Source organism: Halomonas sp. AOP43-D1-4, from assembly GCF_052446175.1.
GTDB classification, from domain to species: Bacteria; Pseudomonadota; Gammaproteobacteria; order Pseudomonadales; family Halomonadaceae; genus Vreelandella; species Vreelandella citrativorans.
On the sequence record NZ_JBQSVY010000010.1, the window covers coordinates 108,496 to 165,141 of the forward strand.

The 56,646-nt window shown below is 54.2% G+C and carries 53 protein-coding genes and 4 tRNA genes (2 of these 57 cut by a window edge); 32 read left to right on the forward strand and 25 right to left on the reverse strand.

The features are described from left to right. On the forward strand, positions 1-365 hold the end of the coding sequence (locus ACT3RQ_RS12610; RefSeq protein WP_444680596.1) for a hypothetical protein. Its footprint begins 415 nt before the window's first position; the window shows 365 of its 780 coding nt (coding positions 416-780); the start codon falls outside the window, past its left edge; the stop codon is at positions 363-365. Positions 366-416: 51 nt separating this feature from the next. On the opposite strand, the gene ACT3RQ_RS12615 is transcribed toward ACT3RQ_RS12610, so the two are convergent. After that, a complete protein-coding gene (locus ACT3RQ_RS12615) occupies positions 417-1,736 on the reverse strand; it encodes an acylphosphatase (protein ID WP_444640733.1) in 1,320 nt (439 codons plus the stop codon). A gap of 292 nt (positions 1,737-2,028) precedes the next feature. On the opposite strand from ACT3RQ_RS12615, the gene ACT3RQ_RS12620 reads away from it, so the two are divergent. Genes ACT3RQ_RS12620 through ACT3RQ_RS12630 form a run of 3 tightly spaced genes read left to right on the forward strand, consistent with a single transcriptional unit; the run spans position 2,029 to position 5,627 of the window. Further along, positions 2,029-2,526, forward strand: coding sequence for a DUF1833 family protein (locus tag ACT3RQ_RS12620; RefSeq protein ID WP_444640735.1), 498 nt, complete (start codon positions 2,029-2,031; stop codon positions 2,524-2,526). 9 nt (positions 2,527-2,535) lie between these two features. Then, positions 2,536-2,931 (forward strand): hypothetical protein, encoded by a 396-nt coding sequence (locus ACT3RQ_RS12625; protein ID WP_444640737.1) that lies wholly within the window; start codon positions 2,536-2,538, stop codon positions 2,929-2,931. After that, positions 2,928-5,627 (forward strand): host specificity factor TipJ family phage tail protein, encoded by a 2,700-nt coding sequence (locus ACT3RQ_RS12630; RefSeq protein WP_444640739.1) that lies wholly within the window; start codon positions 2,928-2,930, stop codon positions 5,625-5,627. Before ACT3RQ_RS12625 ends, ACT3RQ_RS12630 begins: the two co-directional genes overlap by 4 nt. A 206-nt stretch (positions 5,628-5,833) precedes the next feature. On the opposite strand, the gene ACT3RQ_RS12635 is transcribed toward ACT3RQ_RS12630, so the two are convergent. The 4 genes from ACT3RQ_RS12635 to ACT3RQ_RS12650 all read right to left on the reverse strand — a co-directional run bounded on the left by ACT3RQ_RS12635 (position 5,834) and on the right by ACT3RQ_RS12650 (position 7,279). After that, positions 5,834-6,115 (reverse strand): hypothetical protein, encoded by a 282-nt coding sequence (locus ACT3RQ_RS12635; RefSeq protein ID WP_444640740.1) that lies wholly within the window; start codon positions 6,113-6,115, stop codon positions 5,834-5,836. Positions 6,116-6,122: 7 nt separating this feature from the next. Next, entirely contained in the window at positions 6,123-6,323 is a 201-nt protein-coding gene (locus ACT3RQ_RS12640) for a hypothetical protein (RefSeq protein ID WP_444640742.1), read from the reverse strand. Then, positions 6,320-6,553, reverse strand: a complete 234-nt coding sequence (locus tag ACT3RQ_RS12645; RefSeq protein WP_444640744.1) for a DUF1654 domain-containing protein — start codon at positions 6,551-6,553, stop codon at positions 6,320-6,322. The genes ACT3RQ_RS12640 and ACT3RQ_RS12645 overlap by 4 nt, the downstream gene beginning before the upstream one ends. A 228-nt stretch (positions 6,554-6,781) precedes the next feature. Then, positions 6,782-7,279: a hypothetical protein gene (locus tag ACT3RQ_RS12650; RefSeq protein WP_444680597.1), complete on the reverse strand. Its 498-nt coding sequence runs from the start codon at positions 7,277-7,279 to the stop codon at positions 6,782-6,784. A gap of 332 nt (positions 7,280-7,611) precedes the next feature. On the opposite strand from ACT3RQ_RS12650, the gene ACT3RQ_RS12655 reads away from it, so the two are divergent. From ACT3RQ_RS12655 to trpC, 3 genes are read left to right on the forward strand one after another with little or no spacing between them, the layout of a single operon-like run. Next, positions 7,612-8,202, forward strand: coding sequence for an anthranilate synthase component II (locus ACT3RQ_RS12655; RefSeq protein WP_444680598.1), 591 nt, complete (start codon positions 7,612-7,614; stop codon positions 8,200-8,202). Positions 8,203-8,238: 36 nt separating this feature from the next. Then, on the forward strand, positions 8,239-9,258 hold the full coding sequence (gene trpD, locus ACT3RQ_RS12660; protein ID WP_172117095.1) for an anthranilate phosphoribosyltransferase: 1,020 nt from the start codon (positions 8,239-8,241) through the stop codon (positions 9,256-9,258). 9 nt (positions 9,259-9,267) lie between these two features. After that, positions 9,268-10,071: an indole-3-glycerol phosphate synthase TrpC gene (gene trpC, locus ACT3RQ_RS12665; protein ID WP_444680599.1), complete on the forward strand. Its 804-nt coding sequence runs from the start codon at positions 9,268-9,270 to the stop codon at positions 10,069-10,071. Between the two features lie 6 nt (positions 10,072-10,077). Here the strand turns inward: trpC and ydiJ are convergent, their stop codons facing one another. The 3 genes from ydiJ to ACT3RQ_RS12680 form a co-directional block, all read right to left on the reverse strand. Then, positions 10,078-13,191 (reverse strand): D-2-hydroxyglutarate dehydrogenase YdiJ, encoded by a 3,114-nt coding sequence (gene ydiJ / locus ACT3RQ_RS12670; protein ID WP_444680600.1) that lies wholly within the window; start codon positions 13,189-13,191, stop codon positions 10,078-10,080. 90 nt (positions 13,192-13,281) lie between these two features. After that, positions 13,282-13,863, reverse strand: coding sequence for a DUF4202 domain-containing protein (locus ACT3RQ_RS12675; protein ID WP_444639491.1), 582 nt, complete (start codon positions 13,861-13,863; stop codon positions 13,282-13,284). 74 nt (positions 13,864-13,937) lie between these two features. Beyond that, complete coding sequence (locus ACT3RQ_RS12680) at positions 13,938-15,188, reverse strand: dicarboxylate/amino acid:cation symporter (protein ID WP_444680601.1); 1,251 nt, start codon at positions 15,186-15,188, stop codon at positions 13,938-13,940. Positions 15,189-15,479: 291 nt separating this feature from the next. Here ACT3RQ_RS12680 and serS point away from each other — a divergent pair, with 291 nt between their 5' ends. Further along, the gene (gene serS, locus ACT3RQ_RS12685) at positions 15,480-16,757 is read left to right on the forward strand and encodes a serine--tRNA ligase (RefSeq protein WP_444639492.1); all 1,278 of its coding nucleotides are present in this window, start codon (positions 15,480-15,482) and stop codon (positions 16,755-16,757) included. On the opposite strand, the gene ACT3RQ_RS12690 is transcribed toward serS, so the two are convergent. Further along, complete coding sequence (locus ACT3RQ_RS12690) at positions 16,702-17,529, reverse strand: SIMPL domain-containing protein (RefSeq protein ID WP_193057097.1); 828 nt, start codon at positions 17,527-17,529, stop codon at positions 16,702-16,704. The genes serS and ACT3RQ_RS12690 overlap by 56 nt on opposite strands. Before the next feature lie 195 nt (positions 17,530-17,724). On the opposite strand from ACT3RQ_RS12690, the gene ACT3RQ_RS12695 reads away from it, so the two are divergent. Further along, positions 17,725-18,876, forward strand: coding sequence for an AI-2E family transporter (locus ACT3RQ_RS12695; protein ID WP_444639493.1), 1,152 nt, complete (start codon positions 17,725-17,727; stop codon positions 18,874-18,876). Positions 18,877-18,927: 51 nt separating this feature from the next. On the opposite strand, the gene trxA is transcribed toward ACT3RQ_RS12695, so the two are convergent. Further along, positions 18,928-19,311, reverse strand: a complete 384-nt coding sequence (trxA, locus tag ACT3RQ_RS12700; protein ID WP_140398967.1) for a thioredoxin — start codon at positions 19,309-19,311, stop codon at positions 18,928-18,930. A gap of 256 nt (positions 19,312-19,567) precedes the next feature. On the opposite strand from trxA, the gene cysB reads away from it, so the two are divergent. Then, a complete protein-coding gene (cysB, locus tag ACT3RQ_RS12705; RefSeq protein ID WP_172117087.1) occupies positions 19,568-20,542 on the forward strand; it encodes an HTH-type transcriptional regulator CysB in 975 nt (324 codons plus the stop codon). Between the two features lie 253 nt (positions 20,543-20,795). Here the strand turns inward: cysB and ACT3RQ_RS12710 are convergent, their stop codons facing one another. Together ACT3RQ_RS12710 and pabB are read right to left on the reverse strand one after the other, a co-directional pair. Further along, positions 20,796-21,431 (reverse strand): phosphoadenosine phosphosulfate reductase domain-containing protein, encoded by a 636-nt coding sequence (locus tag ACT3RQ_RS12710; protein ID WP_193054878.1) that lies wholly within the window; start codon positions 21,429-21,431, stop codon positions 20,796-20,798. A gap of 117 nt (positions 21,432-21,548) precedes the next feature. Further along, on the reverse strand, positions 21,549-22,919 hold the full coding sequence (gene pabB, locus ACT3RQ_RS12715) for an aminodeoxychorismate synthase component I (RefSeq protein WP_444639494.1): 1,371 nt from the start codon (positions 22,917-22,919) through the stop codon (positions 21,549-21,551). Positions 22,920-23,152: 233 nt separating this feature from the next. On the opposite strand from pabB, the gene ACT3RQ_RS12720 reads away from it, so the two are divergent. From ACT3RQ_RS12720 to prpD, 6 genes are all read left to right on the forward strand, one after another. Then, positions 23,153-23,926 carry a GntR family transcriptional regulator gene (locus ACT3RQ_RS12720; RefSeq protein WP_193057101.1) on the forward strand — a complete coding sequence of 258 codons (774 nt, stop codon included), beginning with the start codon at positions 23,153-23,155 and terminating at the stop codon, positions 23,924-23,926. After that, the gene (gene prpB, locus ACT3RQ_RS12725; protein WP_087106685.1) at positions 23,926-24,819 is read left to right on the forward strand and encodes a methylisocitrate lyase; all 894 of its coding nucleotides are present in this window, start codon (positions 23,926-23,928) and stop codon (positions 24,817-24,819) included. The genes ACT3RQ_RS12720 and prpB overlap by 1 nt, the downstream gene beginning before the upstream one ends. A 70-nt stretch (positions 24,820-24,889) precedes the next feature. After that, entirely contained in the window at positions 24,890-26,017 is a 1,128-nt protein-coding gene (prpC, locus tag ACT3RQ_RS12730) for a bifunctional 2-methylcitrate synthase/citrate synthase (RefSeq protein ID WP_444639495.1), read from the forward strand. Positions 26,018-26,085: 68 nt separating this feature from the next. Beyond that, positions 26,086-28,695 (forward strand): Fe/S-dependent 2-methylisocitrate dehydratase AcnD, encoded by a 2,610-nt coding sequence (gene acnD / locus ACT3RQ_RS12735; RefSeq protein WP_444639496.1) that lies wholly within the window; start codon positions 26,086-26,088, stop codon positions 28,693-28,695. A 29-nt stretch (positions 28,696-28,724) separates the two neighbouring features. After that, positions 28,725-29,921: a 2-methylaconitate cis-trans isomerase PrpF gene (prpF, locus tag ACT3RQ_RS12740; protein ID WP_444639497.1), complete on the forward strand. Its 1,197-nt coding sequence runs from the start codon at positions 28,725-28,727 to the stop codon at positions 29,919-29,921. 28 nt (positions 29,922-29,949) lie between these two features. Next, a complete protein-coding gene (prpD, locus tag ACT3RQ_RS12745; RefSeq protein ID WP_444680602.1) occupies positions 29,950-31,434 on the forward strand; it encodes a 2-methylcitrate dehydratase in 1,485 nt (494 codons plus the stop codon). A gap of 165 nt (positions 31,435-31,599) precedes the next feature. Here prpD and ACT3RQ_RS12750 read toward each other — a convergent pair whose 3' ends face one another. Beyond that, the gene (locus ACT3RQ_RS12750) at positions 31,600-31,884 is read right to left on the reverse strand and encodes a ComEA family DNA-binding protein (RefSeq protein ID WP_444639499.1); all 285 of its coding nucleotides are present in this window, start codon (positions 31,882-31,884) and stop codon (positions 31,600-31,602) included. Between the two features lie 231 nt (positions 31,885-32,115). Here ACT3RQ_RS12750 and pyrF point away from each other — a divergent pair, with 231 nt between their 5' ends. Continuing rightward, positions 32,116-32,808 (forward strand): orotidine-5'-phosphate decarboxylase, encoded by a 693-nt coding sequence (gene pyrF / locus ACT3RQ_RS12755; RefSeq protein WP_444639500.1) that lies wholly within the window; start codon positions 32,116-32,118, stop codon positions 32,806-32,808. A 16-nt stretch (positions 32,809-32,824) separates the two neighbouring features. On the opposite strand, the gene lapB is transcribed toward pyrF, so the two are convergent. The 3 genes from lapB to ACT3RQ_RS12770 form a co-directional block, all read right to left on the reverse strand. Then, on the reverse strand, positions 32,825-34,024 hold the full coding sequence (lapB, locus tag ACT3RQ_RS12760; RefSeq protein ID WP_444680603.1) for a lipopolysaccharide assembly protein LapB: 1,200 nt from the start codon (positions 34,022-34,024) through the stop codon (positions 32,825-32,827). Next, positions 34,025-34,330, reverse strand: a complete 306-nt coding sequence (locus ACT3RQ_RS12765) for a lipopolysaccharide assembly protein LapA domain-containing protein (protein ID WP_087106669.1) — start codon at positions 34,328-34,330, stop codon at positions 34,025-34,027. Between the two features lie 112 nt (positions 34,331-34,442). Beyond that, the gene (locus tag ACT3RQ_RS12770; protein ID WP_172117076.1) at positions 34,443-34,739 is read right to left on the reverse strand and encodes an integration host factor subunit beta; all 297 of its coding nucleotides are present in this window, start codon (positions 34,737-34,739) and stop codon (positions 34,443-34,445) included. Between the two features lie 212 nt (positions 34,740-34,951). Here ACT3RQ_RS12770 and ACT3RQ_RS12775 point away from each other — a divergent pair, with 212 nt between their 5' ends. Continuing rightward, on the forward strand, positions 34,952-35,245 hold the full coding sequence (locus ACT3RQ_RS12775; protein ID WP_441678765.1) for an FAD assembly factor SdhE: 294 nt from the start codon (positions 34,952-34,954) through the stop codon (positions 35,243-35,245). Continuing rightward, entirely contained in the window at positions 35,205-35,603 is a 399-nt protein-coding gene (locus tag ACT3RQ_RS12780) for a hypothetical protein (RefSeq protein WP_444639503.1), read from the forward strand. The genes ACT3RQ_RS12775 and ACT3RQ_RS12780 overlap by 41 nt, the downstream gene beginning before the upstream one ends. Here the strand turns inward: ACT3RQ_RS12780 and nadB are convergent. The 7 genes from nadB to uvrY all read right to left on the reverse strand — a co-directional run bounded on the left by nadB (position 35,580) and on the right by uvrY (position 40,929). Beyond that, a complete protein-coding gene (gene nadB, locus ACT3RQ_RS12785) occupies positions 35,580-37,178 on the reverse strand; it encodes an L-aspartate oxidase (RefSeq protein WP_444639504.1) in 1,599 nt (532 codons plus the stop codon). The two genes, ACT3RQ_RS12780 and nadB, sit on opposite strands and share 24 nt — an antisense overlap. Before the next feature lie 157 nt (positions 37,179-37,335). Next, positions 37,336-37,422, reverse strand: a tRNA-Leu gene (locus ACT3RQ_RS12790). A 36-nt stretch (positions 37,423-37,458) separates the two neighbouring features. After that, positions 37,459-37,532 (reverse strand) — tRNA-Cys (locus tag ACT3RQ_RS12795). 85 nt (positions 37,533-37,617) lie between these two features. Beyond that, positions 37,618-37,692: transfer RNA gene (locus tag ACT3RQ_RS12800), tRNA-Gly, on the reverse strand. A gap of 83 nt (positions 37,693-37,775) precedes the next feature. Further along, positions 37,776-38,324, reverse strand: a complete 549-nt coding sequence (pgsA, locus tag ACT3RQ_RS12805) for a CDP-diacylglycerol--glycerol-3-phosphate 3-phosphatidyltransferase (protein ID WP_087106661.1) — start codon at positions 38,322-38,324, stop codon at positions 37,776-37,778. A gap of 97 nt (positions 38,325-38,421) precedes the next feature. After that, the gene (gene uvrC / locus ACT3RQ_RS12810) at positions 38,422-40,236 is read right to left on the reverse strand and encodes an excinuclease ABC subunit UvrC (protein WP_444639505.1); all 1,815 of its coding nucleotides are present in this window, start codon (positions 40,234-40,236) and stop codon (positions 38,422-38,424) included. Between the two features lie 42 nt (positions 40,237-40,278). Then, positions 40,279-40,929 carry a UvrY/SirA/GacA family response regulator transcription factor gene (gene uvrY / locus ACT3RQ_RS12815; protein WP_087106657.1) on the reverse strand — a complete coding sequence of 217 codons (651 nt, stop codon included), beginning with the start codon at positions 40,927-40,929 and terminating at the stop codon, positions 40,279-40,281. Positions 40,930-41,109: 180 nt separating this feature from the next. Here uvrY and ACT3RQ_RS12820 point away from each other — a divergent pair. Further along, a tRNA-Ala gene (locus ACT3RQ_RS12820) sits at positions 41,110-41,185 on the forward strand. Positions 41,186-41,342: 157 nt separating this feature from the next. Here ACT3RQ_RS12820 and argF read toward each other — a convergent pair. Beyond that, on the reverse strand, positions 41,343-42,263 hold the full coding sequence (gene argF, locus ACT3RQ_RS12825; RefSeq protein ID WP_444639506.1) for an ornithine carbamoyltransferase: 921 nt from the start codon (positions 42,261-42,263) through the stop codon (positions 41,343-41,345). A gap of 209 nt (positions 42,264-42,472) precedes the next feature. Between argF and grxD the strand changes: the two genes are divergently transcribed. The 8 genes from grxD (at position 42,473) to ACT3RQ_RS12865 (ending at position 48,612) form a co-directional block, all read left to right on the forward strand. Then, on the forward strand, positions 42,473-42,823 hold the full coding sequence (gene grxD, locus ACT3RQ_RS12830; protein WP_172117071.1) for a Grx4 family monothiol glutaredoxin: 351 nt from the start codon (positions 42,473-42,475) through the stop codon (positions 42,821-42,823). Positions 42,824-42,976: 153 nt separating this feature from the next. Beyond that, positions 42,977-45,067: a DNA polymerase III subunit gamma/tau gene (dnaX, locus tag ACT3RQ_RS12835; protein ID WP_444680604.1), complete on the forward strand. Its 2,091-nt coding sequence runs from the start codon at positions 42,977-42,979 to the stop codon at positions 45,065-45,067. A 60-nt stretch (positions 45,068-45,127) separates the two neighbouring features. Next, entirely contained in the window at positions 45,128-45,454 is a 327-nt protein-coding gene (locus tag ACT3RQ_RS12840; RefSeq protein ID WP_172117069.1) for a YbaB/EbfC family nucleoid-associated protein, read from the forward strand. Between the two features lie 3 nt (positions 45,455-45,457). Next, positions 45,458-46,063 carry a recombination mediator RecR gene (recR, locus tag ACT3RQ_RS12845; RefSeq protein ID WP_172117068.1) on the forward strand — a complete coding sequence of 202 codons (606 nt, stop codon included), beginning with the start codon at positions 45,458-45,460 and terminating at the stop codon, positions 46,061-46,063. A gap of 51 nt (positions 46,064-46,114) precedes the next feature. Further along, on the forward strand, positions 46,115-47,248 hold the full coding sequence (rnd, locus tag ACT3RQ_RS12850; protein ID WP_444631534.1) for a ribonuclease D: 1,134 nt from the start codon (positions 46,115-46,117) through the stop codon (positions 47,246-47,248). Then, the gene (locus ACT3RQ_RS12855; RefSeq protein ID WP_444639508.1) at positions 47,245-47,547 is read left to right on the forward strand and encodes a YcgL domain-containing protein; all 303 of its coding nucleotides are present in this window, start codon (positions 47,245-47,247) and stop codon (positions 47,545-47,547) included. The genes rnd and ACT3RQ_RS12855 overlap by 4 nt, the downstream gene beginning before the upstream one ends. A gap of 8 nt (positions 47,548-47,555) precedes the next feature. Then, complete coding sequence (locus ACT3RQ_RS12860) at positions 47,556-48,125, forward strand: acyl carrier protein phosphodiesterase (RefSeq protein ID WP_444639509.1); 570 nt, start codon at positions 47,556-47,558, stop codon at positions 48,123-48,125. Positions 48,126-48,156: 31 nt separating this feature from the next. Next, entirely contained in the window at positions 48,157-48,612 is a 456-nt protein-coding gene (locus ACT3RQ_RS12865; RefSeq protein ID WP_444639510.1) for a YcgN family cysteine cluster protein, read from the forward strand. Positions 48,613-49,008: 396 nt separating this feature from the next. Here the strand turns inward: ACT3RQ_RS12865 and ACT3RQ_RS12870 are convergent, their stop codons facing one another. Continuing rightward, positions 49,009-51,111, reverse strand: coding sequence for a S9 family peptidase (locus tag ACT3RQ_RS12870; protein WP_444680609.1), 2,103 nt, complete (start codon positions 51,109-51,111; stop codon positions 49,009-49,011). A gap of 62 nt (positions 51,112-51,173) precedes the next feature. Between ACT3RQ_RS12870 and ACT3RQ_RS12875 the strand changes: the two genes are divergently transcribed. The 4 genes from ACT3RQ_RS12875 to hrpA all read left to right on the forward strand — a co-directional run. Continuing rightward, positions 51,174-51,602 (forward strand): hypothetical protein, encoded by a 429-nt coding sequence (locus tag ACT3RQ_RS12875; protein WP_172117063.1) that lies wholly within the window; start codon positions 51,174-51,176, stop codon positions 51,600-51,602. 33 nt (positions 51,603-51,635) lie between these two features. Then, positions 51,636-52,415: a class II glutamine amidotransferase gene (locus ACT3RQ_RS12880; RefSeq protein ID WP_444639511.1), complete on the forward strand. Its 780-nt coding sequence runs from the start codon at positions 51,636-51,638 to the stop codon at positions 52,413-52,415. Between the two features lie 234 nt (positions 52,416-52,649). Then, positions 52,650-54,335, forward strand: a complete 1,686-nt coding sequence (locus ACT3RQ_RS12885; RefSeq protein WP_444639512.1) for an AMP-binding protein — start codon at positions 52,650-52,652, stop codon at positions 54,333-54,335. 168 nt (positions 54,336-54,503) lie between these two features. After that, positions 54,504-56,646, forward strand: partial view of an ATP-dependent RNA helicase HrpA gene (gene hrpA, locus ACT3RQ_RS12890; protein WP_444680605.1) — the 5' portion only. 1,862 nt of this gene lie beyond the right edge of the window; the window shows 2,143 of its 4,005 coding nt (coding positions 1-2,143); it begins with the start codon at positions 54,504-54,506; the stop codon falls past the right edge of the window.

The window sequence follows — 56,646 nt, forward strand, 5'->3', positions numbered from 1 at the left end:
TGAGTATTGGCTGGCCACGTAGTGTTTTGAGTGCGCTGCGCGTTTATGAGCAAGGTAGCTCAAATCAACGGATTTCAGCGGATATTGATTTTGCTAGCCGCTCTATTCCATCGCTAGTCGAGATTACATTTAGCATAGAATATGGTTTAAAAATATTTGACGGAGGGGATCTTGTTGCTGAAAACCCTGATGATAAACGACCGCTCACGTATGAGGTCGCGCCTACAGATAGCCTCTGGTTCGCAAACGGACATTGCCGAGGAGGGATTAGTGGTCTTTATAACCTAGATTTATCTAAAGAGAAAAACGCCGGACGCCGAGCGTCGATTGTCAATTTCTTAAAGCAGAAATATGGTATTAGTTAAGCATGCTGTCTCTTCGCCCAACGCGAACGCGTTGGGCGAAGATTAATTTTACTATTGTATTTCAAATATTGAAGATGCTTTTTCTTTTGCATCTATATATGTAATTTTTTCAACCAAGGCTTTTTCAGGGCCATTTGCACAGAGTCTAACTACCGCATCGACAGCCGTTTTGCTTCCTTGAAACAATGCTTCGATATTATTCGAGGAGTTTTTACAATAGCCTGTTACGCCATAAATAAGCGCTTGCTTAGCGATCCAGCGGCGAAAATTAACTTTTTGCACTTTGCCTGAGATTATGATCTTGGCGCAGTGATCCAGTTCTTTTTTATCGTTCGGGAAATAGTAATCAGCAATAGCTGCTGCAACATCTAATGGCTCACCGATTGTAGGCCAGTGATGAATTGGTATATCGCAGTTGGCATTCATTTCTATCACTGAATAGCTCTGCGATGCTGCAGGTTTTGAGATGTCCTCTACTATGAGGTCCACGCCGCAGCACTCAAGATTATCAAACGCTTCCCAGCTTTTGCGTGCAATTTCAACAAAGTCGGGATGAATAATGGACGTTACATCTTCGCCTTCGCCTCCTGCACCAATGTTAGCAATTGTTTGTAAATCAACGCGCTGGTCTACAGATAAAATTGTGTCGGGTGTCATATTGATTTTTTGAAGGCGCGCGATAATTTCTGGTGTTAAATTTAATAAATACCTACCGTCATAGGGATTTTTAGCACGCTCTTTGTTTTTCTCATCCACTAACTCTTTTACTGTTGATTTCCCATTGCCAATTATGTGAGCTGGCCAGCGGCGCATGGCGGCAATGACATTTCCACCAGCCACCAAAATTCGGTGATCGTGACCGTCTATATGCTCTTCAAGTACGGCTGTAGAGGGATGGATACTCTCTAATGCTTGGCTAAGTTGTTCTTTATTTGTAATCGATGACGTAATGCCTTTACCGCCGGAGCCTGAAATTGGTTTCACGACCGCCTTTTTTGTAACGAGGGTGTCGAACCATGCGTGTGCTTTCTCAATTTCTGATGACTTTAGCGTAATGCCTTTCGGCGTTCTTACGTCGTTGGTATCCAGCAGCTCCTTGGTTTTGATTTTGTTTTTTGTGATTTTTACCGCTTTCAGCGATGAGTGAGCAGGCATCGTGCTCTTAAAAACGATGGCTTTGTCTTTCCCCTGTGCAGCCCATCGCGTGGGTTTGCCGTCCGCATCTGTAAAAAATTCAATCATGATATTTTTTTGAAACAATGCCCTTCTGAGGAGTATGTCTTTTTTCCCTAGAAGCTTGTAAAACGGATGTTTTCTGTCAAAAGAAAACGGCTTTGTGAGAATTGAAGAGTCTTTGTTGATGCTGTCCATTCGCATATGATCCAGTTGTTTTTCAATCAGCGCATCTTAACTGCTTTTAGCGTGCTGAGCGAGCTGATCAGGTGCCAAGAATTACGAACCCCACCACCGCCCTGAGCGGTTTTTTTGTGTGCCTAAAATCTGAGGCTACTATGAAAATCACAGTGCAAAAATGGCTGAAAAAGCACGGCTATAACCCCGCTACGGCGGGGTTAGTCGTTTATTCTGGGCGGCTCTTGATACCGCGCTCGACATGGAGCAATGTGCTCGTGAGCGCCTCTGCACAACTGATAGTGAGTCGCGAATGAACGATGTACTCGCCCAACTGCTCAGCGGTCACGACCCGACGATCTATCGTATCCCCGCGGTTGAGCTGACGTGCTCGGCGTGGGAGACGGCGATCCGTAATATCCCCGGCTGGGACGACATAGTGCTAGGGCATGAGGATGGTCAGCGGCATGAGTACCTGGGCTCGCCGCTTGATCTTGCGCTGCCCGCTAGTGATGACAGCGGGCAGCAAAAGCTGGGGTTTGCGCTGGGTGGCGCCAATGCGGATGCGGAAGATCTGGTCGATCAGGCGCTGGATGCTAGCGCGATTATCTACCTCACGCTGCGCATGTATGCATCCAACAACCTCATTGCGCCGGCGCGGCGCCCGCTGCGAATGGTTGTTGATGAGCCAACATTCCAGCCTGATGGCACGCTGCAGGTGCGGTGCCGACATCGCGATCTGCTGTTTCGGCGCTTTTTGCTGGGCCGTTTTACCGCTAACAAATACCCCGGCGTAGCCCTCTTCGTTTAAGGAATCCCAATGCTCGATGAGTACCGAAACGCCCGCTACAAAAGCGGCGGGAGGGGTGAGCGTGTGGGCGGCATTCGGTTATTTGATTGTTACGGATTCTTACGCGCTGTGCGCGCCGAGCAATACGGGTTGCCCACGCTGCCCAGCTATGAGGGCGTGGCCACCGATGACGCCCGCCGTGTGAACCGTTCGCTGCGCGAAGTGTGCCAGGGTCTACAGCCGTGCGGAGTGCAAGCGGGCGCAATGGCGGTGTGCTGGACGGGTGAGCTTGCACTGCACTGTGGCGTCGTGGTGCCTCTCAACGGCCTGTCGGGGGTGATGGAGTGCACTGTGGATGTAGGTGTCCGCTGGCAATCGGTGCGCTCATTCAGCCGTGAATTTACCAGAGTGGAGTATTTTACGTGAGCGAGATTCGTTTATACCCGTCACTATTTCGCGAAATAAACGGTGTGGCGACGCAGCCCATTAGAACGCAGGACGTGGCTGGCGGCTCGCTGCAGGAGTGGCTGTTCAATGCCGTGCCCACGTATGCAGAGAACCCCGAATTCACCCCGTGGGAGATAGAGCTGGAAGGGGCGCGTGGGAATGTGGTGCTGCCGAATGACTATGCTGGCGTGATGCTCGATCAGGTGTCGGTAGTTCACATCTATGCAAATCCTCAGCGCTCGGTCGTCAGTGCAGTCGGCTCGCTGTTCAGTGCGGTGGTGGACCTGTTCAGCGGAGTGTTTAGTTGGCTGATGCCATCGGTCCCAACGCCCAACGCGAATGGCGGCATCGAGCAGGGCTCACAAATTAATGACCCGAGCACGACGATAAATCGCCCGCGCTTGAATGGCGTCATCAATCAAGTGGCCGGGCAAGTCAAGTTAGCGCCGTACTATTTGGCACCACCTCACTCTTACTTTATTGACCCACGAACCAAGGCAGTGGACATACTGCTGTGCGTCACATGGGGGTCGTGCCTGCTGCCTGCCTCGCAAATCCGTATCGCTGAAACGCCAGTAACCGCGTTTGGGGATGACGTACATTGGCAGGTATTTCAGCCGGGTGAGAGCATCACAGGCCATTCTGCTAATCAGCTCTGGTACAACGCGCCAGAAGTGGGCGCGGCCAGTAATGGGCAGGCGGGGCTAAAGCTCAAAAGCGTATTCCATATCACTGAGCGGTTAACAGCCCCTTCGATCAATGTCGATGGCAATCAAATTAGCCTTACGGGGGAGCATGAATTCCCCAGCGATTGGGAGCCGGGCCTGCTGCTCAATGTGCGCGTACCGCGCCAAATAGAACTACAGCCCCCGGCCCCGGAGGATAGCCGCGCTGTACTGGCAGGGTCGTATGACGACTTGGGTCTAGCCGTGGGCGATGCCGTGGTAATTCATGGCGATGCGCTGAACGGTGATTACATCGTACACAGCGTGAGCAGTAATGCTCTAACGCTGAGCTATCCGGACCTTACCCCCGTCACTGATCCCACCGGGGGCGTTTATCAACTGACGATAGATAAAGCGGGCGCGCGGTACCGCATCGTGTCGCGTAGCCAGAGCAGCATCGTGGTCGAGAAATTACTGGCTGATAACAACGTAGACGCAACCTGGCTGGGCTGGAACGCCTGGGTATATCGTGATCGCTGGAATATTTTTGTAGACAGTAGCTATGCGCAAAGCGAGTGGCTAGGGCCGTTCCCTGCGCAGAAAGCAGGCACGCTGATTAACCGCATAGAGGCCCAAGTGCTGGCAGTACGTGGACTGGGCTATGCCCACGAAAATGGCGTGGACTACAACGGGCAATGGGTTGAGTTGCAGTGGCGTGAAATCGGCACTGAGGAGTGGCAGTGGATGGGGCAGGAGCTGTGGGGCGCATCGCGTGACCAGTTGGGTTTCACCCTCGGTGTCGATTTTGATACGCCCACGGCAGTGGAGTGCCGATTGCGTCGGATGAATCCCGAGAACACTGACGTGGCCGCGCTTGAGGAGCTGCACTGGACAGGGCTGAGCTCGCGGCTTTCTGAAAGCCCGGATCGCTACGACGACATTACGGTACTGGCAATGACGATCGTCGGCAGTGATGCGATCGCGGCGCAGAGTGAAAACCGGATTACGTGCGTGCCGACGGCAATACTCAAGCGCATGGATGGCACTGTAGGGCCAACGCGATCAGCGATTGATTTTGTACGCAATGCCGCCAATCAATCAGGGGTTTCAGACGATGAAATCAACATGGAGGCCATGCAGCGGATTGACAATATAACAGCAGCCAGGGGGGATACCTTCGACTATAACAATGACGGCGACGACACGGTAAAGGCAGTGCTGGAACGCGCACTGGCAGCGGTATGGGCTCAGTTAACGTGGGACGAGGTGCTAACGCCGGTGCGTGATGAGCCCCGCTCCCAGCTGGGGCACATGTATAGCCCGCAGAACATGCGAGCGGACGCACTGCTGACGAAAACCGTTAGGGCGGTGAGGCCGGATGACTACGATGCGGTGGACGTGGAATATAAAAGTGCAATCACTGGTGTAATTGAGACTGTGCCATGCCGTATTTCCGATGACCCGCCTCAGCGGATTGAAACGATACGTGTGGAAGGGGTGCCGGACGAGGTGCGCGCGTGGCGGCACGGTATGCGCCGCTTAATGCGTCACCTGCATGTAAGGAAGAGCTACACGTGGGGCACGCCTACCGACCTGCTGAATAGCAGCAAGGGCGACTACGTTCCCGTCGTAGGGCCTATCCCCAGCCGCGCTCAGTCGGCATTGATTGAACGTGTGGCGGTGGATGAGGACGGTGTGCATTTACAGGTAAACGAGGTGCTGAAATGGGGCAGCATTGAGCAGCACGTTATTTACTGGCGCAACCCGGAGGGAGAGTCACAAGGGCCATATCGCGTGCTACGTGGTGATGATGATTATCACGTGATTGCGTTGATGGGTGATGATCCGGTACCGGTTGTCGATCCGACAAAGGAACCCCCGCACCTGGTGTTTGGCAGAGTGGAGCATGTGTTGATCAACAGTATTAAACCGTCGGGCATGAGTAACGTCAGCGCAGAGGCTGAGGGCTATGACGAGCGGGTGTATCAGTACGATGATGCGCATCCGTAGATGGAAGGCTGCTGCCTGCAGGAATGTGAGCGGTTCTTTTGTTCCTGATGTAAGCAAAAGCCTACAAAATCAAAGCACATTTCCTACATGCGCGCGCCGCTTGAACAGCTATTGTAGGAAGAGTGACGCCAAGCTCGCCGCAATAGCATGTCGCATGTGTCACTCGGAGTCGCTCGAACGGACTCGAGCTGCCAGGGATGGCGTATTTAATAAGGTAGCGGCCTCACAATCTGCCCTACCGGCGCATCGTCACGTGTGCGCCGCCATACGCCCTCAGTCATCATGTCACGCCGCTGGATCACATAAGCAGTAGTACCGGGCTGACTCGGGTCGCCGGGCAATGACGTTGTATAACATCGACCGCTATATAGCTGGCTCCGGTGGATGATGTGGTACTCAATCATGCATCGCGGCAGCATGTATTTGCCGAAGCGCCGCCAGCCGCGCCGCTCCATGCTCTTGCGCCATAAGGTTGCTTTGTAGTCCATTGCGTCGTTATTCGATGGTGCGGCAAGAGGTGGTGACTTTGCACCCTTGATAAATGCCGTCGGAATCCGTGCCGTTATCCCGGTACGCCTCCATGATAACTATCTGAATGTCAGTTGGTGTCTCCCCAAGCGTTTGGTGCATTTCATCAAATGCCGCTTCCATGTGGCGGCTGATAATTTTCTGCATAGCGCTGGTGTTGTCCTTCATGCCATCGACTCTTCTGGATTCCAGCGCAGTCGTACAGACTCGGCTGCGTCATCGAGAGGAATCATTGTCACGTTTTCAACTGTGCCAAGGTCGTCTAGCAGGTGCGCCCAATCCTCATCACTGTCATCAGGCTGGCGCTGGATCTCAACACAGCATTTATCTTGTGCACTAGGGCTGTTTATCTGGCGCTTCACTCGGTCAACCAGAGCTTGGTAGGTTTTCGCTGACATAAGCACCTCATTATTTAACTGTTGAAATATACAGTGGTAGGTGCGGAGTATAGTCAGGGGAGGCTACAAAAATCTAGGGGACTGGTCGCAATTTGGTCGCAGACTGTGTGCGACCAATGTGCTGTGTGTAAGCATAGTAAAAAGGTAAGAGGCTGATTTTCTAGCGAAGCCCGGTGCAAGCGCGGCCCGCTGGAATTGCCGAAGCGGATTCAAAATCCGCTGTGGTAGTTACAGGCTGAAAATTAGTTCTTGGATTCTTAGCAAGCCCTTGGATTTATGTTCAAAAAAATCCTTATGCTTGTTACCAATACCAGCGTTCAAACTTCCTAAAATATGCGATAAGAGCTGGGCATTACAGTATCCGCCGACTTCTTCAGTTCTCCACTCTTGCAACTTCTCCCCTATATTTGATGAGAGGTAGGATATTACCGAACAGTGACGACGAATTTGCATATCTAAATGCCTTAACTGTATGCCCCTTTCTTGGCTGTGCTCTTCATGGGCAAGTGCGCTTATCTCGGCAAAGTCGGCAAGTAAGAGTTGAAACCGCTGAATTAGGACCTCTTTTTTCTGAAGCTCTAATCTACTTTTCTCGCTTTCTCTGTGCACGTCAACAGCGTGCTTTGCAGATCTCGCAGAGCGGAAGGCTGCAAGTGCTGCTATAGAAGTTGCTATTGCAGCGATCACGGCCGCGACATCGGCAATGTTCAAGCTTAGTTCAGCCATGGTGCAAGACTCCTGCTGGGTATTAGGTATGCTCTGATTAGTAGCAACGCATGGTTGCGGTTTGGTTGCTGACTGTCTGCAACCAATATAAAGAATGTAAGCATAAGACGGCAGGAGGCCGAAGGTCTAGCCGGGAGGCCGCATGGCAGGCGCGACCGTGGTTGATACTGCTTTGCACTCATAATCCCATGTCCAATGTCTTGTTCGTGGCGGATATTTGCCAGCGACTGTACAATCATTTATCGAATAGCTGCCCAAAAAAACCGATCTGGGTAACATGCTGGGTAACGAATCTATGAATTGTAAGCATGAGTGAATATAATCAGGCAGTTATGAGTAAAAAAGTTGTTATGTTGGACAATTACGACAGCTTCACTTTTAACATTGTCCAATACTTGAATGAATTGGGTGCAGAGGTGGTAACGCATCGAAACGATGCCATTACCCTTGAACAGATTGAAGCCCTGGCGCCTACGCATCTGGTTATTTCCCCGGGGCCATGCACGCCCAACGAATCGGGGATTTCAATGGCCGCTATTCGTCACTTTGCCGGTAAACTGCCTATATTGGGTGTTTGTTTGGGGCATCAGGCGATTGGTCAGGTATACGGTGCTCGGGTGGTCCGTGCACCCCAGGTGATGCATGGTAAAACATCGGCTGTTTTACATACCCATCAGGGCGTTTTTGACGGGTTGGATAACCCCCTCGAAGTAACCCGTTATCACTCGTTAGTGGTGGAAAGGGAAACGCTCCCCAACTGCCTGGAAATAACGGCCTGGACAACAGACAATGATGTGACGCCTGGTTTGATCATGGGACTGCGCCATAGCACACTGGATGTAGAAGGGGTGCAATTTCACCCTGAATCAATACTGACTCGCCAAGGCCATGAGCTATTGGCAAATTTTTTAAAACGTGGCTGATTGCCTGGTTCACACGCTTTAGAGGCTCCTCTGTTCATGCAAATGCGAGATGCAATTAATGCGGTGATACACCGTGAAGACCTCCCTTTTGACGTTATGCATGCCCTGATGCGCCAGATAATGACGGGTGAAGCGTCCGATGCTCAAGTAGGCGGCTTATTGGTCGGGCTTGCCATGAAAGGGGAGAGCGCGGTGGAAATTAGCGCTGCCGCCCAGGTCATGCGCGATTTAATGCGTCGTGTTGAGCTAAACGCTGAGAACGTCGTGGATATCGTGGGTACCGGCGGCGATGGCGCTAATCTATTTAACGTATCCACCGCGTCCAGCTTTGTGGCTGCAGCGGCGGGTGCGCATGTCGCAAAGCACGGTAATCGCAGCGTATCGTCGTCTTCCGGCAGCGCCGATCTTTTTGATATTGCCGGTATTTACCTTGATCTTAAGCCTCAGCAGGTCGCCCGTTGTATTGAGCAGGTGGGGGTTGGCTTTATGTTTGCGCCGAATCACCACCCGGCGATGCGTTATGCCATTGGCCCGCGCCGTGAGATGGGCGTGCGCACGCTCTTCAATATTCTGGGCCCGCTGACTAACCCTGCAGGGGCGCCCAATCAGGTGGTCGGTGTGTACTCGCCAGAACTGGTGCCGCTGATGGCTGAAGTGCTTAAAAAGCTGGGCAGCCGCCATGTCATGGTGGTTCATTCAGAAGATGGTTTGGACGAAATATCGCTGGCAGCTTCTACGCAAGTGGCGGAGCTTAAAGAGGGCGAGATTACTCAGTACACGGTTTCCCCTGAAGCGTTTGGCATTGAGCGCCAGAGCCTGGCAACGCTGAAGGCCGCTAACGCAGAAGATAGCCTGCGGTTGGTAAAGGCGGCATTGAGCGGTGAAGGCCCCGCATCCGACATGGTGGCCTTGAACGCAGGTGCCGCCCTTTACTGTGCGGGTGTGGCTGACAGCCTGAAAGAGGGCGTTCTGATCGCTCAGGATGCTCAGGGGTCTAAACTGCCGCTTGAGAAGCTCAGAGAGCTTTCACACTTCACCAGCGTTTTCAAAGAGTAAGTGACCGCTATGAACCAACAGGCAACACCCACTATTTTGACGCGAATTCTTGCCCGCAAGGATCAGGAAGTCGCCGAGCGCCAGCAGGCGGTATCCGAGACGTATTTGCTCGCGCTTGCCAAGCAGCAGAGTGATCCGCGCGGGTTCATCAACGCGCTTAATCAGCGTATTGCGGTCGGTGACCCGGCGATTATTGCCGAAGTTAAAAAGGCGTCGCCCTCCAAAGGCGTCATTCGAGAAGAGTTTCATCCGGCGGATATCGCCAAAAGCTACGCTCAAGGCGGTGCGGCCTGCTTGTCCGTACTAACCGATGCGGACTTTTTCCAGGGGCATGAAGACTATTTGATCGTCTCGCGGGACGTCTGCGAGCTGCCGGTTATTCGCAAAGACTTTATTACCCACGGTTACCAGGTCTCTGAAGCACGCGCCATTGGAGCCGACTGTATTTTGCTGATTGTCGCCGCACTGGATGATGCCAGGCTGCTTGACTTGCATCAGCAGGCCAATCAACTGGGAATGGATGTGTTGGTAGAAGTCCATGATGCCGATGAGCTAACGCGTGCGCTTAAGCTTGATTTGGCGTTGGTAGGCATTAACAACCGTAACCTGCACACGTTCGATACCAGCCTCAACACGACGCTGGATTTACTGGCGCATATTCCTGAAAACGTAACCGTTATTACTGAGTCGGGTATCCATACTCAGGCGGATGTTCAGTTAATGCGGGATCACCACGTTAATGGTTTTTTGGTTGGGGAGGCTTTTATGCGCCAAGCCGACCCTGGCCTGGCGCTTAAAAAGCTGTTCTTCTAAGCCTTGTTAATCCCTGGGGTGTTCGCCCGCGCTGCGTAAGGCATAAAGCAGGGCTTGCAGCGGGTGGTGAAGCGTTTGTTCTGAAAAACGCTTCACCTGGCTGCGGCACGAATACCCCGTGGCCAGCAGCCTGTCGGTGTTTTCCTCTGCCTCGACCTGGGGTTGCCAGGATTGGGCGTAGATGGTTTTGGACGTTTCGGCGTTGCGCGTTTCATGGCCGTAGGTGCCGGACATTCCACAGCAGCCGGTATTGATCAGCTCCAACGGCAGGCCAAATGCAGCAAATACTTGCTGCCACGCCTTCGGGCTTCCGGGGGCGTTGGTTTTTTCGGTGCAGTGCGAAAGCAGCTTAAAGCCAGGGGCATTGGGGGATAGCTGTCGGGGTGCCAGGGAGGGCAGTCGGATAGCCAGCCACTCCTGCAGCATCAATACCTCGGGCACGGCGTCGGGTCCCAGCGCTTTCACGTACTCCTGACGGTAGGTCAGGGTCATCGCCGGGTCGATCCCCACCATGGGCACCTCAAACTCGCGCAACGCCCGCAGGCGTTTCGCCTGCTTTTCGGCCGTACGCTCAAACGCACCCAAAAAGCCCTGGACGTGTAGCGGTTTGCCGTTGGCGCTATAGGGCATCACAAACACGCGCAAGTTGAGCCGTGAGAGCAGTTCGACCACGTCCATGACCAGTTTGGCTTCAAAGTGCGTGGTGAACGCATCCTGAACCACAATCACGCTATTGGCGCGCTGCTGGTCGGTGAGCAGAGCAAGCGAGGTGGGCGTGGCTTCCGCTACACCCCAGGCACGCAGCTGCTTTTTAACACTGGCGCGAGAGAGCTGCGGCGAGTCGCTCATCCCCACGCTACGGCGCATCAGCGTTTCCACCCAGCGCTGGCCCATCACGGCGTTATACAGTGGCGCTGCCCTGGCAAGCGTGGGCAGCATGAACTCTGTGCTGCCTATTACGTAGTCGCGCAGGGGGCGTAAATAGCGCCCGTGATACACCTCCAAGAACTGCGAACGGAACTGCGGCACGTTGACCTTAATGGGGCATTGCCCCGCACAGGATTTACATGCCAAGCAGCCGGCCATGGCGTCGTAGACCTGATGAGAGTAGTCATGATGCTGCCGGCGGCTGAACGTATTCGCCAGGCGTTTTGGAAAGTGTTTAACAAAGCCCCATCGGCCTTCCGCCTTTTTCTTGCGCGACTCCTCGACCACGTCAATGCCCGCCTGGGATTGCAGACGTAGCCATTCACGCATCAGGCTGGCGCGCCCCTTGGGCGAGTGAATACGGTTGCGGGTCGCCTTCCACGAGGGGCACATGGGGTCGTCCACATCGTAGTTGTAGCAGGCGCCGTTACCGTTGCAGTACACCGCTGCGTCATAGGCCTGCCAGGCGCGCTCATCAATGGTGCGGTCCAGCTGGCCGCGCATCGGCACTGCGTCGATGCTTAGCAGGTCCGGGTCGCTGTCTTTGGCAATCAGCGCGCCGTTCTCTGCCGGTGAAGCGATCTTGCCAGGATTAAGCTGGTTAAACGGGTCAAACGCGGCCTTGACCCGCTGCAGGCTGGGGTAAAGCTCGCCAAAAAATTTGGGTGCATACTCGGAGCGTACCCCTTTGCCGTGCTCACCCCACAACAATCCGCCGTATTTTTGGGTCAGGGCGGCGACTTCATCGGAGATGTCCCGAATCAGCACTTCCTGGGCCGGGTCTTTCATGTCCAGCGCGGGGCGCACATGCAGTACGCCCGCATCGACATGCCCAAACATGCCGTAAGCGAGCCCACGCGCGTCCAGCGCGGCGCGGAACTCGCTAATAAAATCGGCCAGATGTTCTGGTGGTACCGCGGTATCTTCAACAAACGGCAGAGGGCGCTTCTCACCCTGCACATTGCCCAAAAGGCCCACCGAGCGTTTGCGCATGCCGTAAACCGCGCTGATCTGCTCACGGCCTTCGGCCAGGGTATAGCCTAATCGCGTGACCGTGGCATCCTGGTTCAAGTGACGCGTAAAGGCCTCTACCTGCTCGGCCAGCGCCGCAGGGTCGTCGTCGCTAAACTCGACCAGGTTGATACCCCGAATCGGTATGTCGCTCTCGGGGAAGAACTCGGCCACGCTGTCCCACACAAAATCGGCCATGGCGAGCGTGAGCACCGTATCGTCGATGGTTTCGATCGACACAGGCCTGGCGCTGGCCATCAGCGTTTTGGCATCGCGCAGCGCATCCATAAAGCTTGTATAGCGTACGTTGACCAGGGTGGCGTGCAGGGGGATGGGCAGTACGTTCAACACGGCTTCGTTCAGAAACCCCAGCGAGCCTTCCGAGCCACACAGCAGGCTGTTGAGATCAAGTGCATGCTGGTCGTTGCGCAGGTGGGCCAGGTCGTAACCGGTCAGGCAGCGGTTAAGCGGCGGAAAGGTCGCCTCAATCAGTTCGCGCTGCTGATCAATAATGCTGGCCGCTGTGCGGTGCACCTGTCCAATAATACCGTCCTGCTGGCAGGCCTGCTGTTCCTCATCGGCACTGAGTGCCCGGCTATGCAGATGCTGGCCACCCAGCAGTACCGTGTCGAGTTCCAGCACGTGGTCACGGGTTTTTCCGTAAGCACAGCTACCCTGACCGCTGGCATCGGTCGAGATCATGCCGCCGATGGTCGCTCGATTGGAAGTCGAAAGCTCTGGGGCAAAAAACAGCCCGTAGGGCTTTAAGGCGGCATTCAACTGATCCTTCACGACTCCCGCTTGAACGCGTACCCGACGGTTCTCGACATCAATGTCCAGCACCTGATTCATGTGCCTGGAGATATCCACCACGATGCCATCGGTAAGCGACTGACCGTTGGTACCGGTGCCGCCGCCTCTTGGCGTTAACACCACCTCGCGGTAAGGCACTTCAGAGGCCAGTTTGGCCAGGCATTCCAGGTCTTCTGCATGGCGGGGAAATACCGCCGCCTGGGGCAGACGCTGATAGATCGAGTTGTCGGTTGCCAGCACCGTGCGGTGGGCATAGTCAGGGGCAATCTCACCATCGAAGCCGCGTGTTTTAAGGGCTTCCAGAAAGCGCAGGTAGTGGGAGGCCAAGCGTTCAAACGGGGCGGTCCGAGAGTCCAGCGATGCAATCATAATCGTTCAAGCCGTCAGTGCCGGGGCATCAAAAAAAGAGAGCGCTACTTTACCTCACTGCCTGCCTGGCTGCACCCTGCGCTAAACATGCTAGCTCAAAGCTTCTTTTACCAGGGCGGCAGAAGCAGGTGACATGGGCAGTGTCAGGGCTAATTCATGCGCTTGGGGTGACATCTTGCGCCAGGTTTTTTGAATAATTCGCACCATATGGTCATGTTCGACCTTGCGCGAGAAATCGGCAAAATAGTTTTCCAAAAATACCAGACAGGCGCAGTCTTCAAGTGTCTGTACATCGGCATCACGTCCGAGGCCCTTTTTGGTGATGAGTGTGATAACTCGCTCGGCGTCCTCTGCGCTATAGCCTGCTTCACGCATTAATTGAGCGGCCGTGTCGCCCGCGCGGATACCCTGGTCGCGTCGCCAGGTTAAGTAGCCTACTCGACCTTCAGGGTACGCTTCGCGCGCTACCTGCCAGCGCTGCAAGTGCTGGGCGCGGACAGCAATCTGTAAGCACTCGCTGGGTGTCTGGTTAAGGTGAGCAAGCCATTTGCTCATGCGCTGTGCGTAAAGCAGCTCGGCGGGGAGCGGCTCATCGGCCACGTTGGTCGTTTTGGGGTCTTCGCTGTGAAGCTGGTCCAGCGCAGTTAATACCTGTTCAAGGCGGTGGGGCATGATGCTCTCCTGGTTAGCTGTCGCGATACTCTGCAACGGTCTCGTCGCAGAGTATTCTGGCGTGGGGCGGGCGGTCAGGCTTTATTATCGGCGTTATAAACGTCGAGGTTCAATTCGCCTTCGCTTTTACCTACCAGGGTGGTGACCATAATGTCGCCCGCCACGTTAACGCTGGTGCGCGCCATATCGAGAATACGGTCGATGCCTGCTACGACGGCGATGGCCTCAAGCGGTAAGCCAATTTGAGCCATCACGATAGAGAGCATGATAAGACCCGCACCGGGTACGCCCGCGGTGCCAATGGAAGCAAGCGTGCCGGTGGCGACAATCATGCCATAGTCGACCAGGCTCAGCTCAATACCCAGCATTTGGGCAATAAACAGTACGACGACGCCCTGGTAAAGCGCTGTACCATCCATATTAATGGTCGCGCCCACCGGCAGTACAAAGCTTGAAACGCCTTCAGATACGCCCAGGTTTTTCTGTGCACAGCGAATCGATACCGGCAGTGATCCTGCCGAAGAGGCGGAGGAGAACGCTATCATCATGGCGTCCAAGCTACCCTGGAGATAACGCACTGGATTAAGCCGCCCCAATAGGCGAATAAAGCCTGAATAAATCACCAGAACATGCAGCGCACAGGCCAAATACACCACGCCAATCAGCTTGGCGAGTGGTAACAGGATTTCCAGCCCGTATTGGCCAGATACATGCGCCATTAGGCCAAACACCCCAAAAGGTGCAAAGGCCATGACGATGCCCGTGAGCTTGTACATTGCCTCGGCAAAGCTATCGAACACCACGACCAGTGCTTCACCCTTTTCACCAATCAGAGTCAGTGAAATGCCCAAGCCAATCGCAAATACAATAATTTGCAAAATGTTGCCGTTGGCCAGCGCATCAATGGGGTTGCGGGGCACCAGGTTAATCAAAATGGATGCCAGGGTAGGCGCCTCGCTTGCATTCACGCTGCTATCAAAACTGATGTTAACGCCTGCTCCAGGCTGTAGCAGTGTCGAAAGCAACAACCCGATACTGATAGCAAAGGCCGTGGTCAAAAGATAAAGGCCGATGGTACGGGCGCCAATGCGACCCATTTTTTGCGGGTCGCGCATCGACGTAATGCCGACCACTAGTGTTGAGAACAGTAGTGGTACGATCAGCATCATGATCGCGTTGATAAAAATATCGCCCAGCGGCTTAAAGATGCTGGCGTTTTCACCCAGTAGTGCGCCCGCCGCTATCCCTAGCGCTAAACCTGCGAGAATTTTCTTCCAGAGGGCGATGCCTCTCCACCAGCCGAAGGCGCCTTGTGATGTGCTCACGGATCTCTCTCCTTGGAGTTTTATTTACGGTTGATCAATAGCAGGATTACGATTCGGCGCGCACTTTATCACTTTTTAGTAAGAAGGGCGGGGGCTTGTAATGGGCGAAGTGAGCGCTTACGGGCGGCCGCGGCTTCGAAGCAGCCTCTGGTTATTTACCCGACGACGTGAGTTGCCGGGCACGTTGCTATAACGCCCCATAGCTCCCCGCCGTGCTTTTGCCTACAATAGGGGCCTTTGATACTGGCGTTTGGCGCCGTGTTTAACTGAATACAGGCCAAGGAATAACTCATGCTCGATCCGAAACTGCTGCGCGGTGATCTGGACGCGCTAGCGCAACAACTAGCTCGTCGCGGCTTTGTACTGGATAAAGAGGGGCTTCAGACGCTGGAGTCGCGCCGCCGTGAATTGCAAACGCAGACCGAGCAACTGCAAAGCGAGCGTAATACGCGCTCAAAAGCCATTGGCAAGGCCAAAGCTAGTGGCGAAGATATCCAGCCGCTGTTGGATGAAGTCAGCGATTTAGGCGATCGTCTGGATAATGCCAAGTGTGAGTTGGCCGAGGTGCAAGCGGCCTGGGATGACGCGGTCAGCGGTATTCCTAACCTGCCCCATGAAAGCGTGCCGGAAGGTGAAAAAGAAGAAGACAACGTTGAACTGCACCGTTGGGGTACACCACGTGAGTTCGATTTTGACGTGCTCGATCATGTCGATTTAGGCAAAAAATCCGGTTATCTGGATTTTGAATTGGCCGTTAAACTGACCGGTGCCCGCTTTGCCGTTATGCGTGGGCCCATTGCTCGTCTGCACCGTGCGCTGGCTCAATTTATGCTGGATACCCAAACCGAGAAGCACGGCTATGAAGAGTGCTACGTGCCCTATATGGTGAACCGCGACTCACTAACCGGCACCGGCCAGCTGCCGAAGTTTGGCGAAGACCTGTTCAAGCTGGATGATGAGCGCGAGTACTACTTGATTCCTACTTCTGAGGTGCCGCTCACCAACTTTGTGCGTGATGAGATTGTGGATCAAGCGGCATTGCCGATGAAGCTTACGGCGCACACGCCGTGTTTTCGTAGCGAGGCCGGTTCGCACGGGCGTGATACTCGCGGCATGATCCGTCAGCATCAGTTTGATAAAGTGGAAATGGTGCAGATTGTAGAACCAGAGAAGAGCTATGAAGCGCTGGATGAAATGCGTGGTCATGCAGAGGCGATCTTACAAGCGTTAGAGTTGCCGTACCGCGTAGTGACTCTTTGCACGGGCGATATGGGCTTTGGCGCGGCGAAGACCTACGACCTGGAAGTCTGGCTGCCCAGCCAGAGCACTTATCGGGAAATTTCGTCTGTTTCCAACTGCGAAGACTTTCAGGCGCGGCGCATGCAGGCGCGCTTCCGTCAACCGGATGTGAAAAAGCCACAGCTCCTGCATACGTTAAATGGTTCTGGCTTGGCCGTTGGCCGTTGCCTGCTGGCAATACTTGAAAATCACCAGCAGGCAGATGGCTCGGTGGTTATTCCTGAGCCGCTACGTCCCTATCTTGGTGGTCAGGAGCGTCTGGCCCTTTAAGCGTCCATTCGACGTTAACCCCGGCATCAATACGGATGGTGCCGGGGCTGTAATCGCTTTGTGATCCGCTACTGGCCATATCACTCTCAGCCCGCATGGCCATCATGCGGGGCTGAAACATAGGCGCTTGCGTCTCTTCAATACGCTGAACGTGGCCGAGTTCGGTTTCCAGCGTGCTGGCCATCAGGTTGGCTTTGTGGCGAGCTTTCTCCAGTGCTTTTACCAGCGCTTCATCGGTGGCGGCTTCTCTGTCCTGTAAATCAAATTGGACGCCGTCCATTGCATTCACACCCACCCCGATCAGCGCGTTGAGCACATCGCCCAATTGATCAAGGTCGGTTAGTTCTATGCTGAACGGGCGTTCAAGACGCGTGCGTTGGAGCATCTCCTGGTCGCCATTTTCGCTGCGTGGCGCAGCGACATGGTCAGGATAAACGTTCAACGACCCGGCATTGATAGCGCGTCGCTCAATTCCCAGGGCTTCAATGGCTTCGATCAGTTCGCTGGCGCGATTCTCAAGGCGTTCACGGGCTTCTCCTAACGCTTCGCTGTCGGTATCTTCCAGTGAAGAAACGGCAGGCGTGTTTTCCCAAAGGCGCGCTGTGAACGTCGCCTGGTCGGGTTCAACCTCAACCCAGGACTGTGCCTGGACATTTAAGCTGGGCGGTGCAGGCGGGGCCGCAAAGGCGAGGGGAGTGCTCAGAAGCGCCAACAGAGCGCCACTTAAAATTCCATAACGAAAACGCGGTAAACGTGCCGATACTGGGCTCATAGAGAAACTCCTTGAGGTAGAGAAGACTAGCCGGGTACGCGTCAATTAAAAGTATAGACGCTTGCTTGGAATAGCGACTACAGGGAAAGTTCAGCGTAAAAGAGGTGACGCAAAACAGTTGCTTATTATTTGCACGGTTTGTGCAATACCTTTATTACCGCCATTATGTACGGGTAACGAGCTAAGGATAAGGCTATGTCGAAATTATCGGATGAGGATTATCGAAGTATCCCCTTAAATGCCACGTTGGCGCTAGCGGCATTAGTGGTAATTATTGCGGGAATGAAAGGGGGGGCAGATTTACTTGTACCCTTGCTGCTGGCGGTATTTATCGCGGTAGTGTGTACCTCTCCGGTGCAGTGGCTACACCGTTGTGGCCTAAGCATGAGAGTGTCGGCTTTTTTAACCCTGATGGTGTTGTTGGGGTTTCTTTCACTGATTGGCGTGTTGGTCGTCAACAGTTTTAGCACCTTTGTGGCGGCGCTGCCTGATATTGAGGAGCGGCTTTACGAGCACTATTGGGATTTGCTTAATACGCTCGCCATGCATGGCTTCAATATTGACCCTGATGAGCTTAGCGCCGTCTTTTTCAATGAGGATGAGGAAGGCTCTTCTTGGGTGGCAACGCTGTTGGGTGAACTGGGCAACCTGGTGATGCAAAGTATCATCGTGGGGTTGCTGGTTATTTTTATGCTGTTTGAAACGCTGAACCTTCGCCAAAAAGTTTCGCGTGCCTTGGAAAACCCTGCGCCTAGTTTAAAGCGCTTTAGCGAGTTCAGCTTAACGCTAAAGCGCTACTTGGCCGTAAAAACAATGATTAGCCTGGCCACAGCGGTATTAATTTGGCTCTCCTGTGTGATTGTCGGGGTTGATTTCCCATTGCTTTGGGGCGTTCTGGCGTTTGGGCTTAACTTTATCCCTAACATTGGCTCAGCACTTGCGGCTATTCCTCCAGTGCTGCTGCTTCTGGTGTCCCAGGACGGTGGCGCGCTACAGGCGCTGCTGCTGGCGTCCGCTTATCTGGTCATTAACTTTGTACTGGGTAACCTGATTGAACCGCGTGTCATGGGGCAAGCGCTAGGGCTTTCAACGTTTGTGGCGTTTCTTTCGCTGGTTGTTTGGGGGTGGATTTTTGGACCGGCGGGGATGCTGCTATCTGTCGTGTTAACCATGACCCTAAAAATTGCCTTGGATAGCCATCCGCAGACGCGTTGGATTGCTCATTTTCTGGGGCCAGGGAGACACCGCACGGGGCGTTATCTTAGCCAGCAAGATGCAGGTCGCGCACCGTGGAAACGTAAAAATAGTGCTACGCCCGAAGAGCATCTAAAAGAGGGGGAGAGTTAACAGGAGGGACCGCACGGCCACCACCGGTTGTGCCGGCGGTGGCCAATTTCATCAAGCGTTTTGGTCGATGAATTGCGTTAGTTGAGACTTGGATTGCGCGCCTACCAGTGAAGCGACTTTGGTACCAGACTTGAACAGCATAACGGTCGGTACACCGCGTACGCCTTGTTCTGCGGCAATTTCAGGCGCATCGTCAACGTTTACGCTGACCACTTTTAAGTTATCACCGCGCTCGGCAGCCACTTCATCGACAACCGGTGCCATAACTTTACACGGGCCACACCAGGGTGCCCAAAATTTTAGCAGGACAGGCTGGTCGGCGTTGAGGACTTCTTGCTCAAAATTAGCGTTAGTGACGTCAACATTATTAGCCATTTGCTTCTCCCGTTTGCGTTGCTCTTGCAGTGTCGTTGCCTCAAATGGAGCAACGGTCATTACGCGTTAAACCTGCGCACTTTCATTACGCCAAGTCGGCAGATGTTAGCGGGCGCGGCGTTTGCTGGCAAATATCTGCGCTTATTTTTGTGCTTAATTACAAAATTAATAGATGCTAATAGAGATTATCTCTTATAATATAAGTGAATTATAGAATGTTTTTTTATGCCAAATAGTGCTTTGTGGCGAGTGCAAGATAGGCGGTGCCAGCGTTAGATGACCTGCCTGCTATCGGTATAGATAATGAGGTGATGATATGAAGCTACAACAACTTCGCTATATTTGGGAAGTTAACCGACACAACCTAAATGTATCGGCGACCGCTCAAAGCCTGTTTACCTCTCAGCCTGGTATTTCCAAGCAAATACGGCTGTTGGAGGATGAGTTGGGCGTTGAGATTTTCGCGCGTAGCGGAAAACATCTAACCCGGGTAACGCCAGCAGGTCAGTCCATTATTAACCTGGCGGGCCAGGTGCTCAAGCTTACCGAAAATATTAAACAGGTGGCCCAGGAGCATAGCGATGAGCGGCGGGGAAGCTTATCTATTGCGACCACGCATACCCAGGCACGCTATGCACTTCCGCCGATCATCAGTGAATTTACGCTGAAATATCCGGAAGTCGCGCTACATATGCAGCAGGGTACGCCTAAGCAAATTGCTCAAATGGTGAGTGAGGGGCAGGCCGATTTTGCGATTGCCACTGAATCGCTGGAGCTGTTTACAGACTTGGTACTCTTGCCTTGTTACCGCTGGAATCGCTGTATCCTAGTGCCTAAAGGCCACCCACTGGCAGCGCTGAGTGGACCTTTAACGCTGGAAGCGTTGGCAGAACATCCGCTGGTGACGTATGTCTTTGGTTTTACTGGCCGTTCCCAGTTGGATGATGCGTTTAAAGCGAAGGGGTTGACGCCTAACGTTGTGCTAACGGCAGCGGATGCCGACGTGATTAAAACCTATGTGCGGCTCGGCATGGGCGTTGGGATCGTGGCACATATGGCGGTAGACGATAAGTTGGACGGGGATTTAGTCGCGGTGGATGCCAGCCACCTGTTTGCGAGTTCAACGACTAAAATAGGCATTCGCCGGGGCACGTTTATGCGTGGCTATATGTACGATTTCCTGGCGCGCTTTGCCCCACACTTGACGCGAGACCGTGTGGATGAGGCGCTCATTGCTGGCCCACGCTTTGAACAAGCGCTGTTTGAAGGGATAGAGCTGCCCGAGTACTGATAGCTTGTGGCATTGATGTGTGACAAGTGCTTGTTACACGCACTTACCACAAGCACTTATTACAAGTACGGATTGAAAACACTAACGCTTTAAGCGCTCACGTTGTTAGGGGGCATGATGCCAGCGAAACCGCTGGTAAGCCGCTAACAACGTGAGTCGTACGTTTGGCTTGTGGCCTAACCTCGGTGCCAGGTTTCTCAGTACTTGGTCTTTCAGTACCTGGTTTTTCAATGACAGGTTTTCAGAGAAAGGCTTAATGCTGTAGGTGCAAGCCGCACTCGCGTTTTTCCTCCACCTTGGTGGGGTCGAAGTAATCGAAGTTGTTAGGCAGGTCGTGCGCCTGTAAATATTGATACATCTCTTTAGCACTCCAATGCAACACCGGCGCCACTTTAACCAGCCCATCACTGTTACGGCTGACGGGCTGCATTTTGGCCCGTTCGGGCGTGTCTTCTGCACGAAGCGCTGTAAACCATACGTCAGGGCGCATCTCACTTAATGCACGTTCAAACGGCTCGATTTTGACCTCTTGGGTGAAGGCCGCATGGCGTGGGTCATCAATGCCCGGCATGGGGCCTTCGAGCGCTTCACGGTGCGCGCGCGTCCGCTTGGGTATATAGCTGACCATGTTCAGATTCAAGCGCGTTATTAGCTCGTCGGCGAATTGATAAGTGGCTTCGGTATTATAGCCACTGTCCATCCAGACAATCGGCATGTCAGGACGTACCTGTGTCACCATGTGCAGAATAACGGCTTCAAAAGGGCGAAAGTTCGTCGTACAGATCGCCCTTTCGCCTTGTGTTAACGCCCACTCAATAAGTGCTTGTGGGTTCTTGCTAAAATCGTTCTCGGAAAAATCACGATTGATCGCATCTAGCGATGAGGACATGCTGCCTCCTTGTCATATTAATGAACCATACCGCTAGGCTATCAAACTGTCCGCCGTTCCCCCCAATACTGTTTGGTTTGGCTTTTATATTCCTTTTTGATTTAAGTACGGCGGCTGTTATTCCAGTGCCTTAATAAGATGGCGAATTTTATCCAGTGTCTCCACGTACTCTTCCTCAAGTGCTGAGTCGGCAACCAGCCCACCGCCGCCCCACACGTGAAGCCTCCCGGCATCCGCCGCTAACGTACGAATAGTAATAGAGGTGTCCATGCTGCCACGTATATCAACGTATCCCATGCTTCCGCAGTACACGCTGCGCTGACACGGCTCAAGCTCGGCGATAATCTGCATGGCGCGAACCTTGGGCGCGCCGGTAATCGACCCGCCGGGAAAGGCCGCCGCCAATAAGGCAAGAGGGGAGGCGCCGGACGCGAGCTGTCCGCGCACTACGCTCACCAGATGATGCACATTAGGGTAGCTTTCCAGCTTGCAGAGTTGGGGCACATTGATACTGCCCGGCTTACATACACGGCCCAGGTCATTGCGCAGTAAATCAACGATCATGACGTTTTCAGCACGATCTTTAAGGCTGCTGGTTAGATCATTGGCCAGAGCAAGATCCTCACCAGCCGTAGCGCCCCGTGGACGGGTGCCTTTTATAGGACGAGCCTCAACCGCGCCATTACTGCTTTTGATAAACCGCTCGGGTGAAAGAGAGAGGACGGCCTGTTGGCCCCAAGCCATGAAGCCTGAAAACGGTGTGGGCGTGGCGTTGCGTAAGCGTAAATAGGCCTGCCATTCATCGCCCTGGTAGGCAGCAGAAAAGCGCTGGGCGAGGTTAATCTGATAACAGTCGCCCGCCAGAATATAGCGCTGAACGGCTTTGAAGCGTTCAGCGTAATCGCTCTGGCTAAGCTCTGCTTGAAAGGGTTCGGTTAAGGCAAAAGGAGGGCGTTTGGGCGGCGCCTGGTCTAGCCACTCTAGAACCTGCTCTCGACGCTGCGCGGTGGCTACCAGCCACGCCCGCTTTGCTACGTGGTCAAGGGTGATGCACCAGTCATAAAGGCCCAGGCGCGCCTGAGGTAGGTGAGTCACCTGAGGTTGTTGGTGGGTCGCCAGCGAGCGCCCAAGGTCATAGCCCCAGTAGCCTATCAGCCCGCCCATAAAGGGCAGCTCGCTATGTAAGGCGTGTTGATCAACCTCTGTAGCCTGGTGCGGTAGCTGATTTAACAGCCACTGCTGCTGAGCAAAGCAATCGCCTGGCGGTAGAGCCGCTATATTGAGCTGTTTACTCGTGAGCACTGACTTGCCTGTGGCGTCCACTTCCAGCGTCGCTAAGGGGTCGCTGCTCAGAATATCGTAGCGCCCTTGAGCGACGGGGCGGCCACTATCCAAAAGTACTGCACCTGGGCGTTGGCGAAGCGAATCAAACAGCGCTAACGGGTCAGAAGAATAGGGCAGCGTAAATATCGACAATGCCGTGGTCATGGAGCAAACGCCTCGCCGGTAAAAGGCTGCTCATTTTAGAGGGCGTTGAAGGCCGACACCAGCAATGTAATCGATGTGCTTCAAACGGTTTTAGCGAGATTGTTGACACTAGTGAGAGGGGTAGACTTTTTGCTTACAACCAAAGATGCATAAAATCGCCATTATTCTATGGTTGACGCTAGAAAGGCGCACAGCTAAAGTTTGAACACTTTCCTAATTGTCGACAATTCGCCATGAGTTCATCTATTAGCGCCCCTTATTCTGTTGATTCGTCGCTTGAAATAGCGCCGCCTGAAGTGCGCACGCTAGCCGAGCGGGTATTTCATCAACTGCAAAGCGATATTGTGCGTGGCGTCTTGGCGCCAGGCAGCAAAATCACTGAGCCCGGGCTTTCAAAAACGTACGGCATTTCTCGTGGTCCGCTTCGCGAAGCCATGCGGCGTTTAGAGTCTCATCGCTTGATTGAGCGCGTACCTCACGTCGGCGCACGCGTCGTTAAGCTCTCTATGAAAGAGCTGATAGAGCTGTTTGATGTACGCGAAGCGTTGGAAAGCATGGCCGCAAGGCTAGCAGCGGAGCACATGTCGGCAGAGGAAATACAAGGCCTTCGTGATGTGCTGGCACTGCACGAAGGGCAGGCCGATTTACAGCGCGGTGAAGCTTACTATCAGCGTGAGGGTGATCTCGACTTTCATTACCGCATTGTGCAAGGCAGCCACAACAAGATGCTAATGAGCCTGCTGTGCAATGACTTGTACTACCTGGTGCGCCTTTATCGTACACAGTTTAGTGCCAGCGGTACGCGCCCGCAGCGTGCCTTTGTTGAGCACCACCGGATCGTGGACGCCATTGAAGCAGGCGACGCCGAACTTGCTGAGCTATTAATGCGCCGCCACGTCAGTGCCTCGCGTGCCAATGTGGCCGACCGTTATGCCGCGATTCTTAAACAGCAATCATCTGAGCCTGCCGAGGAACGGCAGGCCACTACCCTTCAGGAGACACGCTAATGTCAACGCTCACCCCAGGCGCCCGTTTTAAAGCCGCCCTTGACGCCCAGCGCCCGCTGGCCATTTTAGGCACTATTAACGCGTATACGGCGATGATGGCTGAACGTGTCGGCCATCAGGCGATCTACCTTTCCGGCGGTGGGGTGGCAAATGCCTCGTTTGGCCTGCCTGATTTAGGGATGACCAGCATGAACGATGTCGCCGAGGATGCGCGCCGTATCTGTGGTGCAACGGACCTGCCGTTGCTGGTGGATATTGATACCGGATGGGGCGGCGCGTTCAATATTGCCCGTACAGTGAAAGAGATGCAGCGTGCTGGCGTCGCCGCCGTTCATCTGGAGGACCAGGTGGCGCAAAAACGTTGTGGTCATCGACCCAACAAGGCAATTGTTTCCCAGGCTGAGATGGTTGATCGCATTAAAGCGGCCGCCGATGCCCGAATAGATCCCGATTTTTATCTGATTGCACGCACCGATGCTTTTCAAAAAGAGGGCCTGGACGCGGCTATTGAGCGCGCCAATGCCTGCGTTGAAGCCGGTGCGGATGCCATCTTTGCTGAAGCCGTATACACCCTTTCTGATTACCAGGCATTCTGCGAGCGAGTGGATGCCCCGATTCTGGCCAATATCACTGAGTTTGGTGCGACGCCGCTCTTTACTCAAGCCGAGCTTGGCGAGGTTGGTTGTCGCATGGTGCTTTACCCGCTCTCTGCGTTTCGAGCGATGAACGCTGCTGCCCTGAATGTCTATCAAAGCATTCTGGATAATGGCCATCAAAAAGAAGTCGTTAACACCATGCAGACGCGCGATGAACTCTACGATTTCCTCAACTATCACGATTTCGAGCAGAAACTGGATGCGTTGTTCGCCGAAAAGGGCGAAGAGCCGCAATGAGGCGCGCACGACAACACGGTTATCTGCAATTAATGATAGGTACAACGATAAGCACACCAGGAGACTCGTCATGGCTGATAAACCGCTAGCGGGAGCAGGGCTGCGTGGACAAAGTGCGGGAACTACCGCCTTGTGTACTGTTGGAAAGACTGGCTCGGGCCTAACGTACCGTGGCTTTGATATCAAAGAGCTGGCTGAAAAGGCTAAATTTGAAGAAGTAGCGTACCTGCTCTTGAAAGGTAAATTGCCCAATCAGGCAGAGCTTGACGACTACATCCGCAAATTAAAGGGCTTGCGTGGGTTGCCCGATGCGCTGAAAACGGTGCTTGAGAAAATTCCGAAAGATGCTCACCCGATGGATGTCATGCGGACCGGCACGTCCATGCTGGGCAATCTGGAAACCGAAGAGAGTTTTGACGAGCAGCAGGACGTTGCTGATCGGCTGCTGGCCGTGTTGCCTTCGATCATTTGCTACTGGTATCGCTACTCTCATGACGGAGTGCGGATTGATACCCAAACCGACGCTGCATCGGTTGGCGGGCATTTCTTGCATCTACTGCGTGGCGAGCCGGCCTCTGAGCTCCATGCGCGAGTGATGAACGTATCGCTTATTTTATATGCCGAGCATGAGTTTAACGCCTCTACCTTTACCGCCCGGGTGTGTGCCTCAACGCTTTCTGATATGCACTCTTGCGTCACTGGCGCCATCGGTTCGCTGCGTGGCCCACTGCATGGCGGTGCCAATGAAGCGGCCATGGCGATGATCGAAAACTGGCAATCGCCGGAAGAAGCCGAAAGCCAGATCATGGGTATGCTTGAGCGCAAAGACAAAATCATGGGCTTTGGCCACGCGATTTATCGCGAGTCTGATCCACGCAACGAGATCATCAAGCAGTGGGCCAAAAAGCTTGCCGATGACGTAGGCGATACGGTGCTTTATCCCGTATCTGAAAGGGTCGAAGAAGTGATGTGGCGTGAGAAAAAGCTGTTCTGCAACGCAGACTTCTTCCATGCCAGCGCCTATCACTTTATGGATATCCCCACCAAGCTGTTCACACCAATTTTTGTCATGTCCCGGCTAACGGGCTGGGCCGCACATGTCTTTGAACAGCGGGCCAATAACCGGATTATCCGTCCCAGCGCCGACTACATCGGTCCTGAAAAAAGCGAATGGGTCCCCATTGAGGCGCGTGATTAATCAGCGTGCGGCCCGGCAGCTTACTTGCCGGGCGTTTTTTTAGCTCCCTTTTCATGAGTTTGCTTGCTATGAATAGCCAATATCGTCAACCACTGCCAGGCACCAGCCTTGATTACTTTAATGCGCGCCAAGCCGTTGAGGATATTCAACCAGGAGCCTACGCCACGCTCCCTTACACATCGCGCGTGCTGGCAGAGCAATTGGTACGCCGCTGTGATCCTGAGCTTCTCACCGATGCCCTTAAGCAGCTCATTGAACGCCGACGCGACCTGGACTTCCCTTGGTATCCTGCGCGGGTGGTATGCCACGATATTCTAGGCCAGACGGCGCTGGTTGATTTGGCCGGGCTGCGCGATGCCATCGCTGAGAAGGGCGGTGACCCGGCCAAGGTCAATCCCGTTGTCCCCACCCAACTGATTGTTGACCACTCGTTGGCGGTAGAGCATCCGGGTTTTGAAGAGGGGGCTTTTGAAAAAAATCGCGCCATTGAAGACCGGCGCAACGATGACCGCTTCCACTTTATCAACTGGACCAAAACGGCTTTTGAAAACGTTGATGTTATCCCGCCTGGCAACGGCATCATGCACCAGATCAATCTGGAGAAAATGTCGCCGGTAGTGCAGAACCGGGACGGCATTGCTTATCCCGATACCTGCGTGGGTACCGATAGCCATACCCCCATGGTGGACGCGCTTGGCGTTATTTCAGTCGGCGTGGGTGGCCTGGAAGCTGAGAGCGTCATGCTTGGTCGCGCTTCCATGATGCGCTTGCCCGATATCGTCGGGGTAGAGCTGACCGGGAAGCTGCAGCCAGGAATCACGGGCACCGATATGGTGCTGGCGATCACCGAGTTTCTGCGTAAAGAGCGCGTGGTCGGTGCCTATCTGGAGTTTTACGGCGAAGGCGCCGATGCGCTGACGGTTGGTGATCGTGCCACGATTTCGAACATGACGCCCGAGTATGGTGCGACGGCGGCGATGTTCTATATCGACAGCCAAACCATCGATTATTTGAAGCTCACCGGTCGTGAAGATGAGCAGGTGGCGCTGGTAGAAACCTATGCCAAGCACACCGGCCTCTGGGCGGACAGCCTGACGCAGGTTGAGTACGAGCGGGTGCTGAGCTTTGATCTTTCATCGGTTGCGCGGACGTTGGCAGGGCCTTCCAACCCACATGCGCACCTGCCGACCTCCGAGCTGGCTCAGCGCGGTATTGCGGTAGGGCTCGATGCTGCGCGCGAAGAAGAGAAAGCGGGCAAAATGCCTGATGGCGCCGTTATTATCGCCGCCATTACCAGCTGCACCAATACGTCCAACCCGCGCAATATGGTGGCGGCTGGGTTAATTGCGCGCAACGCCAACCGGCTCGGCTTGTTGCGTAAACCCTGGGTAAAGTCATCCCTGGCGCCTGGTTCAAAAACGGTCAAGATGTATCTGGAAGAAGCCGGTTTGATGAATGAGCTGGAGGATCTGGGGTTTGGCGTGGTGGCTTATGCGTGCACCACCTGTAACGGCATGTCGGGTGCGCTTGACCCTGTTATTCAGCAGGAAATTATCGACCGGGACCTTTACGCCACGGCAGTGCTTTCCGGTAACCGCAACTTTGATGGGCGGATTCACCCCTACGCCCAGCAGGCCTTTTTGGCCTCGCCGCCATTAGTGGTTGCTTACGCCATTGCAGGCACTATTCGCTTTGATATTGAAAAAGACGTGCTGGGGATCGACCAGGCGGGGAATCCCGTTGCCTTGAAGGATATCTGGCCAGCGGATGAAGAGATCGACGCTATTGTGAAATCCTCGGTGAAGCCCGAGCAGTTCCGCCAGACCTATATCCCCATGTTCGATATTGATAAAAGCGCGCGTGCCCAGGTTAATCCGCTATATGACTGGCGCCCCCAGAGTACCTACATTCGTCGCCCACCTTACTGGGAGGGCAATATGGCGAAAGAGCGTACCTTGAAAGGCATGCGCCCGCTGGCAATCTTGCCGGACAATATCACCACCGATCACCTATCGCCTTCCAACGCCATTCAGCTTAACAGCGCGGCGGGTGAGTATTTGGCGAAAATGGGCCTGCCGGAGGAGGACTTCAACTCCTACGCGACTCATCGCGGCGATCACCTCACCGCCCAGCGCGCTACCTTTGCCAATCCCAAGCTGTTTAACGAAATGGTCCGCGATGAAGAAGGCAACGTCATTCAGGGGTCGCTGGCGCGGGTCGAGCCAGAAGGTGAAGTGACCCGCATGTGGGAAGCTATCGAAACCTACATGGCGCGTAAGCAGCCGCTGATCATTATTGCTGGCGCCGATTATGGCCAAGGCTCATCAAGAGACTGGGCTGCCAAAGGGGTGGCGCTCGCGGGTGTGGAAGCCATTGCTGCTGAAGGGTTTGAGCGTATTCATCGCACTAACCTGATTGGCATGGGCGTAATGCCGCTAGAGTTTGAGCCGGGAACCACGCGCACGACATTAGGCTTGGATGGCACCGAAACCTTTGATGTTGAAGGGGCTGTATCGCCAGGCGCGATGCTTACGCTGGTGATCCATCGTCAAAACGGGGGCAGCGAGCGCGTAGCGGTCAAATGCCGCCTGGATACCGCCGAGGAAGTATCAATTTACGCCGCCGGTGGTGTGCTGCAGCGCTTTGCCCAGGACTTCCTCGAGTCAACGGCTGCGTAAGTGCCGGGTTATTTTTCGGAGTGAACAAGATGACTGATGTCGCCAACGCCCGCCATGTGCCGCAAATAAAAATCCCCGCCACCTATATGCGTGGCGGCACCAGCAAAGGCGTGTTTTTTAAATTAAGCGATTTACCCCAGGCTGCTCAGGTGGCGGGAGAGGCGCGTGACAAGCTGCTGCTGCGTGTGATTGGAAGCCCCGACCCGTACGAAAAACAGATTGACGGTATGGGCGGCGCGACCTCAAGCACCAGTAAAACGGTCATTCTTTCCAAAAGCCACTCGGCTGATCACGATGTGGATTATGTGTTTGGCCAAGTATCCATCGATAAGCCCTACGTGGATTGGAGCGGCAACTGCGGCAATCTTTCGGCGGCGGTAGGCCCATTTGCCGTAGCGAACGGGCTGGTTGATCCGGCACGTCTGCCTGAAAACGGTGTGGTCGAGGTGAGAATCTGGCAGGTCAATATCCAGAAAACTATCGTATCGCAGGTGCCCATCGTGAATGGGGAGGTTCAGGAGACCGGCGATTTCGAGTTGGATGGCGTGACCTTTCCCGCCGCCGAGATTCCCGTGGCTTTTATGGACCCGGCTGACGGCGAGGGGGCGATTTTTCCCACCGGCAACCTGGTGGATGACCTGAATGTGCCGGGTGTGGGTATTCTGAAAGCTACCCTTATCAATGCAGGTATCCCCACGGTGTTTATTAATGCCGCTGATATTGGTTACCGCGGTACCGAGCTGCAAAACGCCATCAATGGCGACGGTAAAGCATTAAGCATGTTTGAGACTATCCGTGCCCATGGCGCTGTACGTATGGGGTTGATAGGGGATGTCAGTGAGGCTGCGAGCCGCCAACATACGCCCAAGGTAGCGTTTGTTGGGCCGCCAGCTGATTATGTTTCCTCAAGCGGTCAGGCTGTTAACGCTGGTGATATCGATCTGGTGGTGCGGGCGCTTTCCATGGGTAAATTGCATCACGCCATGATGGGCACTGCCGCCGTGGCAATTGCTGCTGCCGCTGCGATAGACGGTACGCTGGTTAATTTGGCGGCCGGAGGCGGAAAGCGCCAGTCCGTTACGTTTGGCCACCCGTCGGGCAGTTTGCGCGTTGGCGCAGAGGCCAACCTGGTTGACGGGCACTGGCAGATTGATCAGGCCATTATGAGTCGCAGCGCGCGCGTGCTAATGGAAGGTGCGGTACGCGTACCGGGCGACAGCTTTTAACTCACTGCATTGATCGGGAGGCGACTCCATGAATGTCACAGCGGAGATAAACGAGCGGCCAGAATACGATGATGAGCTACAGCTAATCGCTGATTATGTGCTGAGCTTTGATACTCCCTCGTCGGCGGCACTGTCTACGGCTCGTTACTGCTTAATGGATACGTTGGGCTGTGGGCTTCTGGCGCTGCGTTTTCCAGAGTGCACCAAGCATCTTGGCCCGCTGGTAGAAGGTACCCAGGTTCCATTTGGGGCGCGTGTGCCGGGCACTTCGCTACGCCTTGACCCGGTAAAAGCGGCCTGGGATATCGGCGCAACTATCCGCTGGCTAGATTATAACGATACCTGGCTTGCCGCCGAGTGGGGGCATCCCTCTGACAACCTGGGTGGCATCCTGGCGGTTGCCGATCACCTGTCGCAAAAGCGGGTTGCCCAGGGGGATGCGCCTCTGACGATGCGTGATGTGTTGAATGCCATGATCATGGCGCATGAAATTCAGGGAGTGTTGGCCCTGGAAAACAGCTTCAACCGGGTGGGGCTGGATCATGTACTGTTGGTGAAAGTGGCTTCGACGGCGGTGGTTGCCAAGCTAATGGGCGCTACGCGCGAGCAGTTGCTGGCTGCGCTTTCCCATGCGTGGGTAGACGGCCAGAGCCTGCGCACCTACCGACATGCACCCAATGCCGGGCCGCGCAAAAGCTGGGCGGCTGGCGATGCCACTTCCCGAGGCGTTCGTCTGGCAGATATGGCATTACGCGGTGAGATGGGCATCCCCAGCGCGCTCAGTACACCGCAATGGGGGTTTTACGATGTGTCCTTTAGCCATAGTAATAAAGACCTGAGCCTTAAACCTGAAGCAGAGCGGCGCCTGCGTTTTCAGCGTGAGTTTGGGTGCTATGTTATGGAAAACATTTTATTCAAAATTGCTTTCCCGGCGGAGTTCCATGCCCAAACCGCCTGCGAAGCGTCCGTGCTTCTGCACGCTCAGGTAAAAGAGCGCTTGGCTGATATTGAGCGCATTGTGATTACCACACATGATTCAGCGATTCGGATAATTTCCAAAACCGGAGCGTTGGCTAACCCCGCTGACCGCGATCACTGCCTGCAATACATGACGGCCGTGCCGCTTATCTTTGGCTCGCTTACCGCCGAACACTATGAAGACAGCTTTCATGCGGCTCATCCGCTAATTGATGTACTGCGCGACAAAATGGTGGTCGAGGAGGATAGCGACTATTCAGCGGCTTACCACGACCCGCAAAAGCGCTCTATCGCGAATGCGGTACAGGTCTTTTTCCGTGATGGTAGTGCAACAGACAAAGTTGCAGTGGAGTATCCGATAGGCCATCAGCGTCGTCGAGAAGAGGGAATGCCGCTATTGGTTGATAAGTTTGAGCGCCATCTCGCCACCCGTTTCCCTGCATTTCGCTGCGAAAAGATTAGCCAGCTCTGCGGCAATCAAGCGACGCTTGAAGCAATGCCGGTGGATCAATTCATGTCACTTTGGATGATTTAAAAGTTTGCCTAGTCACGAGGTCACGGGCAGTAATGCGAAAGAGAGAGGAGTCGTTAGGTGAGCTTTTCAATGTTGGGTATGTGATAAACACTTGCCCGGCAAACAGCTGCTGTGCTGCCGCCGGGCAATAGTAATCCTGCTATGTTGCAGGGCTTACTGCAAGGCTTAGTCTTCGAGTGCGATTTGGTCGCGCATGCGATCTACGGTTGCTGCGCCGATGCCGCTGACGCGCGTTAAATCATCAATACTTGCAAATTCTCCATTGGTATCACGCTCTTCGATAATGGCGGTAGCGCGGCTTGGTCCAATGCCGGGAAGCTCGCTCAACAGCTCGGCATTGGCGGTATTGACATTGATAGGCGCGACGGCTTGAGCCAGTGCGCTACTGGATAATCCCAGACTTAAACTAAGTAACAGGGCGGCAAACAAGCTTTTTAATGTCATGTTCATTACGCGTATTGTTCCTTCTTGACGATAAAGAAAAGTAGCACAACCGGGCACTGTACTAACGAACACTGCATTAACGGGTGCCTTGACTAACTTAACGCGTTCGCTGTTGGATTGTTGTCAGTGATGTACGACACTGTTTGTAGGATTTTCGCTTGTACTGGTTAGCAAATAGCTTACAAGCGGGTCGTGTTGGACTGATATAATGCTTAAAAATGCGTATGGAGTAGTGTTGTGTCTGAATCCCCGTTGATTATCGCGCTTGATTACCCGTCACTTGACGCCGCCTTGTGCATGGCGGACCAGCTAGACCCCGCCCGGTGTCGTTTAAAAGTAGGTAAAGAGCTTTATACCCGCAGCGGCCCGGCTATCCTTGAAGCGCTGCATGGGCGCGGGTTCGACGTGTTCCTTGACCTCAAGTTTCATGATATTCCCAATACGGTGGCGGGGGCTGTTCAGGCCGCAGCAGAGCAAGGCGTCTGGATGGTGAATGTGCACGCCAGCGGTGGCCGCAAGATGATGGAGGCTGCCGCCGAGCGTTTGGTTAGTCAAGGTTTAGACACGCACCTTATCGCTGTTACCGTATTAACCAGCCTCCAGGAAAGCGACCTTTACGAAGTGGGGTTAAACGTTTCGCCCGCCGAACAGGTGGAGCGCTTGGCGCTGTTGACCCAACAAAGCGGCCTGCACGGCGTTGTATGCTCAGCCCAAGAGGCGGCACATTTAAAGGCTGTGTGTGGTGAGTCGTTTTTAAAAGTAACGCCCGGTATTCGGCCGAGTTTTGCCGCCGTTAACGATCAGCAGCGTATTATGACGCCGAGCGAAGCGATGCAGGCAGGGAGTACACATTTGGTGATAGGGCGGCCTGTTACTCAGGCGTCTGACCCCATGGCGGCGCTGGCGGCTATCGAAGCAGAGCTTCAGTAGCACGATATGTATGTGGCTACTCGCCCTCTACACCGGTAATCGGCTTGGTAGTGCCCCAGCGGCGGCAACTGGGGCACTGCCAGGCAAGGGCATCACTTGTAAAACCACAGCGCCTGCATTGATGGCGTGGACGATCTTTTAAAAGCGCATCCGTGTGGTATTTAAGCAGTGATAAGCGAGTGTCCGGCGCCGTTCTTCCACTTAGCTTCTGGCTTTCGACATACAGATCCAGCAGATAGTCCAACCCGCCAAGGCTCGGCGCATCACGTAGCCAGTTTCCGGTTAACTCAATGGCGGTATCCACGCCATCCCGCTGGTGAATAAGCTCGCCGAGCGTCACGATAACGCTGGTGTAAGGTGCCTGGCCCAGTAGACGGTATAAGTGCTTCTCCAGACCTGCTATATCGTCGTTACGCGCATAGGCCCGCTGAAGGGTTGGCAGCATGGTTGGGATATGCGCGGCATCCTGTTCAGGAATATGGTCAAGACGTTCTATCGCGCGGCCATAGTGGCCGTTATCCATCTCAAGATCCGCCAACAGTAGTGTGGCGCGAATGCAACGTTCATCCAGCAGTAAGGCTTTTTTTAGATGCTTTTTCGCGAGCGCACGGCTGGATTGTTGGATCTCTTCTATGGCCAGCTCGCATAGCCAGTGTGACGCTGGGCGCCGCATACCTGGGTGCTGCTTTAGCAGGGGCTGGATCACCTCTAAAGCGGTTTGCCACTCCTTTTCGCGCTCCAGAAGATCCACCAGTAGCTGCTTGGCCGCATAGCGGCGATCATCGTCGGTGGATTGCTCAAGCAGCGAGTGCAGCAGTCTCTGGGCACGGTCATGAACACCTGGCGCTATAAAATCGCGCGCAAGCTCAAGCTGGATGCGTTCGTTGGTGCCATGCGATAGGGCCGGGCGTGCGAGCAGGTTTTGGTGAATACTGACGGCTTTGTCTGCCTCGCCACGCGTGCGAAAGAGCTTACCCAGCGCGATATGGGTATCTACCGTATCGCTATTAACATCAAGTGCACTGATAAATGTGTTAATGGCTTCATCGGGTTGCTCATTCAGCAGGTAATTTAACCCAACGAAATATTCGCGCGACAGTTGAGAAGGCGGCGCTGTTGGCGCTCGCCGGTGGTGCTGGGCAGCGTATCGAATGCCTAGCCCGAAGCCTATGGCAATCGCTACCAATAGTAGCCCTAGCAGCATGACATCATGCATTTACGCTAGTTCCTTAAACTCCTGGGTGCGTAAACGATCAAGCTCTTTGCGCTGCTGTTTGTTATGGCGCTCGCTGCGTGCAAGACGTGCTTTCAACCGTACGTATACCCCCATCATTGCGAGCATGCCGAGTATGACGCCAAACGTTAATGTCGCCAGCAGCCATACCGAGAGTGTGATGGGGGGGAGTTCAACCCAGATCAGATTCAAGGCAATGGTTTGCTGATTGTTGACGGCAAACAAGATGCCTACCAGTAGAACAACCAGCAAAATAATGGCGAGAATCAGCCCTTTAATCCAACGCATGAGAGTTTCCTAGTCAGTGACGTTCGCAGTATGACCCTATTGTGTATGAGTCTTGGCGCGACGTCATCCCACAGTCACAGATTATCAAAGTATGGTGGCTTCGGGCTCTGTGTTAGTAACCCAGCGCACGACTGGCATCTACCTGTTCGCGCAGCTCTTTGCCGGGCTTAAAGTGCGGTACATATTTACCGTCCAGCTCGACCGGATCGCCCGTTTTGGGGTTACGGCCAGTACGCGGCTCACGGAAATGCAGTGAGAAACTGCCAAAGCCACGTATTTCCACACGACCGCCGCTGGAAAGAGCGTCCGTCATATCATCCAGTATAATACGTACCGCCGTCTCGACTTCTTTGGCGGATAGCTCCGGTTGACGCATCGCGATTTGTTCGATTAGTTCAGATTTTGTCATCGGTTGGCTCCCTGTAAACGGTGAAGGCTGCCGTTAATAATAGCGGCTGACCTTGATAACCTCGAATTCAGCATACTGTGCAAATTGATATTAAACAATTCAGATAAAACAAGGTACTAGACTGAATAACAGCATAGGCGAAGCTTGGCGCTGGCGCGACCCTTTAGCTTAGGTATACTGACGCTTCATTTTACCAATGAAAGAGGCTGACCTTGAACGACGATACATCCCCAGCAGCCGTGCTACGTAAGCGACTCTACTGGCATTCGCGTCGCGGTATGTGGGAGCTTGATCTGTTGCTGATCCCGTTTTTAGAAAAACGCTTTGACACACTTAGCGAAGAGGAGCAGTTGATTTATCAGCGCCTAATTGAAGAAGAAGACCAGGACTTGTTTGTTTGGCTCATGCACCGTGAATGGCCTGAAGACCCAGCGTTAAAGCATATGGTGAAAATGATCGTTGAGCATGCAGAAAACACCGATAATTCTGCCTATCGTACCCTCTAAAACGGCAGGCCTGCTTCACTCGGGTTTGGCGATGGGGCTCTGTTCGTTGAGCTACTGGGTATTGGGGCTTTGGGTAGGCAGCGGCATTACCCTTGTCATCAGCCTTTTGCTATGGCGTACTCTGCATAGGCAAGTCCATGGCGTGCTTTATCTAAGCAAGCGTGATACGGCTATTTATGGCCGTTGGCGAAAGCCCTATGGAGAGCTGAGCGATGAAGTGGTGGTTCGCTGTGATTACCTGGGGCCTTGGTTGGTGGGCTTGTGGGTGGGGCCACAGCGGCTCTGGCTGTGGCCCGATAGTTTCTCTCGTCATCATCACCGTTTGTTGCGCCGCTTATACCACCGTGCCGGGCATTAAATCCGCTAGCGTTAAACAAGAAATCGCAGGGGCGGGAAGGTGAGACGGCCAATCCATAGAGTAATGTAGCCCGCGTGATTCATGCCGTTTCGATGCAGCGATAACGGTTAGTTGAGCCAGCCTGATTGCTTGACGTAACTGCATGTACTCAGGTTGAAACTGGCCGGCTCCTAAGCGTTCCAAACGCTTATCCAATAACGCCAACTGCTCATGGGCGGCAGCCAATCCTGAGTTGCTGCGTACAATCGACACCTGTTGGCTCATCGTGGTACGTAGCTCGTGGCGCCATTGAGCCAGTAGGTCCTGCTCTTCAACGCTTAATAACCGGGCGGACGGTGGTAGGGGCGTAATGGGCGGCGCGTGCCATTCGTTGAGATGTTGTTCTCGAAGTGCGCTTGCACAGCTACGCGCATACACCAGGCACTCCAATAGTGAGTTGCTGGCCATGCGGTTGGCACCATGTAGGCCGGTACAGGCAGCTTCACCGACTGCATAAAGCCCCGGTATGCCTGTCGCGCCCTGATGATCGGTGGTAATGCCCCCGCAGCTATAGTGGGCGGCGGGGACGACGGGGATGGGTTGCTGGATGATATCAATCCCGCGTGAGGCGCAGTGTGCCAAAATGGTTGGGAAGTGGTGGTGAATGGCTTTTTCACCAAGGTGGCGGATATCCAGCCATACGTGCCCTTGGGTGCTTTGCTGAATTTGAGCATCGATGGCTCGCGCAACAACGTCCCTGGGAGCAAGTTCTGCGCGAGGATCAATGGCTGGCATAAACCGCTCACCGGCTTCATTGAGCAAGTAACCACCTTCGCCACGTACGGCTTCGCTAATTAAAAACGCGGGGCCGTCAGGATCATACAGGCTGGTCGGGTGAAACTGCTGAAACTCCAGATTCATTAATCGCGCGCCAAGCTCCGCAGCCATCATCATGCCTTCGCCGCTACCGGGGGTAGGGGTTGTGGTATGGCGATAAAGGCCGCTAGCGCCCCCGGTGGCTAGCGTGGTGTAAGTCGCGGTGAGTGTTTGCCGTTGTCGCTCTGTATCGATGCCATAGGCACCTGTGCAGTGCCCGTGGCAGTTTTGGAGTAACCCTAAAATAGTGATATCGCGGCGCAGGGTAATATTGGCATGCGCGGCGACTTTGTCTTGCAGGGTATCTACCACAGCGCGTCCCGTGGCGTCGTCAGCATGAATAATACGCCGGGCGTTATGGCCGCCTTCACGGGTCAGGTGATACGGATAGCAAGCGTCAGGGGCGGGGTCCGGGGTAAAGTGTACCCCTCGATCAATTAACCATTGGATGGCCGCCGGGCCGTGTGTAACGGTAAAACGTACAGCCTGCTCATCACATAACCCGTCACCGGCTACAAGTGTGTCACGAATATGCGCTTCCAGGTTGTCTTCGGGGGAGAGCACCGCTGCAATGCCACCCTGGGCCCATCGGCTGGCGCCTTTATCATTGTGGGCTGGATTTACCAGTGTCACCGACAGGTGGTCGGCAATGTCCAGGGCGAGGGTTAACCCGGCGACGCCGCCGCCAATAATTAATACATCCGTTGTTGGCGTGCTCATGCGGCCCGCTCCTTGTTTTTGCTATCTGGCGCTATGGCGCATAAAAGGTAAGCGCATAGCGTAGTCATTAGTCGTTGACGATGTATAGACGCAAAAAAATCCGCGTCGATCAAAATGATCTCGCAGATAATAAAGTCATAAGGGAAGATAAAAGCAATGGTGCCCGGAGCCGGACTTGAACCGGCACGGAGTTACCTCCGAGAGATTTTAAGTCTCTTGCGTCTACCAATTTCGCCATCCGGGCAGTGCAATTGGTGTATCGTTGCACTTAACACAAAAGTGGAGGCTGGAGTCGGAATCGAACCGGCGTACACGGAGTTGCAGTCCGCTGCATAACCACTCTGCCATCCAGCCTAAAGAGTCGATGGAGCGGGAAGATAGATTCGACCGGGCTGGCGTTCCAGCTCTCGACCTAACCTGCTTGCCGCACAATCCAAGTTGGAGCGGGAAAAGAGATTCGAACTCTCGACCCTCGCCTTGGCAAGGCGATGCTCTACCACTGAGCTATTCCCGCTCGACTCGAGGGCGAATTATACGCATCGTTGAGCGGTTGTCAATCCTCAATGATGCAAACATCCCCTTCGAGGAATCAACTGCTTACATGGAGCGGCTAAGGTGCGGCCAGGCAGCCTTTAAATATTGGATCATGGACCAAAGCGTTAAGGCCGCAGCGACGTACAGCACTACCACACCCAGCAGGGCGATTTCATGTGTGGGCGGCAGCGCCAAAAGGATCAGCAGGGCCACCATCTGGAGCGTGGTTTTAAGCTTGCCTATCCAGGAAACCGCGACCAGGCCCCGCTTGCCCATTTCTGCCATCCATTCGCGTAGGGCCGATATCACAATTTCACGGCCAATAATGACAAGCGCAGGCAAGGTCAGAATGAGTGTATCGTAGCGCTCAATCAACAGCGCGAGTGCCACAACGACCATTAGTTTGTCGGCCACTGGGTCTAAGAAAGCGCCAAAGGGTGTTGACTGATTCCAGCGGCGGGCCAAATAGCCATCTAGCCAATCGGTCATCGAGGCTAGCGCAAAAAGGCCAGCCGCCAGCGGCATGCTCCAGTTAAAAGGCAAGTAGAACAGCACAACGAGCAAGGGAATAAAGGCAACTCTTGCCAGTGTAAGTACGTTGGGTATATTCATCGCGGCTGGCGATCCTTACCGGAGAGTCATTAAATTCGAAATGTAGTAAAGGCTATTCTATCCGCCTTAGCGACTAGCATCTATGCCCAATGGTGGTTTATCCATTCAGGGCCAAATAAATACTCTCTGCAAGTGCGGCACTAATGCCTGGGACTCTTGCCAGCTCGGCGCGGCTCGCTTTCTGCACACCTTGCAATCCGCCAAAAAAACGTAACAACTCACGGCGCCGTTTAGGGCCAATGCCGGGAATGTCTTGCAGCGTAGAAGTGCGCCTGGCCTTGTCGCGCTGGGCTCGGTGGCCTGCAATTGCAAAACGGTGCGATTCATCCCGAATATGCTGAATCAAGTGCAGAGCAGGGGAAGCGGGGTCCAAGGGAAGTGGGTTATCCGATGTTTCCAAAAAAAGTGTCTCAAGCCCGGCTTTGCGTGTGGTGCCTTTGGCAACGCCTAGCAAAATGATCGTGGTAATGCCGAGTTGGTTGAGCACCTCGCGGGCCATATTAAGCTGACCTTTGCCGCCATCGACAATCACAATATCCGGAGCGATGGCTTCGCCGCTTTCTACGCGTTTCAGCCTTCGCGTCAGCGCTTGCTGCATGGCGGCGTAATCATCGCCCGCCGCCACGCCTTCTATGCGGAAATGGCGATAGTCGCTCTTGCGCGGCCCTTGATGGTCAAAGACCACGCAGGAGGCCACGGTGGCTTCACCCTGGCTATGGCTGATATCGAAACACTCAAGCCGTTCGGGCATGGATTCAAGGCCCAGCGCTTTCTGAAGCGCTGCAAAGCGCTGGGTGAGCTGTGTATGGTTCGCCAATTGAGACGCTAACTGCTGCTCAGCATTGGTCATCGCCAGCTGCTGCCACTGGGCGCGATGCCCGCGTACCTGGCTTGTCACACGAATACGCTTGCCCGCTTGCTGTGTGAGCGCCTCGGCAATCAGGTCGCTGTCATCCAGCACATGACTGGTAATGACTTCACTGGGCACGTTATGCGGTTGGCCAAAATAGTACTGGCTCACCACCTCGGTCAGTAGGGCTTCTGGGGAAAGGTCCAGACCGTTTTTGGGCGCATGGTGGCGGGCGCCGAGCATGCGTCCATCGCGAACGCTTAACACCGAAACGCCTAGCGCGCCTGGCCGTTGGGCGAGCGCGAAAATATCGGCATCGCCGTTCTGGTTATCGACAAATTGGCGCTGCTGTAGCTGGCGTAATTGCTGTATCTGGTCACGGAAGCGGGCAGCCTCCTCAAAATCCAGGTCTTGGCTGGCGGCTTCCATCGCCTCGGTCAGCGCTTGGGTTACGTGCTCACTTTTGCCTTCCAGACACATAACGGCGTGTTCAACGTCGCGGCGGTAATCCTCTTTTGCAATGTAGTCTACGCAAGGGGCGCTACAGCGCTGGATTTGATGCTGTAGGCACGGACGAGAGCGATGGGCAAAAACGCTGTCTTCGCAGTTGCGAATGCGGAAGATTTTCTGCATGAGTGACAGACTTTCGCGTACCGCGCCGCTGCTAGGATAGGGGCCCAAGTAGCGGCCGTCGTCACGCCGTTGACGTGCGCGTTTATATTCAAGTCTGGGATAGTTGTGGCGGTCGGTGACGAAGATAAACGGGTAGGACTTATCATCCCGTAATAAAATATTGTAGGGCGGGCGAAGCTCCTTGATCAGGGTTTGCTCAAGTAGCAGTGCCTCGGTTTCGCTGCGGGTTACGGTGATTTGAATATCCGCAATCCGTGCCACCATCGCCTGCGTTTTAGTGTTCAACTGGCCACGAAAATAGCTGGCAAGGCGGGCTTTTAAGCGTTTCGCTTTGCCTACATAGAGCGTATCGCTGTGTTCGTCAAGCATACGGTAAACGCCGGGGGAGGTGCTTGCCGAGCTTAAAAACTGTTTTGCATTAAATGTCATTGCACCGTATCGAACGCCGAGGAGTGGCTAAGGATGTTAGGTTTATCCCTGACTGGCGTCAAAGCCATCCACTAGCCCATGACGTAGTGCCAGGTGTGTCAGTTCGACATCGGTGGCCACCTGAAGTTTATCAAATAGCCGATAGCGGTATGTATTCACGGTTTTGGGACTCAAATGCAAACGGTCAGAAATATCCTGAACGCGCTGACAGTTGACGATCATTAATGCAATTTGTAGCTCGCGATGGGAGAGGTGGCTAAACGGGTTGTCTTCGTTAGTAAAGTGAGACAAGGCCAAGCGCTGGGCTATCTCTTGGCTGACGTAGCGACGACCATGAAATACCTGGCGGATCGCATCGGTCATTTCTGTTGCGCCGGCGCCCTTGCTTAAAAACCCGGATGCGCCAGCCTCCAACATGCGGCGTAGTACACTGTCTTCCATGTGCGCCGTTAAGATCAGTACCTTGATATCTTCCATCGTACGATGGATGCGGCGCGTTGCTTCCAGCCCGCCTATCCCCGGCATGCGTATGTCCATCAGGACAATGTCCGGTTTTAAATGACGGCACTGGGTGACTGCGCTTTCGCCATCGTCGACCTCACCGACAATTTTGATATCGCTCTCTTCATTTAGCAGATGAGCAATACTGGTTCTTACCAGATGATGATCATCGGCGATTAGAACGTTGATCAAGGGGGCTGGCTCCTGCGTGGAAACATAGTGGGCTCAGAAGGTAGCCTCTGACGCTGACCCATAGAGTGCCACAGCTGACTATAAAGTAGAATTAGCAAACGCGTATTTGAATGGTTTCTTGACCTTGGTCCGGTTTCATAATAGCATGCGCCTCGCTTAGTCCGTAAGGGCGACGGCATTGGGGCCTTAGCTCAGCTGGGAGAGCGCAACACTGGCAGTGTTGAGGTCAGCGGTTCGATCCCGCTAGGCTCCACCAGAATTAATCGAAAAAGCCTCGCTATTCATAGCGAGGCTTTTTCGTATGCGTGTATCAATGGCTCTTGGGTGATGGTTGCCTAAAACTCGCCATCTGATGCAAGCCATCAATATCAATAGCCACCAAACAGGGTTCTTTGGTGGCTATTGATGCGGGTTTATTCGCTAATCTGGCCAAGCAGTAAAAACTCGATTAACGCCTTTTGCGCGTGTAAGCGGTTTCCAGCTTCTTGCCATACCACGGTGCGGGGGTCATCAAGCAGCGTATGGCTGATCTCTTCGCCACGGTGTGCAGGTAGGCAGTGCAAGAACAGTACATCGCTTTGCGCCTGATCCAGCATGGTTTCTGTGACCTGGAAACCGGCAAAATCCGCTTCACGCTTGGCCTGCTCTTCCTCTTGACCCATGGACGCCCAAACATCGGTGGTCACCAGGTCTACGCCCTGAACGGCTGCCTGCGGGTCGTGCATTAGTGTGACGTGATCCCCAGCGGCCTCCATGATGTCGGCGCGTGGTTCGTAGCCTTTCGGGCAGCAAATGCGCAGATGGAAATCAAACTGGCGCGCCGCGTTAATCCACGAGTGACACATGTTGTTACCGTCGCCAATCCAGACGGCGGTGCGGCCCTTAACGCTTCCGCGTAGCTCGGTCCAGGTCATCACGTCGGCCAGTAGCTGGCAGGGGTGATAGTCATCGCTTAACGCGTTAATGACGGGAACGCTGCTGGCGCTGGCGTAGGTTTCAAGGCCTGCATGAGAGAAGGTGCGGATCATAACGGCATCGACCATCTCAGAAAGCACGCGAGCGGTGTCTTCGATTGGCTCGCCGCGCCCTAACTGAGTGTCGCGCGGAGATAAGAACAGCGCGTGCCCGCCAAATTGCGCCATGCCGGTTTCAAACGATACGCGTGTACGTGTCGACGATTTTTCAAAGATCATCGCCAGCGTTCGGTTCGCCAGCGGCGCATACTCCGGCCCGTTGGCTTTAAGATCTGTTTTAATTTTAATGGCACGCTGAATCAAATAACTCAGTTCATCAGGCGTCAAATCCAGCAGGGTAAGGAAATGGCGTGTCGCCATGGTTGCTTCTCTCCGCGTAAAAACACCATCCTAGCGAGGCGGCGGGGGATGCGCAACGCGAACGGCACGCGTAGAATGGCCTCCAAAGATTAAGGCCGAGTACCGTACTCAGGTATTAAGGCAGGCGTCAGGCGCCTGGGTGATCTACGGTTTATTTCGTGCGTATACTGACCTTCGTTGCGCTAGTTCTTTACTTAAGGAGTACTTTTATGAGCACAACAGCCGAAAATATTCAGCGTCAAATCAGCGAAAATCCCATTTTGCTTTACATGAAAGGCTCGCCTCAGCTGCCGCAGTGTGGCTTCTCAGCCCAGACGGTCCAGGCCTTGATGAACTGCGGTGAGCGCTTTGCGTTCGTTAATATTTTGGATAACCCGGATATCCGTGCTGAGCTGCCTAAAATCGCCAATTGGCCTACTTTCCCGCAGCTGTGGGTTGAAGGTGAGCTGGTCGGTGGCTGCGATATTGTCGTGGAAATGCATCAAAACGGCGAGCTCGAAAAGCTGGTTAAAGAAGCTGCCCAGCGGGCAGGTGCGGAAGATGGTGCAGATAACGCCTAACGATAACGCCTAACGATAACGCCCGAGTTCCCCGCTCGGGCGGTTGGCGGGCTGCGGCGTAGCCGCTAGAATGGCGTTTTATCACGCATTGTGGCACCTGCTGTTATTGAAAGATGCATCATCAGGACAGCCCGCCGAAGGAAGTATTGCTCAATGAGCTATCAGGTTCTGGCCCGCAAGTGGCGACCACGTACATTCCACGAACTCGTGGGTCAGGCCCATGTTCAGCGCGCCTTGGTCAATGCGCTTGACCAGGGGCGTCTTCACCACGCCTATTTATTTACTGGCACCCGCGGTGTCGGTAAAACCACGCTTGCACGTATATTGGCCAAATGCTTGAACTGCACGGCTAACGGGCGCGGCGATGAGGGCATTACCTCAACACCGTGTGGTCAGTGCGATAGCTGCGTAGCCATTGATGAAGGGCGTTTTGTCGATTTGATCGAAGTCGATGCGGCGTCGCGCACCAAGGTAGAAGATACCCGCGAATTACTGGATAACGTGCAGTACGCGCCCACCCAGGGGCGTTACAAGGTGTACCTGATTGATGAGGTGCACATGCTTTCAACCAGCAGTTTTAACGCGCTATTGAAAACGCTGGAAGAGCCGCCCCCTCACGTTAAGTTTCTGCTTGCCACTACGGATCCGCAAAAGCTGCCTGCAACGGTGCTGTCGCGCTGCCTTCAGTTCACGCTTAAACACATGCCGCCTGAGCGAGTTGTTGAGCATCTCACCTATGTACTGGGTGAAGAGGGCGTGGCCTTCGATGAAAGCGCGCTATGGCTATTAGGCAAAGCAGCTGAAGGCTCAATGCGTGACGCCATGAGTCTGACCGACCAGGCGATTGCCTTTGGGCAGGGCGCCGTCCGCCATGTCGATGTAGCGGCGATGCTGGGAACCCTGGATCACCGGCATATTTTAGCGCTGGTAAGCGCGCTGGCGGATGTAGATGTGCAGCAACTGCTGGCTGAAGTAGCACAATTGGCAGAACAGGGCCCTGATTTTGCTGCCGTGCTAGACGAGCTGTCGGCTATTTTGCACCGTCTTGCCGTTGCCCAAATGGTGCCGGACGCCGTGGATAACAGTCATGGTGATCGAGAGGCTATTTTACAGCTCGCCAGCCGCTTTACCGCTGAAGATATTCAGCTCTACTACCAGATAGGGCTTCAAGGCCGAGGCGATATGGCACACGCGCCTGACTTGCGCAGTGCGCTGGAAATGACGCTACTGCGCATGCTGGCATTCCGGCCGCAGGGCGTGCCCAAGCCGCCCCGCACGCCGCTACCGCTGCGTGCTGAGCCAACAGGGTCGGAGGGAAGTCAAAGCGTGGGGCAGAGCGCAGCGCCAGCCAGTACGGCGACTCAGTCACCTGCTTCAGCCTCGGCCAGCAATTATGTTCAATCAGAGCCCGAAGCGTCTGCGGTTAGCTCTCTATCCGATGCTCCCGTAACTGGGGCTGGGGATCAGCCAAAGGCAGACACAGACTATATAGACACGCCGCAAGCAGAGCTCGAAAAAAAACATGCCCAGCAGCCAGCGCCTGATGCACGTGTTGAAGGGGAAGCGCTTGGCGATAGTCCCGAAATACGGATGGGTTCAACAGGGTATAAAGCAGACGATAACGAGGCAGCTGCCGCGGATAGCCCAATGCCGCCGCCATGGTCGCTTGATGACGTAGAGCAAGCCGAAGCACATGAAAGCGGCCAAGCGGAAGTGCCTTCGCCAAGTGTTCGCAAAGCACCCGCTTCAGAGGCTGTGTTGGCTTCAGCGCCGGTATCAACCTCTGAGTCAGAAGCCGTGCCAGCCCCTGAGCAGACAGCGCCCATCGCTGACATCGGCAATGAAGTGCTGGACCATGCAAAATGGCTGCTATGCTTTGATTCTTTAGGCTTGGGCGGCTTAACGCGCAGTTTGGCGGCGAACTGTCTGCTGGAGAGCGACGATGGCAATACGTTGACGCTGCGCTTGGATCCAAGCCAGGCGGCCATGCAGGCAGAGATTCACAAAACGCGCATCGAACGCGCATTAAGTGAACAAGGGGTGCCGCGCCGGGTCGAATTCGTGGTGGCCGAGCTGTCGACACAGAGTGAGACACCGCGTCAGCGCGAAGAGCGGTTGAATCAAGAGCAGCATGCGCAGGCTGTTGATCTCTTGAACCACGATCCCAATATACAGAAGTTACAGCAGGCGTTTGGTGCGACGCTGATAGAATCAACCGTCAAGCCCGCGGCCGCCAAGCGTTAGCACTGCACCGGATACTCGTTTTTTAACAACCCCGTCTTTAATTAGCCAGGAGAGAACACCATGTTGAAAGGTGGAATGGGCAACTTGATGAAGCAAGCCCAAGAGATGCAGGAAAAAATGCAGCGCATTCAGGAAGAAGCCGCTCAGTCAGAAGTATACGGTGAAGCCGGCGCAGGCATGGTTAAAGTCACCATGAACGGACGCCATGACGTGAGCCAGGTCAGCATCGATCCAAGCGTAATGGAAGAAGATAAAGAGCTGCTTGAAGATCTTTTAGCCGCCGCGGTGAATGATGCTGTACGTAAAGTTGAAACAAACTCTAAAGCTCGGATGGAAGAAGCAACGGCTGGATTGAACCTGCCGCCTGGTTTCAAGATGCCGTTCTAAGTAATGCGATTCTCTCCTCTTATTGAACAACTGATGGATGCGTTTCGTGTGTTGCCAGGGGTTGGGCCGAAGACGGCCCAACGTATGGCAATGCATTTGCTTGAGCGTGAGCGGGCAGGCGGTCAGCGTCTTGCTTCGGTTATTCAAAAAGCGATTGACGAGGTCGGCTACTGTCAGCGCTGTCGCACACTGACCGAAGCAGATATTTGCGCGATATGCGAAACGCCTCGCCGCGACGATGCCTTATTGTGTGTGGTTGAGTCACCCGCTGATCAGCTGGCGATTGAGGAAGCGGGCGGCTTTCAGGGCCGCTATTTTGTGCTTCATGGGCACTTGTCGCCTCTGGATGGTATCGGTCCTGACGCGATTGGGCTTGAGCAGTTGGAAACGCGTGTAGCAGAAGGCCATATCGAAGAAATTGTACTGGCGACCAACCCAACCGTCGAAGGTGAAGCAACCGCGCACTATATCGCCGCTCAATTGGCCCACTACGGCGTGAAGTTTTCACGTTTAGCTTATGGTGTTCCTATGGGTGGTGAGCTTGAGTATGTCGATGGCGGTACCTTAAGCCGTGCGTTTAATGGCCGACAGCCCTTTACCAGCGATTAACCCATCAACATTGCAAGCGCAATCGCGGTTGTAGCAACCTGGAAGTATGCTTTGTCTTCTCTAGCCTCCCCCGTATACCAGTGGATTGACAGCCCCGAGGCGCTTGATGCGGCCTGCGCACAAGTGGCCAACGCCCCTGTCATCGCGCTGGATACAGAGTTTTTCCGTGAAAACACGTTTTTCCCCGTCCCTGCATTAATTCAATTTGCTGCCGGGGACGTTGCGTATTTGGTTGACCCGCTGGCCACGTCCTGCACGCCCGCCTTTCGGCAGTTACTGCAAAATAGCGCCATTAAACTGCTGCATGCGTGTAGTGAAGATTTAGAAGTTTTTCAGCATTGGGCCGGGGTGCTGCCAACGCCATTGGTGGATACGCAGGTTGCTCAAGGGTTTCTCGGTGAAGTGCCCTCGATGGGGTATCAAAAGCTGGTGGAGTTTTGGATAGGCGAAACGCTGCCCAAAGAGGAGACACGCTCCAACTGGCTAGAGCGGCCTTTGACGTCCTCTCAGTGTGACTATGCGGCGTTGGATGTTATTTACCTGCTTCAAGTATGGGCGCATCAGGCTGAACGACTGGAAGGGTTAGGCCGCGGCCAATGGCTGCATGAAGAGTGTGCCAGTTTGATCGAACAGGCCGGGCGCAGTGTTGAAGCGGATGGCCAGTGGTACGCCCGTCACCGTCAGCTATGGCGGCTTGATCCGCGCCAATTAGAAGCTTATCGCCTGATGACCATTTGGCGGGAAGGCGAAACACGGCGGCGTAATTTGCCGCGCAATTGGCTTATTAGTGACAAGTTGCTGTTTGCGGCTGCTGACGCCATGCCGAAAAATCGCTATGAGTTGGCCGAGGTGGAAGGCTTTAAGCCAGCGTTGGTCAAAAAAGAGGGCGACACGCTATTGGCAATGGTTAAAAAGGCCCAGCACTGCGACGAAAATGAGCTGTTGGCGCGTTGGCCGGACCCGATGCAGCCCGCCTTTAAACAACGTTTCAAAGCCCTAAAATCCGTTATTAACACGAAAGCGGCCGGGCTTGGCATGGCGTCTGAAGTGTTGATGCGCCGCCGTGATATTGAGGCGTTGGTTATGCAGGACATGGCAAGCCAGCCTTTAACTCTGCCACAAGGATGGCGGGGCGAATGTTTCGCCGATGAGCTTGAGCAGGCATTAAAGGAGTTGTCTAAATGAGTGACAAGCTGCTTTGTGAGATTTTTAAAAGCTCGCGAAAAGATGAAATGTATTTATACGTTGATAAGCGCAAAGGGTTCACGCCCGTTCCTGAGGCGCTGCTTGCAACGTTTGGAAAGCCCGTTGCGGTATTCACCATGATTCTCACCGCCGATAAAAAACTGGCCCGAGTAAATGTGGATGACGTTATAGCCGCTATTGATGAGCAGGGCTTTTATCTGCAGATGCCGCCTGCAAAAGAGGATTACTTGCTTGATGTACATCGCGCGCAATTAAACGCGCGCGACGCGGCGCAGTAGCCGCTACCGTGAATTTCCTGGCCCATGCCTGGCTTGCCTGTGAAGGGAGTGATGATTTTCTTTACGGTAACCTGATTGCCGATGGTGTTAAAGGTAGCCATCTGGGTGATTGGCCAGCCGATGTCGCGAGCGGCATACAGCATCACCGTAAAGTGGATGCCTGGGTCGACCAGCATCCAAGCGTGCTAAATGCGAAACATCGGGCGCCTGCAGGTAAGCGACGCTACGCTGGGATTGCACTGGATATTGTGTGGGATCATTTTTTAGCGCGAGATAAGGCCGGCTTGCTTGAGCAGCAGCAAATGGTAGAGCGCTGTTATCGCCTGTTGTCAGCGAGACCGGCGCCCAATCGGCTGGAGGGGATGATGCCCTTTATGATCAAGCATGATTGGCTAAGAAATTACGCCGATTTTGATTTTACCTGCAAGGCAGTTGCGGGTCTTGGTCAGCGCTTGTCAGGACCAAATCGGCTTGCTGAACTCATCCCTTGGCTGCAAAGCGACTATCGTTTACTGGAAGCGGATTATCATTCGCTATGGCCAGCGTTAAGCGCCACGTTAAGCAGCGATGGGCTGTAAATTACGCGTATAACCCGCAAGAGGAGTAAGGATGGAAACCGGAATGCGCGAGCGCTTTTGGGAGCGTTACACGCTGGAAGAGCTTACCCCGCACGAGTGGGAGGCACTTTGCGATGGCTGCGGGCAGTGTTGCCTGTTAAAGCTACATGATGATGAAACGCAGGAGCTGGCTGTCTTGAACGTCGCCTGCCGCCTGCTGGATATTCAAAGCTGCCAATGCAGTGATTACCCGAATCGCTTTGATAGTGTGCCTGACTGCACCCAACTGACGCCTGCACTGGTAAAAGAGTTTACCTGGCTGCCCGCTTCGTGCGCGTATCGCCGAGTATCCGAAGGGCGGAAGTTAGCTGGCTGGCATCCGCTGCTGAGTAATGATGCCGAGCGCGTGCACCGTAAAGGCATCAGCGTGCGTAGCTTTGCGGTCTCTCAGGATGATGTGCCTGAACGAGAACTTGAATCCCACATTATTGCTGTACTGCCCATGTAAGTAACCATCCTGCAAGTGGCAGCCCCAGCCCTCTCCTTTTTGACGACATTAAGCCGGTCCACACAAATATCCAGCCTGACGTGATCGTTAGGCGACGGGCTTGTGCTTGGCTATATTTCTTAAGGCAAGCATTATGCCTTTGAACAAGGATGGTTGAGCCGCTGTGTTTTTAGCTGCTCTGTTTTTATTCGGCTTGGCGGACGGTTGCTTAAGCGGCATGTCCCAAATGGTTGGGAAGTGGTCCTGGTGCTTCATTGCTTGCTCCAATAGTAAAGGTAAAAGCATTCGACTAAAGTTGAGTATGAAGCAAAATTGTTTTTGTGGAAAGTATTTTCAAAAAAATAAAAGGCAGCGCGAAGGCTGCCTAACGGTGGGAGGTTTAAAGCAGTGGGCTGCTTAGATGGTGCTATCCTTGAAATCGGCGGCTAACCCCAATGCCCAAAGGATAAACGCGTCTTGCCTAGCGGTATCTTGCCACGCTTTAAATCGGCCGGATGCACCGCCATGCCCGCTGCTCATATCGGTATGCATCAAAACAGGGGCGCTGCCTAGCTGCTGTAGGGTGACTTGCGCGTAATATTTGGCAGGCTCCCAGTAGCTCACCCGTGTATCAAACCAACTGCCTTCAATCCAAAGCGCGGGATACTCTTGGGCCGTTATATTGTCCATGGGCGAGTAGTGACGAATGCGTTCGGCCACTTCGGGTGTTTCGGGGTTTCCCCATTCGCTGTACTCAGCGGTGGTTAGGGGAAGTTCGGGGTTTTGCATCGTGCGTAAGACATCCAAAAACGGCACATCAAGCACAGCGGCACAAAAAGCCTTGGGAGCACGATTAACACACGTGCCGACCAATAAACCGCCAGCGCTGGCGCCGTAAGCGACTACTCGCGCAGGGTCACTTACTCCGCACTCCACCAGCGCATCCCGCGCGGCCAGAAAGTCGTTAAAGCTATTCTCTTTGTGCGCCATTTTACCCTGCAAGTACCAGGGTTCACCCCGCTCGCCACCGCCGCGCACATGGGCAACTGCAAACGCGGCGCCGCGTTCAAGCAACTCCAAGCGGGCAATAGAAAACCACGGGTCAAGCGCTTCCCCGTAAGCACCGTAGCCATAAAGTAGCGTGGGTAATGGCTCACCGACCAGGTCCGCACGCATTACGATAGAGACCGGTACTTGCTCACCGTCTGCGCTGGTGGGCCATATTCGGCGACTTACCAACTGCTCCGGTGTTAAACCACCATAAACGGGAACGCGCTTAAGGAGTGTTCGCTCGCCACTGGCAAGATCAAGCGCAAACCAGCTGGGGGGCTGTGTAAAGGACTCCTCGCGTAAGCGTAATTCCTGGGTGTCAAAATGCGGCGCATCTTCAAGTGATTGGGAACAAGGTTGCTCTGGCAGGCTAAGGTAGTCGTCAACCAGGCGATGATGCTGTGCATCCAACACCCAGCGACGCAGCACTACCTGCGCTTGGGTATGGTCGCGCTCTGCGATAATCAGCCCCCAGGAAAACGCATCAATACCTTCCAGTGTGGTGTCATCGCGCGGCGCGATAAGTGGCTGCCAGCGTGCTTCAGGGTTACCCAGGGCAGGTTCGTCCAGGAAGTCGAGCTGAAAATGCGCGCTCGCCTGGTTATGGACGCGGTAAAAGGTGCCTGGCCGGTGGTCAATCGTGTACTCAACGCCGGGTTGACGGGGCTGCACACAGAGTGGCACGGCCGATGGCTGATGCGCGGGCAGCGCGTAAATCTCGTTGGTATCTTTCGAGCCGCTTTCGATCAGTAACCACTGGCGCGAGCGGGTTTTGCCAATGCCCAGCCAAAACTCAGGGTCCTTTTCACGCAGCACCAGAGTAGGCGCTGAGTGCTGTGCAGGTGCGTTAAAAGGGAGCGATACTTGCCAAATACTGTCAGGGCGTTGGGTTGCATCAAATCGAGTAAAAAAGAGGGTTGCCGAGCTTGCTGTCTGGTCTTCAGCCCAACATAAGCCCGCGCCAATATCGCTGAGCAGAGAGACAGGCTCGCCGCTGGGCAGCGATTTTATCCAAAGCGTGTAGCGCTCGTCTCCTTGTGTGTCCTCTGTCCAGGCGAGCCACTGCTCGTCAGGAGAGAGTGCCATATCGCCCATGTCATAAAATTCTTCATCCGCAGCACGGGCTTGAACATCAAAAAAACATTCACGCTGTGCCGGTTGCCCGTTTGGGAAACGCCACCAGCGAGGGTAATCATCGTCGGCGCCGGTCTCGCTCCAGAACGTAAAGTGGTCAAGCGCTGTCTCAAGGCTGGTGACGGCAAGCTCACGGCGCGCAAGATGGCTTTTATAGAGCGTTTCGGCCAGCGGAGCCAGCGGTGCAAACCATTGGGCCTGCTGCTGGTTGGCGGCTTCTAAAAATGCGCTAACATCAGGCGAATCTCGTGCTTCCAACCAGTGCCATTTGGGATCATTAGCGCGATAATAGCGCGCGACGGGTGAGCCTGCGAGCGTGTCTGGCTGTGCTTTCATAAATTGATAGGTACCATAGCGGGAAATTAACGTCGGGTGCATGCACCCACATGAGGGGTATTATGCTGTTTACAGGTTCAATGTCACAGCTGTGGCTAAGTTATTACGGTATTTCGCTGCTGGTCGTCATTGCCATCTATTTTGCGGTGGCGTTTCTACCGCGTTTGCCGCGCCTGGTGGTGACGTGGGGAATGGCGGGCGCCATGTGGACGCCAGCGATGTTTCGTCTACCGTTAGTAGAAGAGGGTGAGTTCTATACCGGTTGGGCGCCTGCGGCGATGGTGGCCGCGGTTGGTTTTCTTGAGCATAACGTTAATGCGCTGCGTGGCAGCCTGTTGTGCCTGGTCGCTGGGATTGCTATCGGCGCAGCGATAGGCATTGCTCTCTGGTGGTGGCGTCGGCCGCCAAGTGCGCCGCCCGCCAAGCGCGTGAAACAGGAGGAAGCTGAAGACCCACAGCCTACGCGTCGTCGCGAACCGGTTATTGGTTAATGCAGATAATGAAAAGCGGAAGGAGGCGCTGTTATGTGTGAGCTGTTGGGGATGAGCGCTAACGTCCCGACCGATATCTGCTTTAGTTTTTCAGGCTTTTTACATCGTGGTGGCGGCACTGGGCCGCACCGCGACGGGTGGGGTATCGCTTTTTATGAAGAGGGCGGGTATCGCGAGTTTCGAGACCCGCATCCTTCTGTCAACTCGCCCATCGCACGGCTAATCTGCGACTACCCGATTAAATCAAACGTAGTGATTAGCCATATCCGCCAGGCAAACGTTGGCGGTGTGCGCCTGGCGAACACTCACCCTTTTACGCGTGAAATGTGGGGCCGCCCTTGGTGCTATGCGCACAATGGTCAGCTAAGCGAATGGCAGCACTTACCGTTGGGGGTGTACACGCCGGTTGGCAATACCGATAGCGAGCATGCTTTTTGTTGGCTAATGGGCCAACTGCGAGACGCTTTTCCAACGGCCCCGGCATCGCTTGAATCTTTATGGGAGACGCTGCACGCACGATGTGAACAGCTACGCACGCTGGGCGTATTTAACTTGCTGCTGTCCGATGGTCAGTATCTCTATACCTACTGCTCGACGAAGCTTGCGCATATTACCCGGCGAGCACCCTTTGGTGATGCCGAGCTTTCTGATGCCGAACTTACGGTTAATTTTGCCGAGCACACGACACCCAATGATGTGGTTTCTGTTATAGCCACCGAGCCGCTAACCCACAATGAAGCCTGGTGCACCATGGTGCCCGGCGAGCTTGTAGTGTGGCGTGAAGGAGAAATCGAGGCGCGTTACTGTCCATAAGGACTTGTCCATAAGAACTGTCTATAAGAACTGGCCATTACGCTACATTGTTACGTAGACATTTAGAAAAGATGGGAGGAAAGTTAAGAGCTCGGCCCTTTATCGGCTAAAGTTGAAACACAAGTTTCAATCGATCGTTTTACAGCATGTCTGGGGTCGTATATCGTTGGTCCTCTTGCCTCGCGACAATAACAAGGTCGGTTATAACATCGACATGGATAGCGGAGATTGCCCATGAGCGAACACGCCACAGCGCCTATTTTACGCGGCCCAGCGCTTGAAGGGTTGGATAAGTACGACTCTGTCACAGATGTTTTTCACGCGGCAGTAAGCCGGTATCAGCAAAAGCCTGCTTTTAGCTGCATGGGCAAAACGCTTACTTTTGCTGATCTTGACCGTCTTTCAGCAGACTTTGCCGCTTGGCTTCAGCACGAGACTGATTTGAAGCCGGGCGACCGGATCGCCATTCAACTGCCCAATGTCTTGCAGTTCCCCGTGGCGGTGTTTGGCGCCATGCGGGCAGGTCTGGTCGTGGTAAATACCAACCCGCTTTACACCGAGCGGGAGATGACCCACCAGTTTAAGGATTCTGGTGCCAAGGCTGTGTTGATATTAGCCAATATGGCTAAAAAGCTTGAAAACGTCGTTGATAAAACCGATATCAAACATGTGCTGGTCACCGAGCTGGGAGACCTGCACGGCCTGCCCAAACGGTGGTTGATTAATGCGGTCGTGAAGCATGTGAAAAAGATGGTGCCTGCCTACTCGCTGCCCACCGCGTTAAGCTTTCGTGATGTTTTGAAAAAAGGCGCTTCTTTAAATCACACTGAGGTAAGCCGAGAACAGGATGATTTGGCCGCGCTACAGTACACCGGCGGCACAACCGGCCTGCCAAAAGGGGCGATGCTAACCCACCGTAACTTGATTGCTAATATGCTGCAGGCGCGTGCCGCTATTGGTACGCATCTAAACGTGGGCGAGGAGTTAGTAATAGCGCCGCTGCCGGTTTACCATATCTACACCTTTACAGTGAACTGCCTGTTTTTAATGGAGTCGGGCAATCATTCGCTGCTGATTACCAACCCCCGTGATCTGGACAGCTTTATAAAAGAGCTTAAAGGGCTAAAGTTCACAGCTTTTATTGGCTTAAATACGCTGTTCAATGCGCTGTGTAATCGTGACGACTTTAAGCAGCTCGATTTTTCCCATCTAAAGCTGACTATTTCTGGTGGTATGGCGCTAACCAAGGCAGCCGCCCAGCGTTGGGAGCAAACGACGGGTTGCCCAGTTGCTGAAGGGTATGGATTGACAGAAACCTCGCCAATTGTGAGCTTTAACCCAACCGATGCTATTCAACTGGGTACGATCGGTAAGCCCGTTGCAGGCACCTCGGTAAAAGTAGTGGATGCTAATGGCAATGATGTGGCTCTGGGCGAGCCGGGCGAGCTTTGCGTGCAGGGCCCTCAAGTGATGAAGGGATACTGGCAGCGCGACGATGAAACCCGTAACTCCATCGATGAGGGCGGCTGGTTCCATACCGGTGATATCGCCGTGCTTCAGGACGACGGCTACATCCGCATCGTTGACCGCAAGAAGGATATGATTCTGGTGTCGGGCTTTAACGTCTACCCCAATGAGGTGGAAGACGTGGTCGCCGCCCATCCGGATATTATCGAAGCGGCGGTAGTCGGTGTGCCGGACGACGACGCAGGTGAAGTCATCAAGCTGTTTGTCGTCTCCAAAAACAGTCAGTTGGATGCCGAAACGCTGCGCAGCTGGTGCAAAAAAGAACTTACCGGCTATAAAGTGCCCAGGTTCATCGAGTTTCGTGATGAACTGCCCAAAACCAATGTGGGCAAAGTATTGCGTCGTGAACTGCGCGATGAAAATAAGCCTGCGGCCAGTGAGGCAGATAGTTAGAGGAAGCGTCTATAGTGACGAAAATAGATAACGCACTGATGAGCGATTACGCCACTGGTTAGGCGTCGCGTTGGTGAAAGCGTTACAATATTCGGCCCGCTCGCGTAGCGGGCCGAATAGTTATTTGCCCTACCGATATCCATTGGTACATCTGCTCTTCAATAACGAATGGAAACTGAGTCTAACGTGACCACCGATATGCCCTCTGATCTTACCGATAATCAACGCCTGGCTAAGCTTAATGAAACTATAAGCAACGTTATGCTGCGTGATGCCCAGCGTCTTGAGCGGCGCGTAGCAGGGCTGGCGCGTCGCCTGCGCGACAACAAGCCGATTGGTCACGGTTTGCACGAGGTGGAGCGCGATATTCACCGGGCACAGCAAGTGTTTAACCAGCGCGAGGCGTTGAAGGTGACCTTTAACTATCCGGCTGAGTTGCCGGTGGTTGAGCGTCGGGAAGATATTTTAAACGCCCTTCGTGACCATCAGGTGGTGGTAGTGGCGGGGGAGACCGGGTCGGGCAAAACGACTCAGCTCCCCAAAATGTGCCTGGAGTTAGGCCGTGGACGTAAAGGACTTATCGGTCATACACAGCCGCGGCGTTTAGCGGCGCGCAGTGTTGCCGGGCGGCTGGCCGAAGAGCTTGAAGTGCCGCTTGGCGAGCAGGTGGGCTATCAGGTACGTTTTACGGATCAAAGTAGCTCCACCACGCTAGTGAAGCTAATGACCGATGGTATCTTGCTGGCTGAAACCCAACACGATCCCTTGTTGCTGCGCTACGACACCATCATTATTGATGAGGCTCACGAGCGCAGCCTGAACATCGATTTTCTGCTGGGCTATTTAAAAAGGCTGTTGCCTAAACGTCCTGACCTTAAAGTGATTATTACCTCGGCAACCATTGATGTTGATCGTTTTGCCGCGCATTTCGGTACGCCTAAAGCACCCGCGCCCGTCGTTGAGGTATCAGGACGCACGTATCCGGTCGATGTGCATTATCGCCCTTTGGTGCGTGATGAAGAAGATGAAGAGGATCGCACCTTACAAGAAGGGATTTTGCACGCCGTTCTCGAAATCGAAGCCATCGAGCGCGAAAAAGGCTGGCTACATGGCCCCCGGGATGTTCTGGTATTTTTGCCAGGCGAGCGAGAAATTCGTGAAACAGCCGATACGTTACGCCGGGCTGATTTGCAAGGGACGGAAATACTGCCGCTGTACGCACGTCTCTCCAATGAGGAGCAGAACCGGGTTTTTTCTGCCCACCGTGGAAGGCGCATTGTGTTGGCCACTAACGTTGCGGAAACCTCGTTGACGGTGCCTGGCATTCGTTATGTGGTGGACCCGGGGCTTGTCCGGATTAGCCGCTACAGCTATCGGGCAAAAATTCAGCGCCTACCGATTGAGCCGGTAAGCCAGGCCAGCGCCAATCAGCGCAAGGGGCGCTGCGGTAGGGTGGCAGAAGGGGTGTGTATTCGTCTTTACGACGAAGAGGACTTCGTCTCGCGTCCAGCCTTTACTGATCCTGAAATTCAGCGGACCAATTTAGCCTCGGTCATTCTGTCGATGCTGGCGCTAAAGCTGGGTGATATTGAAGCCTTCCCCTTTGTAGACCCACCGGACAGCCGCTTTGTAAAAGATGGTTTTCGGCTACTGTTTGAGCTGGGCGCGGTCAACGAAAAGCATCACCTTAGCGAGTTGGGGCGAAAGTTAGCGAAACTGCCCATCGACCCGCGCTTGGCACGGATGGTGTTAGCAGGTGCGGAGCGCGGTAGCCTGCGCGATGTTCTGGTGGTGGTGTCCGCGCTTGCCATTCAGGACCCGCGAGACCGTCCGGCCGATAAACGCCAGGCTGCCGATCAGGCGCACCAGCGTTGGCACGACCCGGATTCAGATTTTGTCGCGCTGCTCAACTTGTGGCATGGCATTGAGAATGCCCGCGAAGCATTATCCGGCAATCAGCTGCGCCGCTGGTGTCGCGAGCACTATATTAATTATCTGCGCATGCGTGAATGGCACGATACGTTCCGTCAGCTTAGGCAGTTGCTGCGCGATATGCAGATCGATGTTCCCGCTCCGCTACCGCGCAATGATGAGGAGAGCGAAGAGCAGGCGCGTCAGGCCAGACGCAAGACCTCAGGTAAGTTACACCAGGCGCTTCTTTCAGGCCTTTTGTCTAACCTGGGCACGGTAGTAGAAAATCGCGAGTATCTGGGGGCGCGTAACCGCAAATTCATGATTCACCCCGGCTCGGGGCTCGCCAAAAAATCGCCCAAATGGCTAATGGCATTTGAGCTGATTGAAACCACAAAAC

Excerpts from the sequence above, each read along its gene's own strand:
- ACT3RQ_RS12615 (WP_444640733.1), bottom strand. The coding sequence starts at position 1,736 with ATGGACAGCATCAACAAAGACTCTTCAATTCTCACAAAGCCGTTTTCT.
- ACT3RQ_RS12620 (WP_444640735.1), top strand. The coding sequence starts at position 2,029 with ATGAACGATGTACTCGCCCAACTGCTCAGCGGTCACGACCCGACGATC.
- ACT3RQ_RS12625 (WP_444640737.1), top strand. The coding sequence starts at position 2,536 with ATGCTCGATGAGTACCGAAACGCCCGCTACAAAAGCGGCGGGAGGGGT.
- ACT3RQ_RS12635 (WP_444640740.1), bottom strand. The coding sequence starts at position 6,115 with ATGGACTACAAAGCAACCTTATGGCGCAAGAGCATGGAGCGGCGCGGC.
- ACT3RQ_RS12640 (WP_444640742.1), bottom strand. The coding sequence starts at position 6,323 with ATGAAGGACAACACCAGCGCTATGCAGAAAATTATCAGCCGCCACATG.
- ACT3RQ_RS12645 (WP_444640744.1), bottom strand. The coding sequence starts at position 6,553 with ATGTCAGCGAAAACCTACCAAGCTCTGGTTGACCGAGTGAAGCGCCAG.
- ACT3RQ_RS12650 (WP_444680597.1), bottom strand. The coding sequence starts at position 7,279 with ATGGCTGAACTAAGCTTGAACATTGCCGATGTCGCGGCCGTGATCGCT.
- ACT3RQ_RS12655 (WP_444680598.1), top strand. The coding sequence starts at position 7,612 with ATGAGTAAAAAAGTTGTTATGTTGGACAATTACGACAGCTTCACTTTT.
- trpD (WP_172117095.1), top strand. The coding sequence starts at position 8,239 with ATGCAAATGCGAGATGCAATTAATGCGGTGATACACCGTGAAGACCTC.
- trpC (WP_444680599.1), top strand. The coding sequence starts at position 9,268 with ATGAACCAACAGGCAACACCCACTATTTTGACGCGAATTCTTGCCCGC.
- ydiJ (WP_444680600.1), bottom strand. The coding sequence starts at position 13,191 with ATGATTGCATCGCTGGACTCTCGGACCGCCCCGTTTGAACGCTTGGCC.
- ACT3RQ_RS12675 (WP_444639491.1), bottom strand. The coding sequence starts at position 13,863 with ATGCCCCACCGCCTTGAACAGGTATTAACTGCGCTGGACCAGCTTCAC.
- serS (WP_444639492.1), top strand. The coding sequence starts at position 15,480 with ATGCTCGATCCGAAACTGCTGCGCGGTGATCTGGACGCGCTAGCGCAA.
- ACT3RQ_RS12690 (WP_193057097.1), bottom strand. The coding sequence starts at position 17,529 with ATGAGCCCAGTATCGGCACGTTTACCGCGTTTTCGTTATGGAATTTTA.
- ACT3RQ_RS12695 (WP_444639493.1), top strand. The coding sequence starts at position 17,725 with ATGTCGAAATTATCGGATGAGGATTATCGAAGTATCCCCTTAAATGCC.
- trxA (WP_140398967.1), bottom strand. The coding sequence starts at position 19,311 with ATGACCGTTGCTCCATTTGAGGCAACGACACTGCAAGAGCAACGCAAA.
- cysB (WP_172117087.1), top strand. The coding sequence starts at position 19,568 with ATGAAGCTACAACAACTTCGCTATATTTGGGAAGTTAACCGACACAAC.
- ACT3RQ_RS12710 (WP_193054878.1), bottom strand. The coding sequence starts at position 21,431 with ATGTCCTCATCGCTAGATGCGATCAATCGTGATTTTTCCGAGAACGAT.
- pabB (WP_444639494.1), bottom strand. The coding sequence starts at position 22,919 with ATGACCACGGCATTGTCGATATTTACGCTGCCCTATTCTTCTGACCCG.
- ACT3RQ_RS12720 (WP_193057101.1), top strand. The coding sequence starts at position 23,153 with ATGAGTTCATCTATTAGCGCCCCTTATTCTGTTGATTCGTCGCTTGAA.
- prpB (WP_087106685.1), top strand. The coding sequence starts at position 23,926 with ATGTCAACGCTCACCCCAGGCGCCCGTTTTAAAGCCGCCCTTGACGCC.
- prpC (WP_444639495.1), top strand. The coding sequence starts at position 24,890 with ATGGCTGATAAACCGCTAGCGGGAGCAGGGCTGCGTGGACAAAGTGCG.
- acnD (WP_444639496.1), top strand. The coding sequence starts at position 26,086 with ATGAATAGCCAATATCGTCAACCACTGCCAGGCACCAGCCTTGATTAC.
- prpF (WP_444639497.1), top strand. The coding sequence starts at position 28,725 with ATGACTGATGTCGCCAACGCCCGCCATGTGCCGCAAATAAAAATCCCC.
- prpD (WP_444680602.1), top strand. The coding sequence starts at position 29,950 with ATGAATGTCACAGCGGAGATAAACGAGCGGCCAGAATACGATGATGAG.
- ACT3RQ_RS12750 (WP_444639499.1), bottom strand. The coding sequence starts at position 31,884 with ATGAACATGACATTAAAAAGCTTGTTTGCCGCCCTGTTACTTAGTTTA.
- lapB (WP_444680603.1), bottom strand. The coding sequence starts at position 34,024 with ATGCATGATGTCATGCTGCTAGGGCTACTATTGGTAGCGATTGCCATA.
- ACT3RQ_RS12765 (WP_087106669.1), bottom strand. The coding sequence starts at position 34,330 with ATGCGTTGGATTAAAGGGCTGATTCTCGCCATTATTTTGCTGGTTGTT.
- ACT3RQ_RS12770 (WP_172117076.1), bottom strand. The coding sequence starts at position 34,739 with ATGACAAAATCTGAACTAATCGAACAAATCGCGATGCGTCAACCGGAG.
- ACT3RQ_RS12780 (WP_444639503.1), top strand. The coding sequence starts at position 35,205 with ATGCAGAAAACACCGATAATTCTGCCTATCGTACCCTCTAAAACGGCA.
- nadB (WP_444639504.1), bottom strand. The coding sequence starts at position 37,178 with ATGAGCACGCCAACAACGGATGTATTAATTATTGGCGGCGGCGTCGCC.
- pgsA (WP_087106661.1), bottom strand. The coding sequence starts at position 38,324 with ATGAATATACCCAACGTACTTACACTGGCAAGAGTTGCCTTTATTCCC.
- uvrC (WP_444639505.1), bottom strand. The coding sequence starts at position 40,236 with ATGACATTTAATGCAAAACAGTTTTTAAGCTCGGCAAGCACCTCCCCC.
- argF (WP_444639506.1), bottom strand. The coding sequence starts at position 42,263 with ATGGCGACACGCCATTTCCTTACCCTGCTGGATTTGACGCCTGATGAA.
- grxD (WP_172117071.1), top strand. The coding sequence starts at position 42,473 with ATGAGCACAACAGCCGAAAATATTCAGCGTCAAATCAGCGAAAATCCC.
- dnaX (WP_444680604.1), top strand. The coding sequence starts at position 42,977 with ATGAGCTATCAGGTTCTGGCCCGCAAGTGGCGACCACGTACATTCCAC.
- ACT3RQ_RS12840 (WP_172117069.1), top strand. The coding sequence starts at position 45,128 with ATGTTGAAAGGTGGAATGGGCAACTTGATGAAGCAAGCCCAAGAGATG.
- recR (WP_172117068.1), top strand. The coding sequence starts at position 45,458 with ATGCGATTCTCTCCTCTTATTGAACAACTGATGGATGCGTTTCGTGTG.
- ACT3RQ_RS12855 (WP_444639508.1), top strand. The coding sequence starts at position 47,245 with ATGAGTGACAAGCTGCTTTGTGAGATTTTTAAAAGCTCGCGAAAAGAT.
- ACT3RQ_RS12865 (WP_444639510.1), top strand. The coding sequence starts at position 48,157 with ATGGAAACCGGAATGCGCGAGCGCTTTTGGGAGCGTTACACGCTGGAA.
- ACT3RQ_RS12870 (WP_444680609.1), bottom strand. The coding sequence starts at position 51,111 with ATGAAAGCACAGCCAGACACGCTCGCAGGCTCACCCGTCGCGCGCTAT.
- ACT3RQ_RS12875 (WP_172117063.1), top strand. The coding sequence starts at position 51,174 with ATGCTGTTTACAGGTTCAATGTCACAGCTGTGGCTAAGTTATTACGGT.
- ACT3RQ_RS12880 (WP_444639511.1), top strand. The coding sequence starts at position 51,636 with ATGTGTGAGCTGTTGGGGATGAGCGCTAACGTCCCGACCGATATCTGC.
- ACT3RQ_RS12885 (WP_444639512.1), top strand. The coding sequence starts at position 52,650 with ATGAGCGAACACGCCACAGCGCCTATTTTACGCGGCCCAGCGCTTGAA.